Origin of the sequence: Siccirubricoccus phaeus (assembly GCF_008360935.1) — a bacterium.
GTDB classification, from domain to species: domain Bacteria; phylum Pseudomonadota; class Alphaproteobacteria; order Acetobacterales; family Acetobacteraceae; genus Siccirubricoccus; species Siccirubricoccus phaeus.
The window spans coordinates 109571-157652 of sequence record NZ_SRXO01000014.1 but is presented as its reverse complement, the minus strand read 5'-3'; the positions used below and the strand labels follow the sequence as shown (position 1 = coordinate 157652).

49 protein-coding genes (1 of these 49 only partly in view) are annotated in these 48082 nt (G+C 72.1%); 27 read left to right on the top strand and 22 right to left on the bottom strand.

What is annotated here, in order from left to right; translation table 11 throughout:
* From E5N76_RS30105 to E5N76_RS19495, 3 genes are all read right to left on the bottom strand, one after another.
* A partial coding sequence (locus E5N76_RS30105) for a hypothetical protein (RefSeq protein ID WP_207792025.1) occupies positions 1 to 335 on the bottom strand: 335 nt, incomplete at its 3' end.
* 507 nt (positions 336 to 842) lie between these two features.
* Positions 843 to 1808 (bottom strand): tripartite tricarboxylate transporter substrate binding protein, encoded by a 966-nt coding sequence (locus E5N76_RS19500; protein WP_149538989.1) that lies wholly within the window; start codon positions 1806 to 1808, stop codon positions 843 to 845.
* 473 nt (positions 1809 to 2281) lie between these two features.
* On the bottom strand, positions 2282 to 3508 hold the full coding sequence (locus E5N76_RS19495; RefSeq protein ID WP_149538988.1) for a BaiN/RdsA family NAD(P)/FAD-dependent oxidoreductase: 1227 nt from the start codon (positions 3506 to 3508) through the stop codon (positions 2282 to 2284).
* 79 nt (positions 3509 to 3587) lie between these two features.
* Between E5N76_RS19495 and E5N76_RS19490 the strand changes: the two genes are divergently transcribed.
* Positions 3588 to 3959: a hypothetical protein gene (locus tag E5N76_RS19490; protein WP_149538987.1), complete on the top strand. Its 372-nt coding sequence runs from the start codon at positions 3588 to 3590 to the stop codon at positions 3957 to 3959.
* 141 nt (positions 3960 to 4100) lie between these two features.
* On the opposite strand, the gene E5N76_RS19485 is transcribed toward E5N76_RS19490, so the two are convergent.
* The 3 genes from E5N76_RS19485 to E5N76_RS19480 are packed head-to-tail and all read right to left on the bottom strand — an operon-like array spanning position 4101 to position 5264.
* On the bottom strand, positions 4101 to 4775 hold the full coding sequence (locus tag E5N76_RS19485; protein WP_235907782.1) for a VOC family protein: 675 nt from the start codon (positions 4773 to 4775) through the stop codon (positions 4101 to 4103).
* A gap of 10 nt (positions 4776 to 4785) precedes the next feature.
* On the bottom strand, positions 4786 to 4887 hold the full coding sequence (locus E5N76_RS31400; RefSeq protein WP_408021716.1) for a VOC family protein: 102 nt from the start codon (positions 4885 to 4887) through the stop codon (positions 4786 to 4788).
* An 11-nt stretch (positions 4888 to 4898) separates the two neighbouring features.
* Positions 4899 to 5264 carry a DUF1428 domain-containing protein gene (locus E5N76_RS19480; protein ID WP_235907780.1) on the bottom strand — a complete coding sequence of 122 codons (366 nt, stop codon included), beginning with the start codon at positions 5262 to 5264 and terminating at the stop codon, positions 4899 to 4901.
* Positions 5265 to 5389: 125 nt separating this feature from the next.
* On the opposite strand from E5N76_RS19480, the gene E5N76_RS19475 reads away from it, so the two are divergent.
* Entirely contained in the window at positions 5390 to 5830 is a 441-nt protein-coding gene (locus E5N76_RS19475) for a MarR family winged helix-turn-helix transcriptional regulator (RefSeq protein WP_149538986.1), read from the top strand.
* Positions 5831 to 6031: 201 nt separating this feature from the next.
* On the top strand, positions 6032 to 8248 hold the full coding sequence (gene uvrB, locus E5N76_RS19470; RefSeq protein WP_149538985.1) for an excinuclease ABC subunit UvrB: 2217 nt from the start codon (positions 6032 to 6034) through the stop codon (positions 8246 to 8248).
* Positions 8249 to 8326: 78 nt separating this feature from the next.
* Here uvrB and E5N76_RS19465 read toward each other — a convergent pair whose 3' ends face one another.
* Entirely contained in the window at positions 8327 to 8533 is a 207-nt protein-coding gene (locus tag E5N76_RS19465) for a hypothetical protein (RefSeq protein WP_149538984.1), read from the bottom strand.
* Positions 8534 to 9109: 576 nt separating this feature from the next.
* Here E5N76_RS19465 and E5N76_RS19460 point away from each other — a divergent pair.
* The 3 genes from E5N76_RS19460 (at position 9110) to E5N76_RS19450 (ending at position 11769) form a co-directional block, all read left to right on the top strand.
* Positions 9110 to 10063, top strand: coding sequence for an ABC transporter substrate-binding protein (locus tag E5N76_RS19460; protein WP_149538983.1), 954 nt, complete (start codon positions 9110 to 9112; stop codon positions 10061 to 10063).
* 4 nt (positions 10064 to 10067) lie between these two features.
* A complete protein-coding gene (locus E5N76_RS19455; protein ID WP_149538982.1) occupies positions 10068 to 10841 on the top strand; it encodes an ABC transporter permease in 774 nt (257 codons plus the stop codon).
* Positions 10842 to 10956: 115 nt separating this feature from the next.
* A complete protein-coding gene (locus tag E5N76_RS19450; protein WP_149538981.1) occupies positions 10957 to 11769 on the top strand; it encodes an ABC transporter ATP-binding protein in 813 nt (270 codons plus the stop codon).
* Between the two features lie 296 nt (positions 11770 to 12065).
* On the opposite strand, the gene E5N76_RS19445 is transcribed toward E5N76_RS19450, so the two are convergent.
* Together E5N76_RS19445 and E5N76_RS19440 are read right to left on the bottom strand one after the other, a co-directional pair.
* A complete protein-coding gene (locus E5N76_RS19445; protein ID WP_149538980.1) occupies positions 12066 to 12848 on the bottom strand; it encodes an SDR family NAD(P)-dependent oxidoreductase in 783 nt (260 codons plus the stop codon).
* On the bottom strand, positions 12845 to 13582 hold the full coding sequence (locus tag E5N76_RS19440; protein ID WP_149538979.1) for an SDR family NAD(P)-dependent oxidoreductase: 738 nt from the start codon (positions 13580 to 13582) through the stop codon (positions 12845 to 12847). The genes E5N76_RS19445 and E5N76_RS19440 overlap by 4 nt, the downstream gene beginning before the upstream one ends.
* A 145-nt stretch (positions 13583 to 13727) precedes the next feature.
* On the opposite strand from E5N76_RS19440, the gene E5N76_RS19435 reads away from it, so the two are divergent.
* From E5N76_RS19435 to uvrC, 4 genes are all read left to right on the top strand, one after another.
* Positions 13728 to 13943 carry a YMGG-like glycine zipper-containing protein gene (locus E5N76_RS19435; protein WP_149538978.1) on the top strand — a complete coding sequence of 72 codons (216 nt, stop codon included), beginning with the start codon at positions 13728 to 13730 and terminating at the stop codon, positions 13941 to 13943.
* A 69-nt stretch (positions 13944 to 14012) separates the two neighbouring features.
* Complete coding sequence (locus E5N76_RS19430) at positions 14013 to 14795, top strand: SDR family oxidoreductase (RefSeq protein ID WP_149538977.1); 783 nt, start codon at positions 14013 to 14015, stop codon at positions 14793 to 14795.
* Positions 14792 to 15184: a dihydroneopterin aldolase gene (gene folB / locus E5N76_RS19425; protein WP_149538976.1), complete on the top strand. Its 393-nt coding sequence runs from the start codon at positions 14792 to 14794 to the stop codon at positions 15182 to 15184. The genes E5N76_RS19430 and folB overlap by 4 nt, the downstream gene beginning before the upstream one ends.
* A 284-nt stretch (positions 15185 to 15468) precedes the next feature.
* Positions 15469 to 17385: an excinuclease ABC subunit UvrC gene (uvrC, locus tag E5N76_RS19420; RefSeq protein ID WP_149538975.1), complete on the top strand. Its 1917-nt coding sequence runs from the start codon at positions 15469 to 15471 to the stop codon at positions 17383 to 17385.
* A gap of 179 nt (positions 17386 to 17564) precedes the next feature.
* Here uvrC and ahcY read toward each other — a convergent pair whose 3' ends face one another.
* On the bottom strand, positions 17565 to 18968 hold the full coding sequence (gene ahcY, locus E5N76_RS19415) for an adenosylhomocysteinase (protein WP_149538974.1): 1404 nt from the start codon (positions 18966 to 18968) through the stop codon (positions 17565 to 17567).
* Positions 18969 to 19300: 332 nt separating this feature from the next.
* Here ahcY and E5N76_RS19410 point away from each other — a divergent pair, with 332 nt between their 5' ends.
* From E5N76_RS19410 to E5N76_RS19395, 4 genes are all read left to right on the top strand, one after another.
* Positions 19301 to 20524, top strand: coding sequence for a PQQ-dependent sugar dehydrogenase (locus E5N76_RS19410; RefSeq protein ID WP_187830274.1), 1224 nt, complete (start codon positions 19301 to 19303; stop codon positions 20522 to 20524).
* Positions 20525 to 20526: 2 nt separating this feature from the next.
* On the top strand, positions 20527 to 21126 hold the full coding sequence (locus tag E5N76_RS19405) for a c-type cytochrome (protein ID WP_149538973.1): 600 nt from the start codon (positions 20527 to 20529) through the stop codon (positions 21124 to 21126).
* A 127-nt stretch (positions 21127 to 21253) separates the two neighbouring features.
* On the top strand, positions 21254 to 21985 hold the full coding sequence (rph, locus tag E5N76_RS19400) for a ribonuclease PH (RefSeq protein ID WP_149538972.1): 732 nt from the start codon (positions 21254 to 21256) through the stop codon (positions 21983 to 21985).
* A 281-nt stretch (positions 21986 to 22266) separates the two neighbouring features.
* Positions 22267 to 22845 carry a non-canonical purine NTP pyrophosphatase gene (locus E5N76_RS19395; protein WP_408021715.1) on the top strand — a complete coding sequence of 193 codons (579 nt, stop codon included), beginning with the start codon at positions 22267 to 22269 and terminating at the stop codon, positions 22843 to 22845.
* 225 nt (positions 22846 to 23070) lie between these two features.
* Here the strand turns inward: E5N76_RS19395 and E5N76_RS19390 are convergent, their stop codons facing one another.
* The gene (locus E5N76_RS19390) at positions 23071 to 23883 is read right to left on the bottom strand and encodes an LOG family protein (RefSeq protein ID WP_149538970.1); all 813 of its coding nucleotides are present in this window, start codon (positions 23881 to 23883) and stop codon (positions 23071 to 23073) included.
* 99 nt (positions 23884 to 23982) lie between these two features.
* On the opposite strand from E5N76_RS19390, the gene E5N76_RS19385 reads away from it, so the two are divergent.
* On the top strand, positions 23983 to 24558 hold the full coding sequence (locus E5N76_RS19385) for a TIGR00645 family protein (RefSeq protein ID WP_149538969.1): 576 nt from the start codon (positions 23983 to 23985) through the stop codon (positions 24556 to 24558).
* 591 nt (positions 24559 to 25149) lie between these two features.
* Entirely contained in the window at positions 25150 to 25860 is a 711-nt protein-coding gene (locus tag E5N76_RS19380; RefSeq protein ID WP_149538968.1) for a ribonuclease activity regulator RraA, read from the top strand.
* 66 nt (positions 25861 to 25926) lie between these two features.
* Here the strand turns inward: E5N76_RS19380 and E5N76_RS19375 are convergent, their stop codons facing one another.
* The 4 genes from E5N76_RS19375 to E5N76_RS19360 all read right to left on the bottom strand — a co-directional run bounded on the left by E5N76_RS19375 (position 25927) and on the right by E5N76_RS19360 (position 30778).
* Positions 25927 to 26943 (bottom strand): esterase-like activity of phytase family protein, encoded by a 1017-nt coding sequence (locus tag E5N76_RS19375; protein WP_149538967.1) that lies wholly within the window; start codon positions 26941 to 26943, stop codon positions 25927 to 25929.
* 11 nt (positions 26944 to 26954) lie between these two features.
* Entirely contained in the window at positions 26955 to 28823 is a 1869-nt protein-coding gene (gene cobT, locus E5N76_RS19370) for a cobaltochelatase subunit CobT (protein WP_149538966.1), read from the bottom strand.
* 225 nt (positions 28824 to 29048) lie between these two features.
* Positions 29049 to 30056 carry a cobaltochelatase subunit CobS gene (gene cobS, locus E5N76_RS19365; protein WP_149538999.1) on the bottom strand — a complete coding sequence of 336 codons (1008 nt, stop codon included), beginning with the start codon at positions 30054 to 30056 and terminating at the stop codon, positions 29049 to 29051.
* A 116-nt stretch (positions 30057 to 30172) separates the two neighbouring features.
* Entirely contained in the window at positions 30173 to 30778 is a 606-nt protein-coding gene (locus E5N76_RS19360) for a J domain-containing protein (RefSeq protein WP_149538965.1), read from the bottom strand.
* A gap of 82 nt (positions 30779 to 30860) precedes the next feature.
* On the opposite strand from E5N76_RS19360, the gene E5N76_RS19355 reads away from it, so the two are divergent.
* The 3 genes from E5N76_RS19355 (at position 30861) to E5N76_RS19345 (ending at position 32119) form a co-directional block, all read left to right on the top strand.
* Positions 30861 to 31157 carry a BolA/IbaG family iron-sulfur metabolism protein gene (locus E5N76_RS19355; RefSeq protein ID WP_149538964.1) on the top strand — a complete coding sequence of 99 codons (297 nt, stop codon included), beginning with the start codon at positions 30861 to 30863 and terminating at the stop codon, positions 31155 to 31157.
* Between the two features lie 58 nt (positions 31158 to 31215).
* Positions 31216 to 31434 carry a DUF3126 family protein gene (locus tag E5N76_RS19350; RefSeq protein WP_149538963.1) on the top strand — a complete coding sequence of 73 codons (219 nt, stop codon included), beginning with the start codon at positions 31216 to 31218 and terminating at the stop codon, positions 31432 to 31434.
* Between the two features lie 346 nt (positions 31435 to 31780).
* Positions 31781 to 32119: an SPX domain-containing protein gene (locus tag E5N76_RS19345; RefSeq protein ID WP_149538962.1), complete on the top strand. Its 339-nt coding sequence runs from the start codon at positions 31781 to 31783 to the stop codon at positions 32117 to 32119.
* Positions 32120 to 32298: 179 nt separating this feature from the next.
* On the opposite strand, the gene E5N76_RS19340 is transcribed toward E5N76_RS19345, so the two are convergent.
* The 3 genes from E5N76_RS19340 to E5N76_RS19330 all read right to left on the bottom strand — a co-directional run bounded on the left by E5N76_RS19340 (position 32299) and on the right by E5N76_RS19330 (position 35164).
* Positions 32299 to 32874, bottom strand: coding sequence for a DUF2889 domain-containing protein (locus E5N76_RS19340; protein WP_149538961.1), 576 nt, complete (start codon positions 32872 to 32874; stop codon positions 32299 to 32301).
* 429 nt (positions 32875 to 33303) lie between these two features.
* Positions 33304 to 34221 (bottom strand): glucokinase, encoded by a 918-nt coding sequence (gene glk / locus E5N76_RS19335; protein ID WP_149538960.1) that lies wholly within the window; start codon positions 34219 to 34221, stop codon positions 33304 to 33306.
* Between the two features lie 163 nt (positions 34222 to 34384).
* Positions 34385 to 35164 (bottom strand): IclR family transcriptional regulator, encoded by a 780-nt coding sequence (locus E5N76_RS19330; protein ID WP_149538959.1) that lies wholly within the window; start codon positions 35162 to 35164, stop codon positions 34385 to 34387.
* Between the two features lie 171 nt (positions 35165 to 35335).
* Here E5N76_RS19330 and E5N76_RS19325 point away from each other — a divergent pair, with 171 nt between their 5' ends.
* The 3 genes from E5N76_RS19325 (at position 35336) to E5N76_RS19315 (ending at position 38792) form a co-directional block, all read left to right on the top strand.
* The gene (locus E5N76_RS19325) at positions 35336 to 36364 is read left to right on the top strand and encodes an LLM class flavin-dependent oxidoreductase (RefSeq protein WP_149538958.1); all 1029 of its coding nucleotides are present in this window, start codon (positions 35336 to 35338) and stop codon (positions 36362 to 36364) included.
* A 155-nt stretch (positions 36365 to 36519) separates the two neighbouring features.
* On the top strand, positions 36520 to 37506 hold the full coding sequence (locus E5N76_RS19320; RefSeq protein ID WP_149538957.1) for a tripartite tricarboxylate transporter substrate binding protein: 987 nt from the start codon (positions 36520 to 36522) through the stop codon (positions 37504 to 37506).
* A gap of 176 nt (positions 37507 to 37682) precedes the next feature.
* Entirely contained in the window at positions 37683 to 38792 is a 1110-nt protein-coding gene (locus E5N76_RS19315) for an enolase C-terminal domain-like protein (RefSeq protein ID WP_149538956.1), read from the top strand.
* Positions 38793 to 39198: 406 nt separating this feature from the next.
* Here the strand turns inward: E5N76_RS19315 and E5N76_RS19310 are convergent, their stop codons facing one another.
* The 3 genes from E5N76_RS19310 to E5N76_RS19300 form a co-directional block, all read right to left on the bottom strand.
* Positions 39199 to 39804, bottom strand: a complete 606-nt coding sequence (locus tag E5N76_RS19310; protein WP_149538955.1) for an invasion associated locus B family protein — start codon at positions 39802 to 39804, stop codon at positions 39199 to 39201.
* 148 nt (positions 39805 to 39952) lie between these two features.
* Complete coding sequence (locus tag E5N76_RS19305) at positions 39953 to 41371, bottom strand: bifunctional heptose 7-phosphate kinase/heptose 1-phosphate adenyltransferase (protein WP_149538998.1); 1419 nt, start codon at positions 41369 to 41371, stop codon at positions 39953 to 39955.
* 598 nt (positions 41372 to 41969) lie between these two features.
* Positions 41970 to 42677, bottom strand: a complete 708-nt coding sequence (locus E5N76_RS19300; RefSeq protein WP_149538954.1) for a metallophosphoesterase family protein — start codon at positions 42675 to 42677, stop codon at positions 41970 to 41972.
* A gap of 69 nt (positions 42678 to 42746) precedes the next feature.
* Between E5N76_RS19300 and E5N76_RS19295 the strand changes: the two genes are divergently transcribed.
* Positions 42747 to 43808: a hypothetical protein gene (locus E5N76_RS19295; RefSeq protein WP_149538953.1), complete on the top strand. Its 1062-nt coding sequence runs from the start codon at positions 42747 to 42749 to the stop codon at positions 43806 to 43808.
* Between the two features lie 415 nt (positions 43809 to 44223).
* Positions 44224 to 45474, top strand: coding sequence for a hypothetical protein (locus E5N76_RS19290; protein ID WP_149538952.1), 1251 nt, complete (start codon positions 44224 to 44226; stop codon positions 45472 to 45474).
* A gap of 99 nt (positions 45475 to 45573) precedes the next feature.
* Here the strand turns inward: E5N76_RS19290 and E5N76_RS19285 are convergent, their stop codons facing one another.
* Positions 45574 to 45969: a DUF5990 family protein gene (locus tag E5N76_RS19285; RefSeq protein WP_207792023.1), complete on the bottom strand. Its 396-nt coding sequence runs from the start codon at positions 45967 to 45969 to the stop codon at positions 45574 to 45576.
* Between the two features lie 248 nt (positions 45970 to 46217).
* Here E5N76_RS19285 and E5N76_RS19280 point away from each other — a divergent pair, with 248 nt between their 5' ends.
* The 3 genes from E5N76_RS19280 to E5N76_RS19270 form a co-directional block, all read left to right on the top strand.
* Complete coding sequence (locus tag E5N76_RS19280; RefSeq protein WP_149538950.1) at positions 46218 to 46982, top strand: ABC transporter ATP-binding protein; 765 nt, start codon at positions 46218 to 46220, stop codon at positions 46980 to 46982.
* Positions 46983 to 47043: 61 nt separating this feature from the next.
* Complete coding sequence (locus E5N76_RS19275) at positions 47044 to 47847, top strand: ABC transporter permease (protein WP_149538949.1); 804 nt, start codon at positions 47044 to 47046, stop codon at positions 47845 to 47847.
* Positions 47848 to 48011: 164 nt separating this feature from the next.
* Positions 48012 to 48082: the start of a histidine phosphatase family protein gene (locus E5N76_RS19270; RefSeq protein ID WP_149538948.1), read on the top strand. Its footprint extends 562 nt past the window's final position; the window shows 71 of its 633 coding nt (coding positions 1-71); the start codon lies at positions 48012 to 48014; the stop codon falls past the right edge of the window.

Here is a 48082-nt window from a genome sequence, read left to right as displayed (position 1 = left end):
GGTTCCACCACCGGCGTCTGCCGCGCCGGGGCCGTGGCCCGGGGCGCCTGGGCCTGGGGTGCGGCAGGGCGGGGGGGTGCGGCTTGCGGCCGGGATGCGGGCTGCGGCCGGGACGGGGCGGCGGGGCTGGCGGGCGGGGCGGGTGCGCCGCCGGGCGAAGGCGCGGCGGCCCGGGGCGGCGGCAGGCTGCCGCCCGACTGGCCCAGGCTGCTCTGCGCCAGCGCGACCGGGGCCAGCGCGACCGGGGCCAGCGCGACCGGGGCCAGGGCAATCGCGGCCAGCACGGCGGGAGCCAGTAGCAGGGCGAGCAGGGCCGGAAGGATGCGTGGGATCACCGCCCCCGCATGGCCCAGCCCCGCGCGCCGGGTCAAGCGCCCAGCGCGGCCCGGGCCGGGGCCGGGGCGGATCGTTCCGGGCAGGCCAGGCCGGGCCGGCCGGTTTCCGGGGTCGCTGCCCGAGGCCGCAGGGGACCAGGCGCCTCGGCCCGCCGCAAAGGCGCGCGGTTCAGCGCGGCAATTGGCCGGCCAGGCGGCAGCGCTCGGCGCGCCTGGCGTTGTCCACCTCCGTTGCGAAGACATTGCCGCGGCTGTCCACCGCCATGGTGTGCACCCGGTGGAATTCGCCGGCATTGCGACGTAGCCCCGTGCGTCATCCCCGGGCATGGCGCAGGGGCATGGCGCAGGGGGGGCGGTGGAGCACGCCGCCACTACGCCCGCTTCTCCAGATTCCAGAAGAACTGCGCCGGCGACGTCACCATGCCCACAGGCGGCGCCGACAGGCCATCGGCTGCTCCACCGCGCTCAAGGGCACGCAGGGCGCCACCTGGACGTCGGGGGGAAATATCATTGGGGCGTAATCCCGGCCTTGCGCGCCGCCTCGCCCCATTTGGTCAGCTCCGCCTGGCAGAAGGCGCGCATCTCCTCGGGCGAGGAGGTGACGATCTCCGCCCCCAGCACGCGGTGGCGGTCCACCACCTCCGGCCGCCGGAGCGCCGCCACGCAATCGGCGTTCAGCTTCGCCAGGGTCTCCGCCGGCACGCCGGCGGGCGCGATCACCATGCCCCAGGTGGAGGCCTCGAAGCCCGGCAGCAGGGCCTCGCCGACGGTCGGCACATCGGGGAGCTGCGGCGCGCGCTTCGCCCCCGTGGTCGCCAGCGCCTTCAGCGCGCCGGACTGGATGTGCGGCAGCGCGGCCGGCACCGTGTCGAACATGATGTCCACCCGCCCGGCCATCAGATCCGGATGCGCCGCGGTGCTGCCGCGATAGGGCACGTAGCTCAGCTCCGTCTGGGTGAGCTGGCCGAACAGCACCGGCGCCAGCCGCACCACCCCGCCGGTGCCGGCGAAGGTGACGCCCGGGTGGCGCTTCGCATGCGCCACCAGCTCCGCCGGGGTGTTCGGCCCGAAACCCTTGCCGGCGCAGAGCACCAGCGGCGTCGAGGTGGTCTGGGTGACGAAGGTGAAGTCCCGCATCGTGTCATAGGGCAGCCGGTAATAGGCGGCATTCACCGGATGCCCCACCGAGACCAGCGCCAGGGTGTGGCCGTCCGGCGCGCTACGGGCCAGGGTCTCGGTGCCGATCACCCCATCGGCGCCGGCGCGGTTCTCCACCGGCACGGGCTGGCCCCAGGCGGCGGCCAGGGGCTCGGCCATCAGCCTTGCGGTGATGTCCGAAACGCCGCCCGGCGTATAGGGGACGATGAGGCGCACCGGCCGCTGCGGAAAGGCCTGGGCGCGGGCGCGGCCCACCGGCAGCAGGGCCGGCGCGGCCAGCAGCGTGAGCAGCGCCCCGCGGCGGGTGACGGGCATGGTTGTTCCTCCCAGGCTGTGTTGGCCGCAGTCTCGCGCGGCGGCGCGGCCGGCGGCAATGCACGGCTTCGCCGCCGCGGCAGGGCGCGCTCGCATCGGCCGTCCGGCGGCGGTTCTCGGGGTCGGGCCAGGATCCGGCGACATCGTCCTAGAGCGTCTTCACGCTGACTGCGCAGCGTGAAGACGCTCTATCTTATTGATGGTAGAGCAGATTCACGCCTCCGGGCGATTCCGCCCTCCGGCGATCTGCTCTAGTGGCCCGATTCCGCAGTCCTGCGGACTTCGTTCCCGGGGCCGCTAGCTCTTGTTTTCAGTGGCCGGCGTGTCCGCTGCGTTCGCTGGACATCCAGCGAACTTCGCGGGCAGGACACTAGAGCGGTTTCACGCTGACTGTGCAGCGCGAAACCGCTCTAGCGTATGGATTGTAGAGCAGCTTCACGCCTCCGGGCGATGCCGCCCTCCGGCGATCTGCTCTAGCTGCCCCGCGCCGGCATCCGGCCGGGCGGGTTCACCGCCGGCGCCGCCTCCGCCTGCAGCCAGGCCAGCGCCCCCAGCCCCGCCGCCCGCCCGGTGGCGAAGCAGGCCTGCAGCAGGTAGCCGCCGGTCGGCGCTTCCCAGTCCAGCATCTCCCCCGCCGCGAAGACGCCGGGCCGCGCCCGCAGCATCAGCCGCGCATCCAGCGCCGCCCAGCCCAGCCCGCCAGCGGAGGAGATGGCGCGCCCGATCGGCATCGGCGCTTCCAGGCGCAGCGGCAGCGCCTTCACCAGGCGGGAGAGCGGCCCGGCCGCCCCCGCCCGCAAGGCCTCCTGCACCAGCGCCGCGGCCACCGGCGCCAGCCCCGCCCGGCGCAGATGATTGGCCAGGGAGACGCCGCCCCGCGGCCCGTCCAGCCGCGCCGCCAGCGCCTCGGCGGAAAGGTCCGGCCGCAAATCCAGCGCCAGCGTCACCGGGCCCTCCGCCGCGATCGCCTCCCGCAGCTTCGCGGCCAGGGCATAGACGGCGCCGCCGATCCCGGCTTCCGTCACCATCGCTTCGCCCCGCACCGCCGCCCCGCGGAAGGCCAGGGCGATGCGCTTCAGCGGCGTGCCGGCGAAGCGGCGGCGCAGCGTTTCCGACCAGGCGATGCGGAAGCCGCAATTGGCCGGGCGGAAGGGCACCACGCCCGGCAGCCAGCCGGCCCAGCCGCCATCCGCCCCCAGCCGGGGCCAGGAGGCGCCGCCCAGCGCCAGCACGGTGGCCGCCGGGCGCAGCGCCACCGGCCCCTCCGGCGTGGCGAAAGCCAGCTCGCCCGCCGGGGTCCAGCCCTGCCAGGCATGGCGCAGGCGGAGCGCCACCCCCTGCCCGGCCAGCCGCGCCAGCCAGGCGCGCAGCAGGGGCGAGGCCTTCAGCGCCCGGGGAAACACCCGCCCGCTGCTGCCGGTGAAGCAGGGCTGGCCCAGCCCCTCCGCCCAGGCCACCAGCGCCGCGGGCGGGAAGGCGCGGATCAGCGGTTCCAGATGCGGCCGGGCGGTGCCGTAGCGGGAGAGGAAGGACTCCAGGGGTTCGGCATGCGTGAGGTTCAGCCCGCCGCGGCCGGCCATGAGGAATTTGCGTCCCGGGCTCGGCATGCGGTCCAGCACCGTCACGGCGGCGCCGCCTGCGGCCAGCACCTCCGCCGCCATCAGCCCCGCCGGGCCGGCCCCGATCACCGCTGCCTGCATGGCAGGGCTTCTACCGGAGAGGCGAACCCGCGGCCACCAACCCCGTTAGGGGGGCAGAGCGAAATGAGGGAGTAACGCCATGGCTGGTGGTATCCTGTCCGCCCTGCGCACCCAGGCGAATGAGCTCGGCGACGGCGCCGAGAGCTACGGGCGGCGCGCCCGGCGGGAGTTCCGCGACCGCGGCCGGGAATTCCGCAGCCGCGGCGACGAGACGCGGACGGAGCTGGCGCGGCTCTGGTCCCAGCTCGAGGATCTGGTGGAGCGGCGCGTCGTGCCCACCGCCTCCGAAGCCGTGGGGAATGCGCGGGATTATGCGCGGGAGGGCCGCGACGCCGCGGTCTATGTCGCCGGGCATCTGCGGGAGGCGACGCGGGCGCAGCCGCTGCTGGCGATCGGCATCGCCGTGACCGCGACTTGGCTGATCAGCTCCATGCTGCGGGGCAGGCGCTGAATCCGGGGCGCTGCCCGCTGGCGGCAGTGCCGCCAGCCCCTGCCGGGGCCAGGGATCTGGCCCCGGACTCCGGCCTGAGGTCCGGGCCCGTGGGTTGAACCTGCCGAGTCACGGCGAAGCCGGGGGCGAGGCCCCCGGCACTTACGTCCGCCGGGGTCCCACCAGCCCGAATTGCGCCCCCTGCGGGTCGTTGCCGACGACGACGAAGACCTCGCCCGGCACTTCGGCGGGGCCGTAGTGGATGGTGCCGCCGGCGCCGCTCGCCGCCTTCGCCGCCACGTCGATATCGGCGACGCCGAAGTAGAAATTCCACGCCGCGCGCGGCACATCCGGCAGCCTGGGCATGACCGCCCCCAGCACTTTCCCCTGCAGCGCGATGAACTGGTACTCGCCATGCTCGCCCATCGGCATGGCGCCCTGCTTCTCCCAGCCGAACTGCTTGCCGTAGAATTCCAGGGCCGCCGCCGGGTCCGGCGTGGTCAGCTCGTTCCAGTGGCAATGGCCGGGGCGGTCGCGATCGAAGGCGGTGCTCGCCTGGTCGCAGACGCCGCGCATGACGTAGAAGGCCACGCCCTGCGGATCCGCGAGAAAGGCGAAGCGGCCGACATTCGGGATATCCGTGGGCGGCACGAATTGCGCGCCGCCGGCGGCGCGGATGGACGCCGCCGCCTGGTCCACGTCATCCACGCCGACATAGCCCAGCCAGCCGGGCTGCATGCCCTGCGCCGCCGCGTCCTGCGGCAGGGCCATCAGCCCCGCCACCGCCATCTCCCCGGTGGAGAAGAGGCGGTAGCCGGATTCCGCCCCGCCGGGCATCTCCGGCACCTTAGGCCTGCCAGCCCAGCACCGCGCCGTAGAAGGCCTCGGCCGCCTGCGGGTCGCTGGTCAGCAGCTCGTACCAGATGAAATCGCCATGGGGGTTGGGCATGGGGCGCTCCCTCAGGCGTCGACGACGGGGACGAAGCCGCCGAAGATCATGCGCTTGCCGTCGAAGGGCATTTCGCCCATCTGCTTCATGCGCGGGTCTTCCATCATCCGCTTCATGGCGGCGTCGCGGACGTCCTTGGACGGGTATTCGATCCAGGAAAAGACCACCACCTCGCCCGGCTCCGCCTTCACGGCGCCGCGGAAATCCGTGAGCTTGCCGTCCGGCACGTCGTCGCCCCAGCATTCCACCACGCGGGTGGCGCCGTATTCCTTGAAGAGGGGGGCGGCCGCCGCGGCGTGGCGGCGGAACTCCTCCTTGTTCGCTGCCGGTACGGCCAGCACGAAGCCATCCACATAGCCCATCCGCGATCCGCTCATGCCGGCCTTCCTCTCCTTCCGTGCCCGGCCTGGTGCGGCGCGGGCTGTGTTGGCCGGAACGGGCTGGTTGCGGCGCCCGATCTGTCCCGGCTTGACAAAAACGTTGATATCAACATAATCAGGGCATGTCAAGACCGGTGCCCTTCGAGACGACGCTGGAGGTGCGCGACGCCTGTCTCTGCCTGCATGTACAGCGCGCGGCGCGGGCGCTGGCGCGACGCTTCGATGAAGCCTTGCGGCCGGCAGGGCTGACCAACGGACAATTCTCCCTGCTGATGGCGCTGAACCGGCCGGAGCCGGCGCGGATGCTGCCGCTGTGCAAGCTGCTGGGGCTGGACCGCACCACGCTGATCGCGGCGCTGAAGCCGCTGGAACGGGACGGGCTGGTGGCGAGCGAGGGCGACCCGAAAGACCGCCGCAGCCGGCTGCTGCGGCTGACCGAGGCGGGGCAGGCCAGGCTGGCCGCGGCGCTGCCGATCTGGCGGGCGACCCATGCGGTGGTGGAGGCGGGGCTGGGCGGGGTGACGGCGGAGGCGCTGCGGGCGGGGTTGATGGCGCTGGGGTAGGGGCGGTGGCTCCTCCTCCCCCCGCTGCTGTGCGGGTGCGGGCCCGGTCGCATCCCACCCTCCCAGGTCCTTCGGGCGCGGGCCCCGCCGACCCCCCGCTGGCGGGGAGGGTTGGGTGATCTCACGCGGCGCTTCTGCCCAACGCCCCTCGTCCCGCCCCGGCTTTCCATGGCAGCATGGCCGCCCCAGATAGGCGATGCGATGAACCACCTCGCCCCCGTCCTGTTCCATCCGCCGAAACGCCCCGCCCCGCCGCATGAGCGGGCGCTGAAGGTCGTTTCCCCTTTCGAGCCGAATGGCGACCAGCCGACGGCGATCCGCGAGCTGGTGGCGGGGCTGCAGGGGCAGGAGCGCGACCAGGTCCTGCTCGGCGTCACCGGCTCCGGCAAGACCTTCACCATGGCGAAGGTGATCGAGGCGGTGCAGCGCCCGACGCTGATCCTGGCGCCGAACAAGACGCTGGCGGCGCAGCTCTATGGGGAGATGAAGAGCTTCTTCCCCGAGAATGCTGTGGAGTACTTCGTCTCCTACTACGACTACTACCAGCCGGAAGCCTATGTCCCGCGCACCGACACCTACATAGAAAAAGACGCGCAGATCAACGAGCAGATCGACCGGATGCGCCACTCGGCGACGCAGGCGCTGCTCGAGCGGAACGACGTCGTCATCGTCGCCTCGGTGAGCTGCATCTACGGTATCGGCTCGGTCGAGACCTATTCCCGCATGGTGGTGAAGCTGGAGCGCGGCGGGCGGATCGAGCGCGACCTGCTGGTGAAGGGCCTCGTCGAGCAGCAATACCGCCGCAATGACAGCTTCTTCGCCCGCGGCACCTTCCGCATCCGCGGCGAGACGGTGGATATCTGGCCGAGCCACCTGGAGGATCGTGCCTGGCGCGTCTCCCTCTTCGGCGACGAGGTGGACGGCATCCGCGAATTCGATCCGCTGACCGGCGAGGTGACGGCGGAGATGGAGCGCGTGGCGATCTACGCCAACAGCCACTACGTCACCCCGCGCCCGACCCTGACCCAGGCCATCTTCAGCATCAAGGCGGAGCTGAAGGAAAGGCTGGCGGAACTCGAGGCCCAGGGCCGGTTGCTGGAAGCGCAGCGCCTGGCGCAGCGCACGCAATTCGACATCGAAATGCTGGAGACCACCGGCTCCTGCAAGGGGATCGAGAATTACTCCCGCTACCTCACCGGCCGGAATCCCGGGGAGCCGCCGCCGACCCTCTTCGAATACCTGCCGGAGAACGCGCTGCTCATCGTCGATGAGAGTCACGTCACGGTGGGCCAGCTCGGCGGCATGTATCGCGGCGACTATGCGCGGAAGAGCATTCTGGACGAGTTCGGCTTCCGCCTGCCCTCCTGCAAGGACAACCGGCCGCTGAAATTCGAGGAGTGGGACGCCTACCGGCCGGAGACGATCTTCGTCAGCGCCACGCCGGGCGCCTGGGAGATGGAGCGCACCGGCGGCGTCTTCGCCGAGCAGGTGATCCGGCCGACCGGGCTGGTGGATCCGGTGACGGATATCCGCCCGGTGGAAGGCCAGGTGGACGATCTGCTCGCCGAATGCCGCGAGCAGGTGAAGAAGGGCGGCCGCGTGCTGGTGACGACGCTCACCAAGCGCATGGCGGAAGACCTGACCGAGTACATGACCGAGGCGGGCATCAAGGTCCGGTATCTCCACTCCGACGTCGACACGCTGGAACGGATAGAAATCATCCGCGATCTCCGCCGCGGCGCCTTCGACGTGCTGGTCGGCATCAACCTGCTGCGGGAGGGCCTCGACATCCCGGAATGCACGCTGGTGGCGATCCTCGACGCCGACAAGGAAGGCTTCCTGCGCAGCACCACCTCGCTGATCCAGACCATCGGCCGCGCCGCGCGCAATGCCGAGGGCCGCGTGGTGCTGTATGCGGACCGGATGACCGACAGCCTGCGCCGCGCGCTGGAGGAGACGGAGCGTCGCCGCGCCAAGCAGATGGCCTGGAACGTCGAGCACGGCATCACGCCGCAGACCATCAAGCGGCAGATCGCCGATGTCATGCAGTCCGTCTATGAGCAGGATTACGTGACGGTCGAGGCCGTCGAGGGCGATGCCACCGCCGAATTCGTCGGCAAGGATCTGCGCGCGACGATCGCGGAGCTGGAGAAGCGCATGCGCGCCGCCGCGGCCGATCTGGAATTCGAGGAGGCGGCGCGGCTGCGGGACGAGATCAAGCGGCTGGAATCGCTCGATCTCGGCCTGGCGCCGAATCTGGCAGGGCGGAGCCTGCAGGAGGCGGTGCCGCGGGGGCCGGCGGCTGCCGGCAAATCCCCCGCCCGGCAGAAGCAGGAATGGCGGCCGAAGCCGCTCGGCCCCGGGGGCGGCGGCTATACGCCGGAGAAGCGCCGCGGCGGCGGGCGCCGCCGGGCCTGAGGGGCCGGGGCCCGCCGGGCAGGGCAGTGCCGGAGCCGAGCCTCGGCCTTTCCCCGCGGCCGGTCCCGGGCGGCGGCCTTATTCCTCCGGCAGTTCCTGCGGCACGAAGCCCTCCTGGCTCTTCAGGATGACGAGCATGCCGAGCACCATCATGGCGAAGGCCATCAGGTCACCATAGTGGTAGCCTTCGCCGAAGCTGCTCCGCAGCCAGGCGAGGAGCACGGAGGCCACCGCGGTGATGCCGATCCAGAGCCAGCGGTTCTGGTTGATATGAGCCATGATCATGCAGCGAAGCATCCCTTGCCTGGAAAACCCCAGCTAAGCCACGGCCCGCGCCCGGCGACCAGCCGGCTTTACCCGGGGAAACCCGTCGTTACCGCGGGTTACAGCGGCAGCGGCCATGCCGCTTCTGGCGGCAGGCTGACCAGGCAGAGAGCGCACCCTGCCCACCGAAATGCCCCGCCGTGAGTCGGCAGCCCGGCCCCGCTGACTCCGGGCTTGTCGCGAAAGGGCCTGCGGCGCGTCCTGGCGGATCCTTCTTGTCCTCGCCTCCTGCGCCTGTACCGCTGTGCGCAGGAGGTCCGCGCTTTGCCGATGCCGCCGGCATCGGCTGGTGGAGGTTCTGGCAGGTCGCAAGTTCCCCGCCGATCCGCGACCGGGACCCTTTCGCGGCAGGCTCCCCGGCCGGGGGCCGGGGGCGGTCCGCTCCCCAGGGTGCGGAGGGCGGTGCCCTGGGGCGGAGTCTCCTCCTCGCTTCCTCCGGCGCGATCCTTGCTAGGCTTGCATCGACCACTCTTCAGCGCGCCGTGCCGCCCATCCGGCGGCCCCGGCGCCGCCGCGCCCGGGAGAAAGCTTCAGACCATGCTTCGCCGTAGCCTGATTGCCGGCGCCTCCGCGCTGCCCTTCGCCGCCCCCGCCCTGCTGCGGGCCCAGACCTTCCCGAAGATCGCCATCGGCATGTCCGGCTGGACCGGCTTCGCGCCGCTGACGCTCGCCGAGCAGGCCGGCCTCTTCAAGGCGAACGGGCTGGAGGTGGAGACCAAATTCGTCCCGCAGCGGGAGCGCAACTTGGCCCTGGCTTCGGGCGCGCTGAATTGCGTGGTGACGACGGTGGACACCATGATTCTCTGGGCCAGCACCATCCCGCTGGTGCAGGTGCTGGTGCTGGACCGCAGCAAGGGCGGCGACGGCATCGCGGCGCGCCCGGCGATCGGCAGCGTGAAGGAGCTGAAGGGCAAGACCATCGCCGTGGACGGCCCCGGCACCACCCCCTATTTCACCATGGCCTATATGCTGCGGGAGAACGGGCTTTCGGTGCGGGACGTCAGCACCGCGACGCTGGCCCCGCAGCCCGCCGCCCAGGCCTTCGTCGCCGGCCAATTCGATGCCTGCGTCAGCTACGAACCCTATCTTTCCACCGTGCGCGCCATGGGCGCGGACAAGGGCAGGATCCTCTCCACCACGCTGGACTATCCCTGCGTGGTGGACACCCTCGCCTTCCAGCCTGCCTTCATTCAGGCCAATCCGGAGGCGGTGCGGCGCGTGGCGAAATCCTGGTTCGACGCGCTGGCGATGATCGCCCGGGAGCCGGACCGCAGCCATGAGATCATGGGCGCCCGCACCCGCCAGACCGGGCCGGAATTCAAGGCGAGCGCCGCCTTCATCGAATGGCCGGAGCTGGCCGCCGTGAAGGACTACGCGGCGAGCGGGCTACCCGCCTTCATGCAGAAGGCGCATGCGGTGCAGCGGGAAACCGGCGTGGTGCGGCAGGATGTGGACCTGACCAAGCTGTTCGATTCCAGCTTCCTCCCGTAAGCGCATGCGCCCCTTGCAGCCGGTGGGGGCGGGGGCGCGCATCGTCCTCGGCGCCCTGTTCTTCGCGCTCTTCATCGGCGTCTGGGCCGCCGTCACCTATGGCGGGGTGGTGCCGGCGCTGTTCCTCGCCTCGCCGGGGCGGGCGCTGGCCTCCGGCTGGGCGCTGCTGGCGGAATACGGCTTCGCCTTCGATATCGGCGTGACGGTGTGGCGGGTGGTGGGCGGCTTCCTGCTGGCGGCTTTGGTCGCCGTGCCGCTCGGCCTGCTGATGGGCGCCTTCAAGCCGGTAGAGGCCTTCTTCGAGCCCTTCTTCTCCTTCGCCCGCTATTTGCCGGCCTCCGCCTTCATCCCGCTGCTCATCCTCTGGTTGGGGGTGGGGGAGGCGCAGAAGCTGGCCGTCATCGTCATCGGCAGCGTGTTCCAGCTCGTCATCATGGTGGCGGCGATCGCCGGCGGGACGCGGCGGGACCTGGTGGAGGCGGCCTATACGCTGGGCTCGCGGCCGCTTTCCATCCTGCGGCGCGTCGTCATCCCGGCGGCGGCGCCGCAGGTGGCGGAGGCGCTGCGCCTCGTGCTGGGCTGGGCCTGGACCTATGTCATCGTCGCCGAGCTGGTGGGGGCGAGCAGCGGCATCGGCCATATGATCATGGACAGCCAGCGCCTGCTGGATACCGGGCAGATGATCTTCGGCATCGTCACCATCGGGGTGATCGGGCTGGTGACGGATCTGCTGTTCAAGGCGGTGAACCGGTGGCTGTTTCCCTGGGCGGTGCTGTGAGGGTGGGCGGCGTGGCGATCCGCCCCCACCCCGGCCCTCCCCCGCAGGCGGGGGAGGGAGGCAGCCTTCCTCCCCCCGCTGGCCGGGGGAGGTCAGGAGGGGGATGGCCGCGCCGATGAGCGCCTATCCGCTGCACATCCAGGGCGTCACCCGCAGCTTCCCCGGCCAGGGCAAGGCCGGGCCGACGCTTGCCTTGCAGCCCACCGACCTCACCGTGGCACCCGGCGAATTCGTCGCCATCCTGGGCCCTTCCGGCTGCGGCAAATCCACGCTGCTGCGCATCGTCGCGGGGCTGGACCGGCCGAGCGGCGGCACGGTGCGCCTCGGCGCGCGCGAGGTGACCGGGCCAGGCCCCGACCGCGGCATGGTGTTCCAGAGCTACACGCTGTTCCCCTGGCTGACCGTCGCCGACAACATCCGCTACGGGCTGGTGGAGCGCGGCGTGCCCGCGGCCGAGCAGCGGGAGATCCTGGCGCGCTTCCTCGCCCGCACCGGCCTTCAGGGCTTCGAGAATCACTGGCCGCGCCAATTGTCCGGCGGCATGCAGCAACGCACCGCCCTGGCCCGCGCCCTGGCCAACGACCCGGAGATATTGCTGCTGGACGAGCCCTTCGGCGCCCTCGATCATCAGACGCGGGAGCTGATGCAGGAGCTGCTGCTGGAGATCTGGCAGGAAGGCGACGGATCCGGCGTCGCCGGGGGCCGCAAGACGGTGCTGTTCGTCACCCACGACATCGATGAGGCGATCTTCCTGGCCAACCGCGTGGTGGTGATGTCCGCCCGACCCGGCCGCATCAAGGCGGAGGTGGAGGTGGCGCTGCCCTATCCGCGCGAATGGATGGTGAAGACCACGCCCGAATTCGCCGCGCTGAAGGCGCGGCTGATGGGCGAGATCCGCGAGGAAGTGCGCCGCGCCGCCACCGGCTGACGCCTGGTTTCCGAAGGCCTCTCGGCCCTTGCTGGGGGCAGCGCGAGGGGGATTGCCCCATGGCGCGCCTCGCGGCGCGATGCCCTCTCGCTAGAGCGGTTTCACGCTGACTGTGCAGCGCGAAACCACTCTAGAGCGGGATCGGTTGAGCTGCGCTCACCCGCCCCGCTCTAGCTCATTGTTCGGTCGCGTGATTCACGGTTTCGGTCGATTCGACCTCAACCGATCACGCTCTAGCTTATGGACTGTAGAGCAGATTCACGCCTCCGGGCGATGCCGCCCTCCGGCGATCTGCTCTAGACCCCCGCCCCGCCATCCAGCCCGATCGCCTGCCCCGTCACATTCGCCGCGCCCGGCGAGACCAGCCATGCCACCGCCGCTGCCACCTCCTCGGCGCTCGTCACCCGCCCGGTCGGCGTGCCCCGCGCCGCGGCCGCTGCATCCATGCCGAGTTCCGCCCAGCGCGCCTCGGCCATCGCCGTCGGCACCCAGCCGGGGCAGAGCGCATTCACCGTGATCCGCCGTGGCGCCAGCTTCAGCGCCAGCGCGCGGGTCAGCCCGACCACGCCGTGCTTCGCCGCGACATAGGCCACCTGGTCCGGCACGGCCCGCAGCCCGAGCACCGAGGCGAGGGTGACGATCCGCCCCCTCCCGTCATCCGGCATGCGCGCCGCGGCCGCCAGGCAGCACCGCCAGGCGCCGTCCAGATTGGTGGAGAGGATGCCGCGCCAATGCGCTTCGTCAGGGTCCTCTGGCGGGTCCCCGCCGGCGCTGCCGGCCGCCGCCACCAGCACCTGCACCGCCGGCAGCGCGGCGAAGAAGCTGCGCACGGAGGCCGCCTCCGCCACGTCCAGCGGGGCGAATTCCACGCCTTCCGGCAGCGCCGCCGCCCGCCGCGCCCCGGCCACCACGCGGTAGCCCAGCGCCGCCAGCCGCGCCGCGCAGGCCCGGCCGATGCCGCCCGTGCCGCCGGTGACGACCGCCAGCGGCCGCTCCAGGCCGCCCTGCCCGCTGCGGGGGTCCCGCTGCGCCGCCGCCGCCCCGGGCGCCCCGGCGCCACGGTCCCCGGCCGCGCTCATTCCGCCGTGGTCCCGCCATCCACCGGCATCACCACGCCGGTGACGAAGCTCGCATGGTCGGAGCAGAGGAAGGCCACCACCGCGGCGATCTCGAAGGGATCGGCGAAGCGCCCCAGCGGCACCGCCGCGGCATAGGCCGCCGCGCTGCCCGCGGCGTAGCGGTCCGGGTAGCGCGCCGCCAGCTCGCCGATCACCCGCCGCAGCATCGGCGTATCCGTGCTGCCGGGCGCGATGCAGTTGAAGCGGATGCGGGCAGGCGCCCAGTCCAGCGCCGCGCTGCGCGTGAGCTGCGCGATCGCCGCCTTGCTCGCCCCATAGGCCGCCGAGACGCGCTTGCCGATCAGCGCCTGGTCCGAGGCGATGTTCACCACCGCCCCGCCCCCCGCCGCCGCCATATGCGGGATCGCCGCTTGCAGCAGGGCGAAGGGCGCCAGCACATTCACCCGGAAGATCCGCTCCGCCTCGGCGATCGGCGTGTCCACCAGGCTGCCGAGGATGGTCGCCCCGGCATTGTTCACCACGATGTCCAGCCCGCCGAGCGACGCGGCCGCCGCCTCCGCCGCCGGCCCCACGCTCTCCAGCCTCTCGAAATCCACCTCCGGCAGGTCGAGCCCGGCGACGCGCGCGCCGGAGGCTTCCAGCGTCGCGGCGATGGCGCGGCCGATGCCGCCGCGATGGCCGGTCACGATGGCACGCTTGCCGGCCAGGCCGGCGATGCGGGGTGGTTCGCTCATCCCCTACCCCTTTCCAGACCGCGCGAGGGAAGTCCAGGCCGGCGAATTCGTGTCGCTGATTCCATGCCTGATCACGGACTCGTATCTGGTACCCTTCCCCTTTAAGGCACATATGAACGAAGTAATACAACTTATTGGAGAAAACATGTCTCGAGTGCTGCGCTTTTCTGTCCTGGCCGCTTTCGCCCTGAGCCTGGCCGCCTGCTCCGGCATGAACCGGACCCAGCAGCGGACGCTCTCCGGCGGCGCGATCGGCGCCGCGGGCGGCGCGGCAGTGGGCGCCATCACCGGCGGCTCGCCCCTGACCGGCGCGCTCATCGGCGGTGCCGGCGGCGCGGCCATCGGCGCGCTGACCCGGTAGAGCGCGCCGCCCTGGCCAGGCAGGGGGGCTGCTTCCAGCCGCCCCCCGGCGGGGGTAGAAGGCGCCGGCATGAGCCTGCCCATCTCCCCCGCCATCCCGCGCGCCGCCCTGGTCACCGGCGGGGCGAAGCGCCTGGGCCGCGCCATCGCGCTGAGCCTGGCGGAGGCCGGTTTCGACATCGCCCTGCATTACGGCACGAGTGAGGCGGCAGCCGAGGCCACGGCGGCGGAGATCCGCGCCCTCGGCCGCCGCGCCGTCACCCTTCCCGCCGACCTCGCCGAGGAAGCGCAGGTGGAGCGGCTCCTGCCCGCCGCCACGGCGGCGCTCGGCCCGCTCGGCGTGCTGGTGAACAATGCCAGTACCTTCGAGCGCGACGAGTGGCAGGACGCGACGCGCACGAGCTGGGACCACCATATCGAGCCCAATCTGCGCGCCCCCTTCGTGCTGACCCAGGCTTTCGCCCGCGCCCTGCCGGAGACGGCAGAGGGCGTGGTGATCAACATGCTCGACCAGCGGGTCTGGTCGCTGACGCCGCATTTCGTTTCCTACACCGTCTCCAAGGCCGGGCTCTGGGCGCTGACCCGGTCGCTCGCCCTGGCGCTGGCGCCGCGCATCAGGGTGAACGGCATCGGGCCTGGCCCCGCCTTGCCCAGCCCGCGCCAGAGCCAGGCGCAATTCGCCGCGCAATGCGCCAGCGTGCCGCTGCGCCGCGGCACCAGCCCGGCGGAGGTGGCGGCGGCGGCGCTCGCCATCCTTTCCCTGCCGGCGATGACCGGGCAGATGATCGCGCTGGATGGCGGCCAGCATTTGCAATGGGCCGCGTCCAGCCGTGCCGGAGGGCCGGAGGAATGAGCTTCGCACCGAATGCCGAGGCCGGGCTGCGGCTCGTCTTCCTGCGCGGGCTGGAGATGCAGGCGCGGCTCGGCGTGCATCCGCATGAAAAGGCCGCGCCGCAGCGCGTCGTCGTGCATGTGGAATTGGCGGTCGAGGACGAATCAGCCCCGGACCGAATCGGCGAGGACGACCTGCGCCGCGTGGTTGATTACGGAAGAGTGGTACGCGCGGCGCGCGCAACCGCGGCGGAAGGACATACTCTTCTGGTGGAGACTCTGGCTGAACGAATCGCCCTGGCAGCCTTGCAGGATCCGAGGGTGAGGCGCGCGCGGGTGACGGTGGAAAAGCCGGACGCCTATGCGGATGTCGCGGCGGTGGGCGTCACCATCGAACGTAGGCGGCCCTGACACTGTTCTGCAACGGGCTTTGTCCACCGCACCCACGCCTGCGTGATCGTCTGGCGCGCGTCAAGCTCAATGTTACGCTTGACCTGGCCCTCTGCAACATTCCAGGAAATAATCGGCGAAAATCAATAGCTTAAAATTATGCCAGATTCTTGAGCAGGTGGCGGAAATGCGCTGCCGCCAAGGGCTGGCGCGGGTTTCCCGGAGCCGTGTCCACAGAGTTTTCCACAGCTTTCCTTCCGCCGCCGCTCTTGCCCAGGAAGGCGGCGCGGCCCTAATCCCGGCCCATGGATGAGGCTACCCCCGGCCCCGAGGATACTGCGCCGGCATTGCCGGTCATGGAAGGCGTGCGGGTGATCGAGAGGGCGCTGGCCACCCTGCCTTTCGCGCCAGGCGTGTACCGTATGCTCGACGCTCGCGGCGATGCCCTTTATGTGGGCAAGGCCCGTGCGCTGAAGAAACGAGTCGCCGCCTATGCCCAGCTCGGCCGGCTGCCCGAGCGGCTGCGTCGCATGGTGCACGAAACCCGCAGCCTCGAGGTCATCACCACCGCCTCCGAGGCCGAGGCGCTGCTGCTCGAAGCCAACCTCATCAAGAAGCTCCGGCCGCGCTTCAACATCGTCCTGCGCGACGACAAATCCTATCCCTGGCTGGTGCTGACGGAGGACCATCCCTTCCCGCAGATCGCCAAGCATCGCGGCGAAAGGCGGAAGGGCGCCAGCTACTGGGGCCCCTTCGCCTCCGCCTGGGCGGTGAACCAGACGCTGACCGCGCTGCAGCGGGTGTTCCTGCTGCGGAGCTGCCGGGACACGGTGTTCGACAGCCGCGACCGCCCCTGCCTGCTCTACCAGATCCGCCGCTGCTCGGCGCCCTGCGTCGGCCGCATCGACCAGGCGGGCTATGCCGAGCTGGTGCATCAGGCCAAGCAATTCCTCTCCGGCGAGACGCCCAGCATCCAGAAGGAGCTGGCGAAGGAGATGGAGCAGGCGGCGGAGGCGCTGGAGTTCGAGCGCGCCGCGGCGCTGCGCGACCGCATCCGCGGGCTGACGCATGTGCAGGGGCGGGACCGCATCAACCTGGACGGCGTCGGCGATGCCGATGTGGTGGCGCTGCACCAGGCGGCGGGGCAGACCTGCGTGCAGGTCTTCTTCTTCCGCGGCGGCCGCAACAACGGCAACCGGCCCTTCTTCCTGAGCAAGGGCGAGCAGGGGCCGGAGGAGGTGATGGGCGCCTTCCTCGGCCAGCTCTACGACGACCTGCCGCCGCCGCCCCTGGTGCTGCTGAGCCATGCGCCGGAGGAGCAGGCGCTGATCGCCGAGGCGCTGAGCATCAAGGCCGGGCGCCGCGTGGAGCTGCACCGGCCGCAGCGCGGCGAGAAGCGCGAGGCGGTGCTGCATGCCGAGACCAATGCGCGCGAGGCGCTGGAGCGCAAGCTGGCCGAGGGCACGGCGCAGGAGGCGCTGCTGCAGGCGGTGGCGCGGGTGTTCGATCTGCCGGCGGCGCCGGAGCGGATCGAGATCTACGACAACAGCCACATCCAGGGCGCCAACGCCTATGGCGTGATGGTGGCGGCGGGGCCGGCCGGATACCTGAAGCAGGCCTACCGGAAATTCTCCATCAAGGGTCCGAAGGGAAGCGATTCCCCTGCTCCGCAGGGTGGGGGCGGCGATGATTTCGCCATGATGCGGGAGGTGTTCGAGCGCCGCTTCAGCCGCGCGCTGCGGGAGGACCCGGAGCGGGAGAGCGGCACCTGGCCGGACCTGGTGCTGATCGATGGCGGGCTCGGGCAGCTCAACGCGGCGCGGGAGGTGTTCGCGGAGCTGGGCGTGGACGACGTGCCGCTGGTGGCGATCGCCAAGGGGCCGGACCGGGATGCGGGGCGGGAATGGTTCTTCCAGCAGGGGAAGGAAGCCTTCCAACTGCCGCCGCGCGACCCCGTGCTGTACTACCTGCAGAGGCTGCGCGACGAGGCGCACCGCTTCGCCATCACCACCCACCGGGCGGGGCGGTCCAAATCCCTGGTGAAGAGCGAGCTGGACGAGATCCCGGGCGTGGGCTCGGCGCTGAAGCGGCGGCTGCTGAACCACTTCGGCTCGGCGCGCGGCGTCAGGAATGCGGCGCTGGAAGACCTGGCGAATGCGCCGGGGATCGGGCCGGCGGTGGCGAAGAAGATCTTCGAGCACTTCCACCCGGCCGCCGGTTGAGGGAGGGCTCTGCCCTCCCCCAAGCTCCCACCCGCCAAAGGCCGAAAGGCCTTTGGAAACCATGAGTTTGACACCCGTCGCGCGGCAACACCGCGCCCGGCGGAAGCAAAGGCGACGCCAAGCAATGGCCGTGGCCGCGCGGCCATGGCCTGGCGCGTGAGCGCGCCCGACCCAGGCGCTTAGTACCGGTACTGCTCCGCCTTGAACGGCCCTGCCTGGTCCACGCCGATATAGGACGCCTGCGCGGCGGAAAGCTTCGTCAGCGTCGCCCCCACCTTCGCCAGATGCAGCGCCGCCACCTTCTCGTCCAGATGCTTCGGCAGCACATAGACCTTCTTCTCGTACTTGCCGGGATTTACCCAGAGCTCGATCTGCGCCAGCGTCTGGTTGGTGAAGCTGGCGGACATCACGAAGCTCGGATGGCCCGTGGCGTTGCCCAGATTCACCAGCCGCCCCTCGGACAGCAGGATGATGCGCTTGCCGTCCGGGAACTCCACCTCATCCACCTGCGGCTTCACATTGTGCCACTTGTAGTTCTTGAGGCCCGCGACCTGGATCTCGGAATCGAAGTGGCCGATGTTGCAGACGATGGCCCGGTGCTTCATCGCCCGCATGTGGTCGAGCGTGATGACGTCCACATTGCCCGTCGCCGTCACGAAGATGTCGGCGCGCGGCGCCGCCTGCTCCATGGTGACGACCTCATAGCCTTCCATCGCCGCCTGCAGGGCGCAGATCGGATCGACCTCGCTCACCATCACCCGGCAGCCGGCATTGCGCAGGGATGCGGCGCTGCCCTTGCCGACATCGCCGAAGCCGCAGACCATGGCGATCTTGCCCGCCATCATCACATCGGTGCCGCGGCGGATTCCGTCCACCAGCGATTCGCGGCAGCCATAGAGGTTGTCGAACTTCGACTTCGTCACGCTGTCATTCACGTTGATGGCGGGGAAGAGCAGCTTGCCCTCCTTCGCCATGATGTAGAGGCGGTGCACGCCGGTCGTCGTCTCCTCGGAGACGCCCTTGATGCTGGCCGCCAGCTTCGCGAACCAGCCCGGCTTGCTCTTCAGCAGGTCCTTGATCAGGGCGAAGAAGACCGTCTCTTCCTCATTCGTCGCGCCGTCGAGGAAGGCGGTGTCGCCCTGCTCCGCGCGCAGCCCGTAATGCACCAGCAGCGTCATGTCCCCGCCATCGTCGAGGATCATGTTCGGCTCGCCGCCATCGCCCCATTCGAGCGTCTTCCGCACATAGTCCCAGTATTCCGGCAGCGTCTCGCCCTTCACGGCAAACACCGGCGTGCCGGCGGCGGCGATCGCCGCGGCGGCGTGGTCCTGGGTCGAGAAGATGTTGCAGGAGGACCAGCGGACATCGGCGCCCAGCGCCTTCAGCGTCTCGATCAGCACCGCGGTCTGGATGGTCATGTGCAGGCAGCCGGCGATGCGGGCGCCCTTCAGCGGCTGGCTGGGGCCGTATTCCTGCCGCACCGCCATCAGCCCGGGCATCTCGTCCTCGGCCATGGCGATCTCCTTCCGGCCCCATTCGGCCAGGGAGAGGTCCTTCACCTTGTACTCTGCGGCAACGGCCATCGGCTGTGTCCTTCCTGCGTCGGCGCGCGGCAGTAGCACGGCCTTCCGAGCCTGGCCAGGATCTCCTACAAAATATAAAGATGTCTTTATGTCATCGGCGCCGGCCGGACCCCCGCCCTTGGCGGCGGGCCTGAGTCCCCGCGCGCGGGGCTTTCCCCTCGGGGGAGGGCCCGCACCCTGGCGGATGCCCCGGAGCCCCCGCGCGCGGGGCTTTCCCGCCCGCCCGCCGGCTCACGCCGGCGGGAGCACGCCAGCCTTGCCGCTGGCCCGGCCCGCCCCGTAGCTTCCGCCAGGTCACGGCGCGCCAATGCGCCGGACGGGAGGAGATGATGATGCAGCGCCCCGCGATCGGCCGCCTGGCGGCCATCGGCCTTGCCGCCAGCCTCATCCTGCCGGGCCTTGCCCTGGCGCAGCCGGCGCCCGCCCCCGGCTGGGCGCAGGGGCGGCCGGACAGCATGGCGGCCTCGCCCCTCGCCCCGCATGCGCCGAAGCTGACCGCCACCCCGGCGGCGCAATTGCCCACCGCCTCGCTGCGCGTCCCCCAGGGCTTCAGGCTGGAGGTCTGGGCCACCGGCGCCACCGGCGCGCGGATGATGGCGGAAAGCCCGAACGGCACGGTCTTCGTCGGCACCCGCACCATCGGCCGGGTCTATGCCATCACCGAGGAGGGCGGCCAGCGCCGGGTGCGCACCATCGCCGCCCAGCTCACGGATCCCAATGGCGTCGCGGTGCGCGACGGCGCGCTGTACGTGGTGGCCATCAACCGCGTGCTGCGCTTCGACGGCATCGAGGGCAGGCTGGACGCCCCCGGCACGCCGGTGGACCTGACCGCCGCCTTCGGCCTGCCGACCGAGGCGCATCACGGCTGGAAATTCGCCGCCTTCGGGCCGGATGGCCGCCTCTATCTGAATATCGGCGTGCCCTGCAACATCTGCGAATTCGACCGTACCACCCATGCGCTGATCGTCTCCTTCAACCCGGACGGCTCCGGCAGGCGGGTGGAGGCGCAGGGCATCCGCAATTCCGTGGGCTTCGACTGGCACCCGCAGACGCGCGAATTGTGGGCGACCAACAACGGCCGCGACTGGGCGGGCAATGACACGCCGGAGGACACGCTGCACCGCATCCGCCGCAGCGGCGAGGATTTCGGCTTCCCCTATTGCACGCATGGCTGGCGGGACCCGGCCATCGCCTCCGGCCCTGCGGCCTGCGCCGAATTCGCGGCGCCGGTGGCGCTGCTCGGCCCGCATACCGCGGCGCTCGGCATGCGCTTCTACACCGGCACGCAGTTCCCGGAGGCCTGGCGCAACCAGATCTTCATCGCCCGCCGCGGCTCCTGGAACCGGGAGACGCTGAGCGGCTATGATGTGGTGGTGGCGAAGCTGGATGCACAGGGAACGGTGACCGCGGTGGAGCCTTTCCTCACCGGCCTGCGGGACGAGGCGAATAACCGCTTCCTCGGCCGGCCGGTGGATGTGCTGGTGCGGCGGGACGGCTCGCTGCTGGTCAGCGATGAGCAGAACGGCGCGATCTACCGGATCAGCTACGGGAATTGAGGGTGGGAAGATCCCTGGGCATGGCGGCGGCGGTGCTCGCCGCCGCCTTTTCCGTGGCCGGCGGGGCCGCCGCGGCGGGAGATGCGGCGCGCGGCCAGGCGCTGGCGGCGGCGCGGGAGTGCGGCCAGTGCCATGGGCCGCAGGGCATTTCCGCCATGCCGGGAATCCCGTCGCTCGCCGGGCATCCGGAGGCGTTCATCACCCTGCAGCTCATCCTGTTCCGGGAGGGGCTGCGGGACACGCCGCCCATGCCGGCCTTGAGCCAGGGGCTGACGGACGAGCAGGTGGAGGATCTGGCCGCCTTCTACGCCGGCCTGCCGCCCGGCCATGCGGAGCGCGCGCCGCGCGATGCCGCGCGCTACGAGGCGGGGGCGGCGCTGGCGGAAAGGCTGCGCTGCGGCACCTGCCATCTGCCGCAATTCCAGGGGCAGGCGCAGATGGCGCGGCTGACCGGGCAGCGGGAGGACTACCTGGTGCAGGCGCTGACGCAGTACCGGGACGGCACGCGCCGCGGCACGGACACCAACATGAATGCGGTGATGTATGGCGTGGGCGATGCGGAGATTGCCGCGCTGGCGCATTTCATGGCGCAGCAGGAGTGATCTGCCCTCCACGAGGTCGCGGCACGGCTCCACCGGGCCCCGGGCGGAACGCCGCCCTGGCTTCCCTCGGCCTGTCCTCCGCCATTTCCCCTTGCCTTCCCCTCGCCCCACCCCGATACCGCGCCGCATGACCACCCTCTCCCGCCCCTCCGGCCGCGCTGCCGACCAGCTCCGCGCCGTCTCCCTGCAGCCTGGCGCCGCCCGGCATGCGGAGGGCTCCTGCCTCATCCGCATGGGCAACACCGAAGTCCTCTGCACCGCCAGCGTGGAGGGCAAGGTGCCGCCCTTCCTGCGCGGCCAGGGCCAGGGCTGGGTCACCGCCGAATACGGCATGCTGCCCCGTGCCACCCATACCCGCGGCGACCGCGAGGCGGCGCGCGGCAAGCAATCCGGCCGCACCCAGGAGATCCAGCGCCTCATCGGCCGCTCCCTCCGCGCCGTGACGGATCTGAAGGCGATGGGGGAGATGAGCGTCATTCTCGATTGCGACGTGCTCTCCGCCGATGGCGGCACGCGCTGCGCCAGCATCACCGGCGCCTGGGTCGCGCTGCACTTGGCCTTCCGCCACTGCATGAAGATGAACGTCCTCGGCACCATGCCGCTGAAGGACCAGGTGGCGGCCATCTCCTGCGGCATCTGGCAGGGGGCGCCGGTGCTGGACCTGGATTACGCCGAGGACAGCAAGGCGGAAACGGATGCCAATTTTGTCATGACCGGCCGCGGCGGCATCGTGGAGGTGCAGGGCACGGCGGAGGGCGAACCCTTCTCCGAGGCGCAGCTTCTCGGCCTGCTCGGCCTCGCCCGCCAGGGCGTGGCGGAGCTGTTCCGGCAGCAGCGCGCCGCCTGCGGGCTGGGCTGATGGCCCCGCCGTCCGATGACCGGAAGCCGGCAGCGCCGGCTGGAGGTCTGAATCGGCCGGCCGAGCTACCGTCCGTTGACCGGAAGCCGGCAGCGCCGGCTGGAGACCCGAATCGGCCGGCCGCGCCACCATCCGATGATCGGAAGCCGGCAGCACCGGCTGGAGGTCTGAATTGGCCGGCCGCGCCATCGCCCGGGGAGCAGGCACCGGCGACACCGACGGCGCAGCGGCCGGCGGCGGGCCAGCCGGCGCGGCATCGGCGGCTGGAACCGGGCCGCCTCGTGCTCGCCACCCACAACGCCGGCAAGCTGCGGGAGGTGCAGGCGCTGCTGGCGCCCTACGGGCTGGACGTGGTCTCGGCCGGCGAGCTCGGCCTGCCGGAGCCGGCGGAGACGGAGGAGACCTTCCTCGGCAATGCGACGATCAAGGCCCTGGCCGCCACCCGTGCCACCGGCCTGCCGGCCCTGGCGGATGACAGCGGCTTCTCCCTCGCCGCGCTGAACGGCGCGCCCGGCGTGCGCACCGCGGATTGGGCGATGCAGCCGGATGGCAGCCGCGACTACGCCCGCGCCATGGCCAGGGTGGCCGAACTGGCCGCGCCGCATGCGGATCGCCGTGCCTGGTTCATCTCCGTCCTCGTCCTCGCCTGGCCGGACAGCCATACCGAAAGCTTCGAGGGGCGGGTGGAGGGCCACTGGACCTTCCCGCCGCGTGGCGACCAGGGCTTCGGCTACGACCCGATGTTCCTGCCGGAAGGCGGCGCCAGGACCTTCGGCGAATTGCCGCCGGAGGCGAAAAAGGCGCTGAGCCACCGCGCCCGGGCCTTCGCGCTGCTCGCCGCCGCCTGCCTGCCCGGCTGACTGACGCCAACGGCCGGCCATCGACCTGCGGCCCATGGCGGGGCCGTTGGTATGCCTAGAGCGTGATCGGTTGAGGTCGAATCGACCGAAACCGTGAATCACGCGACCGAACAATGAGCTAGAGCGGGGCGGGGGAGCGCAGCTCAACCGATCCCGCTCTAGTCCGGCAGGCGGCCACCCCACCAAGCCCGCCTGCGCTACCGACGGCCCTTCGGGCCGCCGGAATCAGCCTATCGTGTCGGCCGGCGGCGCCTCCGCCGGCGGCGTATGCGCGTGCAGCCCATGCGCCGTCAGCCATTCCCAGCCTTCCTCCGCCGTATCCACCAGCCCGAACAGGTCGAGATCCGCCGCATCCACCAGCCCATGCCGCCGCAGCGCCTGGAAGTTCACCACCTCCGTCCAGTACTCCCGGCCGAACAGCACCACCCCCACTGGCGGCGCCTTCTTCGTCTGCAGCAGGGTCAGGATTTCGAACAACTCGTCGAAGGTGCCGAAGCCGCCGGGGAAGACCGCCAGCGCATTGGCCCGCATCGCCAGGTGCATCTTCCGCATGGCGAAGTAGTGGAAGCGGAAGGTCAGCTCCGGCGTGCTGTAGCGGTTCGGCATCTGCTCATGCGGCAGGACGATGTTGAAGCCGATGCTCGGCGCCCCTGCCTCCGCCGCGCCGCGATTGGCCGCTTCCATGATGCCCGGGCCGCCGCCCGTGGCGACGACATTGTCCCGCAGCGAGCGGTCCCCATGCCGCTCCGGCGCCAGCGCCCCGCCGCGTTCCGAAACCAGACGGCCGAATTCCCGCGCCACCTCGTACCAGGGCGCCAGATGCGCCAGCTTCGTCCCCGCCTGCACCGCCTCCGGCGCCGGAATCCGCGCGCTGCCGAACACCACCACGGTGGAGCGCACGCCCCAGTCGCGCAGCAGCAGCTCCGCCTTCGCGTATTCCATGCCGAAGCGGAAGGCGCGCATCTCGTCGCGCAGCAGGAATTCCGTGTCCTCCACCGCCAGCCGGTAGCTTGGCGAATCGTGTTGCGGAATGTTCATAATGGCTTCCCTCCGCAGGGCCGGCGGCATCCCGTATCACTTCGCGGCGAGCCGCCTGCCGGCCCCCGGCAGCGCCCCTGGCAGCAAGGACATAGCATCATGCCCGCCGACCACAGCCACCCCGACCCCAGCCCGAAGAGCGAGCGGGCGCTGGCCAGGTTCATCTTCGCCAGCCGCTGGCTGCAGGCGCCGCTCTATCTCGGTCTCATCATCGCCCAGGCGGTCTATGTGGTGCTGTTCTGCCGGGAGCTGTGGCACCTGGTGGAATCCCTGCTGCACTCGCCGAACGAGAACAGCATCATGCTGACGGTGCTGGCGCTGATCGACGTGGTGATGATCTCCAACCTGCTCATCATGGTGATCGTCGGCGGCTATGAGACCTTCGTCGCCAAGATGGGGCTGGAAAGCCACCCGGACCGCCCGGACTGGCTGAGCCACACCAACGAAAACACGATGAAGATCAAGCTCTCCCTGGCCTTGATCGGCATCTCCTCGATCAGCCTGCTGAAATCCTTCATCGATGCGGCGAACGTCCCGCAGGAAACGCTGATCTGGCAGTCCACCATCCATGTCATCTTCCTGCTGTCCTCCATCGCCATCGCCTTCACCGTCTGGCTGTCCAACAAGGCGGTGCAGGTGGGGCATCTGCCCGGGCATGAGACCCTGCCGCACTGACTCTTCCCCATGAGGCTGCCGGCGCGGCTTCATGCGCCCTGGGGAGTCGCGGTGCTGCCGGGGGCTCGCACAGCCTGAAGCGGCGAAGCCGCTTCAGGGCAATGGAGGGCGCTGTGTGACCCTGCGCCCAGGCGCCGGTCGCGGGGCGGTGACTGCTCGGTGCGGGCGGCGCTGCGGCTGGCCCCGCCGCCCATGGCACCGCCCGGCAGGCGGAGGCGCTGGCCGCCTTGCGCCGCCATGACGGCCCGCGCCATCCCCGCCCTGCTGCAGAACCGCCCCGCCCGCCCGCGCGGCCGGGGCGCGGCGCGGGGTCCGGAATTCGGACAAGCAGGCCACCGAAAACACAGGCTGGTGGCCCGAAAACGAAGTCCGCAGGACTTTGGAATCGGGACACTGGAGCGGGATTGGTTGAGCTTCGCTCACCCATCCCGCTCCGGCTCATTGTTCGGTCGCGTGATTCACGGTTTCGGTCGATTCGACCTCGACCGATCACGCTCCAGGCTTCGGCGCCTGCCTCCGCCGCTTCCTCGACAGCGGGACGGGGGCAGCGGCAGAGTGCGGCGGGCAAACCCGCATAAGGGGAGAAATCGGATGCAGGAGGAAACGCGGCGCAAGCTGGAAGGGGTCAGCACCGCCACCGTCACCACCGTCATGCTGAAGCGCGGCTTCCGCAATTGCTTCCTGCAGGGGCCGCGGCTGATCAACCCGCGTGCGCCGCGCATGGTCGGCCCCGCCTTCACCCTGCGCTACATCCCGGCGCGGGAGGATCTGGACACGCTGGATGCCTTCCTCGACCCCAACCATCCGCAGCGGAAGGGCATCGAGGAATGCCCGGCGGGCCATGTCTTCGTCATCGACAGCCGCGGCGATCCCCGGGCGGCGAGCGCCGGCGGCATCCTGCTAACGCGGCTGATGGCGAGGGGTGTCGCCGGCGCCGTCACCGATGGCGGCTTCCGCGACACGCCGGAGCTGGCGGAGATGCCCTGGCCCACCTATCACGCCGCGCCCAGCGCCCCGACCAACCTGATCCGCCACCATGCCGTGGACACCAACCTGCCGATCGGCTGCGGCGACGTGCCGGTCTTCCCCGGCGACATCATGGTGGGGGATGGGGAGGGGGTGGTGTGCATCCCCGCCCACCTCGCCGACAGCGTGGCGGAAGAGGCCTTCGAGCAGACGGTGGTCGAGGATTTCGTGCAGGAGCGCGTGGCCGCCGGCCATACCATCCGCGGCCTTTACCCGATGACCGATCCGGCGAACCGGGAATTGCTGGCAGCATGGCGGCGGGAGAAGGGGCGGTAGGGCGGCAATGGCAATGGGGGCTCCGCCCCCGGCGAAGCCCTCGATCCTTTCCTGCGCCCCTGCCGCTCACCCGTCATTCAGTGCGAAGAGCAGCAGCAGGCTGCGCTGCAGGAAATTCTGGTTGTCGTCGGAGATCAGCGCCACGAGCTGCCGCCCGCCATGGGGGAACACGCTGACGCCCTCGAAATTATCCATCGGCAAGGGCGGGGCGAAGCGCAGCAGCTCCTCCCCCTCCATCACCTCGTCGCCCTCCAATTGCGCCGCGCTCAGCCGCACGATCCGGGTGCCGAAGCCGGCGAGGATGGTGAAGCTCCGCTCCAGCACCAGCGCCCCGCCATCCGGCAGCGGCGCCACATCCGCCGGGTCGAAGCCCGGCGCCGGCAGATAGAGCTTGCGCCGCCACCGCGCCGGCCCGCCGATCCAGGCCGGGCGGGTTTCCGCCGGGGCCGGCCAGGGATTCTGCTCCTCGATCGCCAGCCATTGCCCGTCCGCCAGCACCGCCAGGCTTTCCAGCCCGCCATTGGGCGGCGCGGCCTCCAGCCCCGGCGGCGCCGCCACATAGCGGCCGGGCGAGGCGAAATCGGCATAGGCGCGGATGCGGTGCCAGCGCTCGAACCCCACCAGCCAGCCGCCGCCGGGCAGCTTCGCCAGGCTTTCCGCATCCCCGGCATGGCCGCGCGCCAGGGGCAGGCCGGCGCCGTCCAGCAGCCGCCCGCTCCGTAGCTCCGCCAGCCCCTGGGGCACATTGTCCCGCAGCACCAGCCGCGCCGTCAGCCAGCGGCCGATATCGGCGATGGCCGTCAGGTTCAGCGCGTCATCCACATGCAGCGCCGACAGCCCGCCGAAGCCGATGACGCCGGTGTCCAGCACCAGCCCGCCCAGCGCATCCAGCTTGCTGCCGGCCGGCAGGGGCTCGAGCGCCAGGGGCCGCGCGACCGACTCATGCTGGCTCGAGGCGCTGACGCAGGCCAGCAGCCCGCCCAGCGCACCGCCGAGGACGGTCCGGCGGCGCCAGCCGCGGCGGCGGCCCCCCGGGGCGCCCCCAGAGGCCTCCCTCGGGGCGCCCCCCCCTGGCCCAGCCATGCCCGCGCCGGTCAGCCGACCAGTGCCGAACCCTGGGTGGCGGCCCGCTGCCAGGCCTCGGCCGCATCCTCGTCGAAGAGTTCCGCCAGCTTCTTCATCATGGTCCCGCCAAGCTCCTCGGCGTCCACGATGGTGACGGCACGCCGGTAGTAGCGGGTTACATCATGACCGATGCCGATGGCGATCAATTCGACGTCGCCGCGGCCCTCGATATCCGCGATCACCTTGCGCAGATGGCGTTCCAGGTAGTTGCCCGGGTTCACGCTCAAGGTGCTGTCATCCACCGGCGCGCCGTCCGAGATGACCATCAGGATGCGGCGATGCTCCGGCCGGTTGCGGAGGCGCTTATAGGCCCATTCCAGCGCCTCGCCGTCGATATTCTCCTTCAGCAGCCCCTCGCGCAGCATCAGGCCGAGATTCTTCCGCGCGCGGCGCCACGGGGCGTCGGCCGCCTTGTAGATGACGTGGCGCAGATCGTTCAGGCGGCCGGGATTGCGCGGCTTGCCGTCCTGCACCCATTTCTCGCGGGACTGGCCGCCCTTCCAGGCGCGGGTGGTGAAGCCGAGGATTTCCGTCTTTACCGCGCAGCGCTCCAGCGTGCGGGCGAGGATGTCGGAGCACATCGCCGCGACGGTGATCGGGCGGCCGCGCATGGAGCCGGAATTGTCGATCAGCAGGGAGACGACGGTGTCGCGGAAATCCGCCTCGCGCTCCCGCTTGTAGCTCAGCGAGAGCATCGGGTTGGCGACGATGCGGGCCAGCCGCGCCGCATCCAGCGTGCCTTCCTCCAGGTCGAATTCCCAGGCGCGCTGCTGCTGCGCCAGCAGCCGGCGCTGCAGCCGGTTGGCGAGCTTCGAGACGACGCCCTGCAGATGCGAGAGCTGCTGGTCGAGCTGCTGCCGCAGCCGCCCCAGCTCCTCCGGGTCGCAGAGGTCGTCGGCCTCGACGATCTCGTCGAATTGCGCGGTGAAGGCGTGGTAGCGGCTGCTGTCGTCGGTCTGGACGACCTCCTTGCGCTGCTGCGGGCCGCCGGGCTTGTCGTCGCCCTCCGCGGCGGCGCCCTCTTCCTCGCTCTCCTGCGCCTCTTCCTCGGCGGCCTCGCCCTGCATGGTCTCGGGCTGGGCGCCGAGCATGCTTTCCTGGTCCTGGGACTGCGCCTCGCCCTCGCCGGACTGGTCCTGCTGGCTGGATTGCTCGCCGCTTTCCTCGCCGTCCTCCTGGTCCTCGGACTGGCTTTCCACCTCGGCCTCGGCCAGGTCGAGCGCGGCGAGCAGCTTGCGGGAGGCGCGGGCGAAGGCGTCCTGGTCATCCGTCGCCGTCGCCATCTCGGCCAGCGCGGCGTCGGCCTGCTCGCCCAGCGTATCCCGCCAGAGGTCGAGGATGCGGTGCGCCACCTCCGGCGCCGCCTCACCGGTGATGCGTTCGCGGGCCAGCAGGGAGAGCGCGGCGGGCAGCGGCAGCTGGTCCTTCCGCGTCATCCGGTCATAGCCCTCGGTCTCGCACTGGTCGGCGAGGCGGGCGCGGAGATTGGCGGCGACGCCGGCCATGTGCTTGCTGCCGACGGCCTCGACGCGCACGTCTTCCAGCGCGTCATAGACCTCCTTCGCCTCCCGCCTTCCGGGCTGGCGGGCGGCATGGACGGCGTCCGAATGGTGGCGGAGCCGGAGCGCCGCGGCATCCGCGGCGCCGCGCAGCCGGGCCATCTCGGCGGGCGGCAGGGCGCGGGTCGGCAGCGGCAGGCGCACGCGCTTGCCGGCGACGCCGCCGGGGCCGGGCTGGAAGGCCACCTGCACTTCGGAATTCGCATGCGCGATGGCGCGCAGCGTGCCGGCGGTGGCGCGCTTGAATTCTTCCTGGCGGGTGAGGTCTTGCTTGGACATGCCGTTCAGGAACCCTGCCGCTGCAACCAGAACCAACAGACGCCGCGGGCCAGCAGCCCAGCCAGCACGGCGCCCCCCAGCATTTCGCCCACATTCTGCGCGATGCCGTCCCCGACCCAGGGGGTGCTGGCGCGCAGCCCACCATTCACTGCCCCGGCCGCCGCCCCAAGCCAAGTCCACCTGGCGAAGATGCGGCGGCGTTCCCCGGGCGAGGTGCGCGGCAGCTTACCCCGCCTTCTTCAGCAGGCTGCCGCTCGGCAGATCCTCGTTGAAGCAGCGCTGGTAGTACTCCGCCACCGTGCCGCGCTCCGCCTCGTCGCACTTGTTGAGGAAGGTGAGGCGGAAGGCGAAGCCGACATCGCCGAAGATGCGGGTGTTCTCCGCCCAGGTGATGACGGTGCGCGGCGACATCACGGTGGAGATGTCCCCGGCGATGAAGCCGGCGCGGGTCAGGTCGGCCAGCGCCACCATCGCCTCCACCTGCTTCTTCATCCTCGGGTCGCCCTCGGCGGCCATCTTCGCCAGCACGATCTGCGTCTCCTGCGCATGCGGCAGGTAGTTCAGCGTGGCGACGATGGACCAGCGGTCCATCTGGCCCTGGTTGATCTGCTGGGTGCCGTGATAGAGGCCGGTGGTATCGCCCAGGCCTACCGTGTTCGCCGTGGCGAAGAGGCGGAAATAGGGGTGCGGCCGGATCACCTTGTTCTGGTCGAGCAGGGTGAGCTTGCCCTCCACCTCCAGCACCCGCTGGATGACGAACATCACATCCGGCCGGCCGGCATCGTATTCGTCGAACACCAGGGCGCAGGGGTGCTGCAGGGCCCAGGGCAGGATGCCCTCGCGGAACTCCGTCACCTGCTTGCCATCCTTGAGGACGATCGCGTCCTTGCCGATCAGGTCGATGCGGCTGATGTGGCTGTCGAGGTTGATGCGGATGCAGGGCCAGTTCAGCCGCGCCGCCACCTGCTCGATATGCGTGGACTTGCCGGTGCCGTGATAGCCCTGGACCATGACGCGGCGATTATTGGCGAAGCCCGCCAGGATCGCCAGCGTGGTCTCCCGGTCGAAGCGGTAGGTCTCGTCCACCTCCGGCACATGCTCGGTGCGCACGGAGAAGGCCGGCACTTCGAGGTCGGTGTCGATGCCGAACGCCTCCCGCGCCTTCACGGTGGTGTCCGGGGCATTGATCGCCGAGGTGGGACGGATTTCGGCGAGTGTGGCGACCTTGGTCATCGGCATCCGCTCAAGCTTCTTCTCAGGGGTGACTCTAGGGCAGGCCTGCGGAACAGGCTACCCGGGCAATCGGGATTTCGGCGAGCCCCGGGCCAAGGCCCCGGACTTCAAGGGGGTCATTCCGCCGCCGCGGCGGGGGCCGTGCCGCCGCGGCCCAGGCGCTGGCGCAGCAGGCTGTAGGCCCGGTTCACATCCTTCAGCTTGTCCTCCGCCCCCCGGTCGCCGCCATTGGCGTCCGGGTGGTAGCGCTTGGCCAGTTCCTTGTAGCGGGCGCGCAGCGCCGGCGGCTCCACCGGCCACTCCAGGCCGAGGACGTCGAGCGCGGCGCGGAGTTCCGGCGGCGCCTCGGCGCGGCGTTCGGCCGGGCGGGTGCGCTTCGCATGCAGCGGCGTGGCGTAGAGCAGGCCGAGCGGGTCGCGCAGGAATTCCGGGTCGAAGCGCCGGTGGCCGCCGAGGCGCCCGAGCGGCCAGGTGGGGCGCTGCCAGGCGGTGTCGGCGCGCAGATTGGCCTCGATCTCGGCCGGCGCCATGCCTTTGTAGTAGTCCCAGGCGGCGTTGTACTCCCGCACATGGGGCAGGCAGAACCAGAGATATTCGTTCAGGTTGCTGCGGGATTTCGGGGCCCGGTACAGGCCGGCCTCCGGGCAGCCGGGGGCGTCGCAGGGACGCGACGCCTGGTCCGGGTCTGCCGGTTCGGGGGCTGTGCCGCGGCGGGGGGGCATCGGCAAGTTATGGGCGCCCCCTGCCGGGCGTGCAAGCCGGGCCTCCCTTGCGCGGCGGGGCCGGGCCCCCGAGATTGCCGCCATGCCGAGCCGCGCCGAACGCCTTGCCGCTGCCCTCGAAGCCGCCTTCCCGCCCGCCGAGGTCAGGGTGGCGGATGACAGCGCGCGGCATGCCGGCCATGCGGGCGCCGCCCCGGGCGGAGAGACGCATTTCAGCGTCCTGGTCGTCAGCCCGGCCTTCGCGGGGATGTCCCGCCTCGCCCGGTCGCGCGCCGCGCATGCCGCGCTGGCGGCGGAATTCGGCGGCGGGCTGCATGCCCTTTCCCTGCGGCTGCTGACGCCGGAGGAGGCCGCGGCCGGCAGCACCGCCCGGGGGTAGCGGCCCCGCCGCGCCGGGGCTATGGGACCGCCGGCTTCAGACCCAGGAGACGCGAGCCATGACCCCTGCCGAACTCGCCGCGGTGCAGGCGCATCTCCGCCGCATGCTGGGCAATGAGCGGATCAAGCTGGCCACGCCCCAGCGCCGCAACGCCTCGGTGGAGATGTTCGTCGGCAGCGAATTCATCGGCACCGTCCACCGCGATGTGGAGGATGGCGAGGTCTCCTACGCCATCCAGATCGTAGTCCTGGCGGAGGATCTCTCCCAGCTCAACTGAGCCTGGCGGCCGGCGGGGGCCGTTCGCCGGCCATCCGGGCCGCACCGGCGCGCGGGGCTGGAGCGTGATCGGTTCAGGCCAAAATCGACCGAACCCGTGAATCGCGCGATCGCAACAATGAGCTGGGGCAGGAACGGTGAGCGGAGCCTGACCGTCCCGCTCCGGCGTCCTGGCCGCGAACGGAGCGGACAAGCAGGACCCTGGCGGGCTGCCATGCGGCGCCGGGCGCGGCAGCCCGCCGCATGATCCGCCGGATCCCCGGCCACCCGCCCGAGGCCGCCGCGCTCCGCCGAACCGCCAGCCATGCCGGCGGTTGAAGCCAGGGCGAGCGAAGGAGGCGGCGGTCATGGCGAAGCAGGGCAGGTTCGTGCCGGGGGAAAGCGCCGAACCGGAGCAGGCCCGGCTGGAGACCGTGCTCTGTCCCTTCTGCGACCAGGCCACCATGCCGAACCTGCTGGCCGACCGCAGCGCCGTCTGTTCCTGCCCGGCGGAGCGGGCCCTGCCGCTTGCCCTGCTGCACGGCACGCCCTGGGACGGCATGCCGGGTGCGGCGCCGGCGCCGATGGACGCGCCGGGCCAGGTGGCGCCCGCGGAGCTGCCGGAGGATCGTGGCCAATTCGGCCGCGGGACGGCAACCGAATCCTACGCGCCCCTGCCGCCTCCGCCCGGCCGGCGCGGGACGTAACAGGAGGTTGCCCATCCCCTGCTGCGCTTGAGGTCCAGGTTGCAGGCAAGGTAAGGTAACGTTCCGGCCCAGGAATCCAGGGAGGGCCGCGATGCCGCTTCGGCGTCTGGCGGCCTTGCTGTGCGAAGCGCCGGGCGTCCAGCGCCTCCCCGGGACCCCCATAAAGCCGCCGCACGGCTTTATGGGGAGCGAAGCCAAGGCCAGCGGGCGAGGGTGACCGGGCTGTCCGGCGCATAGGCGATGCAGGTGCCGACCAGCTCCGGCTTCCGCTGCGGCACGGTGCCGCCGGCGGCGGCGATCCGCGCCGCCTCCTCCCGCTCCTTCCGCGCCCGGATGGGGTAGAGGGTCTGGAAGGCGACCGTCGCCATCTGCGCCAGCACTTCCCGCAAATGGGTGCAGCCCAGCACCCCACCCACCCGCTCATTCACCGCGCGGTTGAAGCCGGGGCCGATCCTGAGCCCGGCCAGCCGGGCGAAATTCGGCGCGGCACCGGGGCAGAGCGCATAGGGGGTGTGGTCGGAGGAAGCCTCGCAGGCCACGATCTCCATGTCGTCCCGGATGGTCAGGCGGATCCACATGCCATGCAGGGGATCGCCGGCCTTCATCATGCCGCGGTCGTCATTCTCGAAATCATAGGCCTTGCGGTCGAGCAGATGGGCCTCGATGTCGAACAGCCCGTCCCCCCGCTGCCAGCCGCGCAACTGGATGTCGCGCAGGTGCAGGAGTTCGCGGCGTCCGGGCTCGGAGAGGGGCATCGGGCGGTCCCTTGGTGCAGCGCAGCATCAGCCTATGCCATGGGTATCGGGCCCTGGCCAGCGCGCCAGCCCGTCCCTGGATGGGCCCCAGCCATGCCGGGGGGCCAGGGCGCGAGGCGCGGTTGGGCGTCGGGCAGGTGCGGTGCGGCATCAGGCGGGTCGCGGGTCTCCGGCCTTGATCGGCGTTCCGGCCTGGTCCTCTGGCGGATTCCGGCCGTGCTGGCGTGCCTGGGCTGGGCGTGGGGCACGTGCGATGCGGCATCAGGCGGGTCGCGGGTCTCGGGCCTGGTTGGCGTCCCGTCCGGTGCTGGCCGGCCCCGGCCATGCCGGAGCGGGGCGGGAGGCCTGGGCAGGGCAGAGGGCGGCAACGGCCGATGCGGGCGCAGCATCAGCCATGCCGCGGCCATGGGGCGTCCCTCTTCCCCCGCCTCAGCCCGCCTGCCGGGCCAGGGCAGCCAGGCCCAGCACCGCCGGGTCCGGCCGCAGGATCAGCCAGGTGGGCACCTGCGCCAGCCAGGGCTGGAAGCGGCCCTTCGCCTCGAACCGGGCGCGGAAGGGAGAAGCCGCGAGGAAATCCGGGAAGCGCGGGCAGATGCCGCCGCCGATGAACACCCCGCCCTGGGCTCCGAACATCAGCGCCACATCCCCGGCGAAGCTGCCGAGCAGCGCGCAGAACATGGTCAGCGCCCGGCGGCTGAGGGCATCGCCGCCCTCCAGGGCGCGGGCCGTCACCTCCGCCGCGCGCAGCCCGGGCGGGCCGCCCAGCGCCGCGTGCAGCGCCTCGATCCCCATGCCGGAGATCAGCCTTTCCGCCGAGACATGGCCGTGCTGCCCCCGCAGGGTGGCGATCACCGCCGCCTCCTCCGGCGTGTGGGCGGCGAGGCTGGCATGCCCACCCTCGCTGGCCAGCACCCGGCCCGGCGGCAGGAAAGCGGCGACGCCGAGCCCGGTGCCCGGGCCGAGCACCGCCATGGGCGCGCCCGGCACTGCCGCCGCCCCGCCGAGCGGCTTCAGATCCGCCCCGGCCAGATCCGGCAGCGCCCAGGCGAGGGCGGCGAAATCATTCACCACCCGGACCCGCGGGATGCCGAGCAGCGGCGCCAGTGCCGCTCCATCCACCACCCAGCCGCGATTGGTGAGGGTGACGCTGTTGCCGCTGACCGGCCCGGCCACTGCCAGCAGGGCCGCCCTGGGCATCGGCTGGCCGGCCAGGGCCTGGCGGATGGCGGTGGCGATGTCCGGGAAGTGGTCCAGCCGGTATTTCACCGGCGCTGTGGGCGCGCCGCCTTCCGGCAGCAGGGCGAAGCGGGCATGGGTGCCGCCGATATCGGCGAGGAGCGTGGTCATGCGCCCCACTCTGGCCGCGGCACCCGGCGGAAGGCCAGCCCGGGGCGGCGTTTTGGCGGCCCGCCGCGGGATGTTGATGGCGTGGCGACGGTGGCGGGGCCGGCCGTTCCGGGTGGGATCAGGCCAGGAACGCGCCGGGCCATGGGCGTCGCGCCCGACCGCCTCACCCGGCCGCGCCCTCGCCCGGCGCCGCCCCGCCCAGCGCCCCGGTCGCCGCCGCCGCCCGGGCCCGCAGCGCCAGCACGGCCGGGCTGTCCGGGGCGGTCGGCAGGGTGGTGCGGGCGCCGATGACGCTCAGCGCGAAGCGCGGCCTGCCCTGCCAGTCCCAGACCGGCATGGCGATGGCGACATAGCCCGTCCCATCCTCCCGCCGCACCGCCACATAGCCCGCCGCCTGCCATTCCCGCCGCGCCGCGGCGAGGAAGCCCGCCGCCTCGTCGGCGCCGAGGCCGCTGCGGGCCAGCAGCGGCGCCGTCACCGCCTCCGGCAGGCAGGCGGCGAAGAGGCGGCCGGCCGCGGTCGCCTGCATGCCCAGCAGCCCGGTCCGCAGATCGTAGACGCCCAGCCTGTCGCCCGGCTCGGTGAACAGGCTCACCGGCCCATCCGCCGTCCAGCTGCTGACCGCGGCGCTGAGGCCGGTGGCGTCGCGCAGCAGCGTCACCTCCCGCCGCAGGATCTCATAGCCGTCGATCTGCCGGATGGCGCTGAGGCCGAGCGCGACGGCGCCGGGCCCCAGCCGGTAATGCCCCGCCCGCTCATCCGGCACGGCGAGGCCGGTGCGGGCCAGGCTGACCAGGTAGTTGTTGGCGGCACTGGGGCTCAGCCCGGTCTGGGCGGCGATTTGCTTCAGCGGCAGCGGCTTCGGGCTGGCCTGCAGCGCGGCCAGCACCCGGTGGGCCACCTCCACGGAGTGGATGCCCCTGCGGTCCTTCGGCGCCTCCATGCCCTCTGCGGCTCCCTGGGGAGGTGAGCGTTGACAGCGCCCAGGCCGTCCCCTCAAATACAACAAGGAAAAACGCTTTCAACCATATTGAAAACAGGCCGGCGGTCAAGGGCAGGGCGCCGCGCCCCGTGACGCCGCATCCCCGAGGGACGGGCGGCAAGGGAGGGCCAGGTGAAATTCGGCATCTTCGACCAGAACGACCGCGGCGGCCTGGAACTCGCGCAGCAATACGAGCAGCGCATCCGCCTGGTGCAGCTCTATGACGAGCTGGGCTTCCACTGCTACCACATGAGCGAGCACCACATCACGCCGCTCAGCACCACCCCCTCCCAGGGCGTCTTCCTCTCGGCGCTGATCCAGCGCACCTCCCGTCTCCGCTTCTGCCCGCTGGTCTATCTGCTGCCGGTCCACCATCCGCTGCGCCTGGCGGAGGAGATCTGCATGCTCGACCATCTGAGCCATGGCCGCTTCGAATTCGGCATCGGCCGCGGCGCCTCCCCGCATGAGCTGGAGGCGCTCGGCGTCGATGCGGCGGCGGCGGCGGCGATGTATGCCGAGGCCTTCCGCATCCTCGAGGCCTATTTCACCGAGGAGTCGCTGACCTTCGCCGGCCGCTACTGGAGCTTCCACGACGTGCCGGTGGAGATGCGGCCCTATCAGCGGCCCCACCCGCCGCTCTGGTACGCCCTCGCCTCGCCGGACTCCACCGTGTGGCCGGCGCAGCGCGGCGCCAATATCGTCTGCGGCGGGCCCGTCGCGCGCATCCGCGCCATCACCGACCGCTACCGGGCGGAATGGGCCGTGGCGCATCCGGAAGGCGGGCCGCTGCCGCTGATCGGGGTGAACCGCTACATCATCGTCGCCGAGACGGACCGCGAGGCGCAGGCGCTGGGCCGTGCCGCCTGGCCGGTGTTCTACCGCAATTTCATGAAGCTCTGGCACAAGCACGGCACCCAGCCGGTGAATGCCAAGCTGCCCCCGGAATTCGACGCGCTGCTGGAAAGCCGCCAGGCGGTCGCCGGCACGGCGGAGACGGTGCGGGCGGAGCTGGCGCGGCAGATCGCCGAGGGCGGGCTGAACTACCTGATCGGCAGCTTCATGTTCGGCAGCCTGGCGCATGCGGATGCCCGGGCCTCGGTACGGCTCTTCGCCGAGCAGGTGGCGCCGGCGCTGCGCGCGGCGGAGGTGGTGGCGGCCTGAGCCGGTCGCGGGTGGCGGCGCGGCCGCCGGGCCCGGGGCAGGGGCGCGCGGGCGGAACCGGCCAGCGTGAAGGCCGCGCTGCGGCAGCCAGCGCAGCCTGTGCCATCCGGCTGGACCGGCCGCGCCGGCACGAGGAAGGGGGAGGAAGGGAAGGCATGCAGCGTTTCATCCGGCGCGCCCTGCTGGCGCTGGCCCTGGCTGCCGGCGCCGGCGCCGCCTGGGCGCAGGGCCAGCCGCCCGGCGGCCTGGCCCTGCCCGGGCCGGTGCGGCTGGTGCTGAACAGCCCGCCGGGCAGCGCCGCGGACGCCGTGGCGCGCGGGCTGCAGGACAGCCTGGCGGAGATCCTCGGCCAGCCCGTGGTGGTGGAGAACGTGCCGGGCGGCGGCGGGATGATCGGCATTTCCCGCGTCATGCAGGCGCGACGGGACGGCGCCACCATCCTCTCCACCGTTTCCGGCACGCTGATCGGGCCGATGCTGGATCGCAGCCTGGCCTATGAGATCGGCCGCGACCTCATCCCCGTCTCCCAGATCACCGCCGCCATGGCGGTCTTCGCCGTGCGGGCGGAGATGCCGGCGCAGAGCCTGCAGGAATTCGTCGCGGCGGCGCGGGCGGCGCGGCAGCCGCTGCTCTTCGGCAATTACGGCTACGGCTCCTCCTCCCACCTGCAGGGCATGCTGCTGGCGCGGGAGAGCGGGCTGGAGGCGGAGCCGGTGCCCTATACCGGCACCTCGCAACTGATCTCGGAGATGCTGGGCGGGCGGATCTGCTGCGCCTTCATCGATGCCGGCTCGGCGCGGGAGTTCATCCGCGCCGGGCAATTGCGGCCGCTGGCCGTCACCGGGCCGCGCCGCGCGCCCTACCTGCCGGAGGTGCCCCTGCTGACCGAGCTCGGCATCGCGCATTTCGAGCCGCAGATCTGGCAGGGCATGTTCGTCGCCGCCGGCACGCCGCCGGGGATCGTCGAGGCGCTGGGCAAGGCGATGGGCGAGGCGGTGTGGCGGCCGGGGCCGAGCCAGCTCATCCGCGGCGTGGGCTATGAGCCGGTGGGGAGCACGCCGGCGGAATTCGCGGCGATGATCGCGCATGACGCGCCGATCTGGCGGCGGATCATCGAGGCGACGGAGGTGCGGATTAAGTAGGGCCTGCACCTCTTGGACGCACTCCGCCAAACGTCCCGATGCCTGCTAGAGCGGTTTCACGCTGACTGTGCAGCGCGAAACCGCTCTAGCTCATGGATTGTAGAGCAGATTCACGCCTCCGGGCGATCCCGCCCTCCGGCGATCTGCTCTAGCCTGCACGCGGGAGGAACCACCGCATGCGCATCGACCATGTCTCGCTGACCCTGTTCGCCTGGGACGGCATCCCGCCCACCCGCTACCATGCCGCCTCGAAGCTGGAGACCGGCTCTTCGGCCCTTGGCCTGCTCTCCATCGGCACGGATCAGGGCATCACCGGCCACGCCTTCCTCGGCAGCGCGACGCATACCGCGGCGAATGACGGGCCGGGGCTGATCCGCTTCCTGAAGCCCCTGCTGCTGGGCCGCGACCCGCTGGACCGGGAGGCGATCAACGCCAGGCTCTGGCCGATGTCGCGCCTCATCTCCGTGCGTTCCATCGGCGCCGTCGATGTCGCGCTGTGGGACATCGCCGGCAAGGCGGCGGGCATGCCGATCCACCGGCTGATCGGCACCTCCCGCCACAGCATTCCGGCCTATGCGTCCTCCCAGGTGCTGGACAGCGAAGCGGCTTACGCGGAGGAGGCGGTCGCCTTCCGCGATGCCGGCTGGGCCGCCTACAAGATCCACCCGCCGCAGCACCCGCCGACCGACATCAAGGTGTGCGAGGCGGTACGCAACGCCGTCGGCGACGACTACACCATCATGCTGGACAGCACCTGGTCCTACGACTTCCCCGCCGCCATCCGCGTCGGCCGCGCCATCGAGGAGCTGGGCTTCCTCTGGTACGAGGACCCGCTGCACGACCAGGACATCACCAATTACGTGAAGCTGCGGCAGAAGCTCGACATCCCGATCATGGCGACGGAGTACCCGCAGGCCGGCCTCGAAAGCTACGCGCCCTGGATCATGCTGCAGGCGACGGATTATCTGCGCGGCGACGTGGCGGTGAAGGGCGGCATCACGACGCTGCTGAAGACCGCCCACCTCGCCGAGGCCTTCCGCATGACCTATGAGGTGCATCACGGCGGCAACAGCCTGAACAACGTGGCGAACCTGCATGTCTGCTGCGCCATCCGCAACACCACCTATTTCGAGGTGCTGCTGCCCGACGGCGCGCATAAATACGGGCTGGCGAAGGAGATCGAGGTGGGGCGGGACGGGCTGGTGCAGGCGCCGACCGCGCCCGGCCTCGGCGCCGAGATCGATTTCGAGCTGATCAAGCGCAAGCAGATCGCGGTGCTGGAATAGGGCGCGGCGCCGGGCGCTGCGCGTCCCGCTGCCGGATGTGCCGCCGCTCGCCGAACTGGCCTGCCGCTGCGGGCTGTGCCGGCGCCGGGAAGGCGGCCATCCGGAACAGCCTGCGCCACGGCCCCGATCGCGGTGTAGGAACAGGGTGCCGCACCGGCATCTGCGCCCGGGTGCAACCGCGCTGCCTCTTGCGCCGATGTGGCCTGCCGCTGCGGGCTGTGCGGGCGCCAGGAAAGTGGCCATCCGGAACAGCCTGCGCGACGGCCCCGGATCGCGGTGCAGGAACGGGGCGCCGCACCGGGCATCTGCGCCCGGGCGCAACCGCGCTGCCCGTTGCGCTGACGCGGCCGGCGCGAAACACCAGGCAGGCCGCGCCCTCCAGGGGCCCCCGCGACGTGGCGGGGAATTAGCCTTCCTTCTGCAACGCCTCCAGCGCGGCGGCGAAGCCGCGGAAGGAGACAGGAATGGAAACGGCCTGCCCCGTCGGGTCCCTGAATTCCAGCTTGCCGCCCTGCTCCGGGTTGCGGCTGCGCAGCCGGCGCAGCACCGCCTCGTCGCGCAGCTCCAGCTCCGCGAAGCAGCCGACGGGGTTGGTGTTGCAGTAGCGGAAGGGCAAGGTCAGCCCTGGGTCGCCCTCCAGGTTCAGCTTCACCGGCTGGGCCACCTGCACCGCCACCGGCAGCCGCGCCACCAGCCGCATCGGCTCGGCCCGGGCCAGGCGGCCGATGGCCAGCACGGAGACCGGCTGCTGCTGCTGGTTCTGGGTGCCCTGCACCATTTCGCAGACCCGCCCGGTCTGGGCCCGGGTGACGCATTGCACGGTCCAGTCGCCGAACACCGCCGTGGTGCGTTCCGGCGAATCCGGGGCGGGGGCCGCAGGGGCGGGGGCCGCAGGGGCCGGCGGCGGCGCGGCCGGCGCAGCGCCCCGCGACGCGTTCTGCGCCAGGCCGGGGCCGGCCAGCAGGCAAAGGCCGAAGCCCAGGGCGATCAGGCGAATCTGCGTTCCGGACATGCCATCCCCGCGTGAATGCAGGCTCGCTCTAGCGCAGCTCAGGCGCCGGATGAAGCGGTGGTGGAAGAAATGCCGCGGCTTTCCCGCAGGACGTTGCCCGGCGGTGCCACGGGCCCCTGGCCTTGCGCAGCCACGCCATGGGGAGAAATCAGGCGGGCTCGGCCTCGGCGGTGGCGCGGCGGATGGTGCCGCCCCATTCCTGCAGCAGCTCGCCCCCGGCCACCGTCTCCGGCGCCCGGCCCGGGTCCTGCACCAGCACATCCGGCCGCAGCAGGCGGATCAGCTCAACCGGGCCCGGCGCGCCATAGGGCACCACCAGGTCGATCTCCGGCGCCTCGGCCAAGGCGGGGCCGCTGGGCTCCTCGTCCGGCAGCCCGATCACCAGCCGGTCGCACCAGCCCCGCGCCTCGGCCAGCAGGCCGGGGCGGGAGGCCGCCCTGGCGCCGGCCAGGAAGCCGACGCGCCAGCCGGCCCGGCGCCAGCGCTCCACCCGCTCCGCCGCCTGGGTGCGGCTGGCCAGCTTGCGCCGCGCGACCCGGCCGGGGATCAGCATCTCCAGCAACTCATCCTCCCGCACCACGGCGATGCCGGCCTTGCCGAAGGCGACGCCGGCGGCCAGCGCGCCCAGCCGGGCGGCCACCGGCAGCGCCAGCCCGGCGGCGAGGCCAGTGGCGACCACCGCCAGCAGCGCATCCCCGGCGCCGGCCGGGTCCACCAGCTCCACCACATCGGCGCCGTAATGCTGCACCAGATCCGCTTCGGCGGCCTCCGCCACCAGGGTCGCGCCCTGCTCGCCGCGCAGCACCAGCACGGCGCCGAAGCCATGCGCCAAGCGCAGCGCGCCGGCGGCGGCGGCGATCTCCGCCGCGCTGCCCACGGCCATCCCGGTGGCGGCGGCGAGTTCCGCGACATCCGGCAGGATCAGGTCCGCCCCGGCGAAGCGGGCGCAATCCCCGCCCTTCGGGTCCACCACCACGCGACGGCCGGCGGCCTGGGCGGCGGTGATCAGCCGCTGCGCGGTATCCCCGGCCAGCACGCCCTTGCCGTAATCGGAGAGCACCATGACCTTGGTCGCCGCCACCGCATCGGTGGCGATGCGGATCAGCCGGTCCGCCAGGCGGTGATGGATCGGCGCCACCACCTCATGGTCGGCGCGAAGGATCTGCTGGCCGGCGGCGACGAAGCGGGTTTTCGTGGTGGTGGCGCGGCCGCCCTGGACCAGCAGCCAGGGCTCCACCCCGGCTTGGCCGCCGATGAGGCCGGTGAGGTCGCTGCCCGCCTGGTCGTCCCCCACCACGGAGACGAAGGCGGTGGCGGCGCTGAGGGCGGTGAGGTTGCGCACCACGTTGCCGGCGCCGCCGGGCAGCGCCACCTCGCGTTCCACCGCCAGCACGGGCACCGGGGCTTCGGGGCTGACCCGCTCCACCCGGCCGAACACGTAACGGTCCAGCATGGCGTCGCCAACGACGAGCACCGCGCCGCGCCGCAGCAGGCGGACAGCTTCGGCGAGATCGGAGGGGGCGGGACCGCTGGGGACGACCCCGGTCCCGGGCGCCGGGCCATGCATCGTGCTGCGGTAGCGCAGGGCGGGCGGCGGATGCAAGCCACGGACACGCCAAGCGTGCGGAAAACCGGCCGGGGCCACCGATTCCGCCGGGTTCGGCGGTTGCCAGAGTCAGGCGGCCAGCGCGCCCCGTCTCGGGATCAATCCGGTTCCCGCGGGCTGAGGCCAGGCCCGGCCTTCGGGCCAGGGCGGCCGGGCCGCCGCCGCAACTCGCGCCGCCCCTTTGCCTGGCGCGGGGGTTGCCGCGCCGGGCTGGTTAGGCCGGCACCCCGGGCCCTCGCGCGGCGGCTTCCCAGGATGCGCTGCTTCTGCCCTCGCATGCCTGACCCGGGGGGCCGGACGGTTCCGGCAAGCCGGGCCGGCCGGACCTGCGGCCCGCGGTTGCAACCCCACCGTCCGCCGTCCTGGCGCGGCTTTGCCGCGCCAGGGGGACCACCAGCGCCCCGGGGCTCTCGTGGCGGCGCCTGGTGTCCTGCCCGCGAAGTTCGCTGGATTTCCAGCGAACGCCGCGGACAAGCAGGCCGTTGAAATCAAAAGCTGGTGGCCCGAGAACGAAGTCCGCAGGACTGCGGAAGCGGGACACCAGCGCCGCCATGGGGATCTATTCCACCAGGAAGCGCAGCTTCTCCCCCTCCAGCACCAGGCAGGTCAGGTCGCCACCGAAACAGGCGCCGGTGTCGATGCCGATGCGATGCGGCAGGATGGCCGGGCCGCGCGAGGGGGTATGCCCATGCACCACCACCCAGGGCAGCGCGCCGGCGTAGGAGAGAAAGGGCTCGCGGATCCAGATGAGGTCCGCCGCATCCTGCCGCTCCAGCGGCACCTCCGGCCGCACCCCGGCATGAACGAAGAGATACTCCCCGGCGCGGTGGGAGAGCGGCAGGCGGCGCAGCAGCTCCAGATGGTCCTCCGGCACCTCGGCCCAGGCCGCGCCGGCACGGGCGCCGTAGCTCTTCAGCGTCGCGGCGCCGCCATTCTGCAGCCAGAGGCCCATCGCCTCCTCCCCCGCATCGGGCTCGCAGGCGGCCAGCATCATCGCCTCATGGTTGCCGAGCAGGTTCACCACCTTCGCCCCGGGCACCGGCGGCGGGCCCAGCAGCCGTTCCAGCACCGCGGCGCTGTCCGTGCCGCGATCCACATAGTCGCCGAGATGCAGCAGCGTGATCTCCGGCGCCGGATAGGCGCGGGCATCGGCGGCGACGCGCTTGTGCAGGGCCGCCAGCCGGCGGTCGCAGCCATGCACGTCGCCGATGGCATAGACACGCTGGCCCGGCGGCAGGCGGCCGGGGCTTAGGGTTTCATTGACCATCTGCGGCGAGCCTAGCCGGGTTTCCGTCGTGCTGCACCGCATCTCAACCCCTGCGCGCAAGGATTGCGCATGAATGTGAGCCTGGCTGACCCGATCCGCCCCGCCGCGCCGGCGCCGCTGCTGCCGCCGCTGGCGCGGCTGCTGCCACGGCTGGACGGGCGGATGGCGCTGGTGGTGCCGCCGCTCGGGGCGCTGGCGGGCTCCGCAGCGCGGCGGCGCATGGCCTGCACCCTGCTGGCCGAGGCGGCGGAGGCCGGCAGCGGCCAGGTCTTCGAGACCCTGGATGGCAGCCTGCTGCTGCTGGGCGGCCTGCCCCGGCTGGTGCGCCGCGCGGCGGAGAGCCTCGGGGCGCTGGCGGGGGCGCCGCCCGCCGCGCCCTGGCTGCTGCCGCGGGATGCGCCGGCGCTGCTGGCCTGGGCCGAGCGCGCCCTGGTGCCGCCGCAGCCGCCGGCGGCGCCCGCTGCCCTGCCGGGGCTGGCGGGGCTGGATGCACTGCTCGGCCGGCTGGCGCCGGAGAAGCTGCTGCGCAGCCGGAAGCTGCAGCGGCCGCAGCCGGGCCGCGGCGGCGGGGCGGCGCCGTCCATGGCCGGGCTGCGGCTGCGCCTCTCCCGCCCGGCGCTGGCGGCAGCGCTCGGCCGGCCCGGCGCGGACCCGGACCTGCTGCGGCATGCGGAGGACCGGCTGGCGGCAAGGCTGCTGCCCTCCCTGGCCGCCTGGGCGGGGGATTTCCCGGGCCTCTGGCTGCTGCCTTTGCCGCGCGCCGCGCTGCGGGCCGGGGTGGAGCTGCCGCCGGGCCGGGCCGGGCTGCATGGCGTGCTGCCGCTGCCGGCGCTGGCCGCGTCCGGCTTCGGCGCCGTGCGGCAGCTTCTGGCCGACGCCGGCTGGGGGCTGGCGCTGCTGGGCCCCGATGCGGCGGCGCTGCCCGGCTTCGACCTGGCCGCCCTGCCGGCCGATCTGCTGCTGCTGCGCTGGACGCCGGCGCTGGAGGATCGCGCCCCGCTGGCGGCGCTGCGCCGCGCCGACCCGTCCCGGCTGGTGCTGACCGCGGCGGATGGGCCGGCGGCGCTGGAATTCGCCGCGCGGCTGGGCCTCGCCGCCCTGTCCGGCCCGGTTCTGGAGCCGCCGGGATGAGCCGGCGTGTGCCCGGCCGGCCGGGGCCGCAACCCGTCGCCCGGGCGGCGTGGGCGATCCCGTGCGTGCCCGGCCGGCCGGGCGCCGCAACCCGTCGCCCGGCCGGCTGGGTGATCCCATGCGGCTCCGGCCGGCCGGGGCCGCAACCCGTCGCCCAGGCGGTGTGGGTGATCCCGTGCGTGCCTGGCCGGCCGGGGTCGCCGCAACTCGTCGCCCATGCGGCTTGGGTGGTCCCGTGCGTGCCCGGCCGGCCGGGGTCGCCGCAATTCATCGCCCGTGCGGCCTGGGTGGTCCCAGGCACGCTCGACCGGCCGGTTCCGCCCCGACCCATCGCCCGGATGACATGGGTGGTCCCCGAGCACGCTCGACCGGCCGGCTCGTCCGAACCCGCCGCCCGGGCGGCGCGGATGGAGCCATGCGTGCCCCGCCGGCCGCGGCCAGCCCACCCCGCCTTGAGCCGGCGGCGCGCATGATCCCCCGCGCGCCCGACCTGCCCGGCACCCTACCCAATGGCCTCGCCAGCCTCGGCCGCAACGGGCCGGGGGATGCGCTGGCCCTGGCGCAGCTCGTCCGCGGCGTCGTCGCCGCCGGCGTGGTGCGGCGGGCGCTGCATCTCCGCCTCTCCGATCTCGGCCCGGCCTGGAACCAGCCGCACCACCGCCGGCTGGTGCGGGAAGCGCTGGAGCCGCTGCTGCAGGCCTCCCGCGCCCAGCTCTTCGAGCTGCCGCATGGCGATCTGGTGCTGGTGGCGCCGCCCTTCACCCGCCATCTGGCGGCGGCGGAGCAGGCCCTGGCCACCCTCTTCGCCGCCGATGCGGCGGAGGCCGAGGCCGCGCCGCCGCCCTTCGCCCTGCTGCGCCTGCCGGAGCAGGCGGCGGCGCTGCTGGCCGCGGCCGAGGCGGGGCTCGGCGCCGTCCTCGCCCCCGCCCCGGCGCCGGCGGAGGGGGAGTTCACCACCGCCGACCTCGCCGCGCTGGAGCAGGCGCTGGGCCAGGCCAGCCTGGCCCGCTTCCTCCGCCGCCGCCCGGTCTGCCGGCTGGTGGCGGATGGCGCAGGGGCGGAGATGCTGTGGGAAGAATGGCGCCCGGCGCTGGAGGAGCTGCGCGGCGCGCTGCTGGGCGGGGCGGACCCGGCGCTTTCCCCCTGGCTGCTCCGCCGCCTCTCCCGCCTGCTGGACCGGCGGCTGCTGGTGGAGCTGGCGCGGCCGGAGGAGGTGCGGCGGCGCGGCCCCTGCGGCATCGGCCTGGCGCTGGAGAGCATCGGCAGCCCGGAATTCCTGCGCCTCGACGGGTTGCTGGGCAGCACCGGGCGGGGCCAGGTGGTGGTGTCGCTCGCCGCCGAGGATGCGCTGGCCGATCCGGAAGGGTTCCGCTTCGCCGCCGGCTTCTGCCGGGCGCGCGGCTACCGCGTGGCGCTGGACGTGGCGGAGCTTGCGGCGCTGCCGCTGCTGCCGCCGGAAAGGCTGGGGCTTTCCCTGCTGCGGCTGCGCTGGTCCCCCGGGCTGCCGCTGGCGGCGCAACGCCTGCCGGGCGGGCTGGCCGCCTGCCTGCCCCAAGGGCCGGAGGCGGTGGTGCTGGCCGGCGCCGACCATGCTGCGGCCATCGGCTGGGGGTGGGAAATGGGGATTTCCCTGTTCGAAGGCGCGCTGGTCCGGCCGCGCGGTTGACGCATGGCCGGGGCTTCGTGCGTCACGGGCGGCGCCCTGTCTTTCGCCACTGGCCGCCGCCACCTGGCCCCGCCACCTGGCCCCGCCACCTGGCCAGGGTCACTCGGCGACCCGCCAGTCTCCGATCGGGCGCAATGTGGCGCAGGCCGGGCCGCCGTCCTTGGCCTTGCCCGGGAGTTCGGCCTTCAGAATTTCGCCGGCCAGGGCCCTCTCCAGCAGCTCGGCGGGCAGCAGATGGATGTCGATCTTGGCGCGCCGGCTCCATGCTGACGGAGATTGCCCGGCCTGCTCGCCGATCGCGATGTAGACGAAGCGCCTGACGGCCCCTTCGCTGCGGACAAAATCCCCCTGGAACTTTGGCCCTGGCGCCACCCGCACCGGCACATCGAATGCGATCGGGGCATCGCCGGCGATGACCTGCCCGACCGGCTCGCTCTTCTTGTTCTGCAGGCTGTAAGCGACGCCTGGGAAGGGATCCTGGATCCTGAGCCTCAAGGTGATGGCCTGTCCTGCCACTGTCCCGACCCCCCCCCGCCGCAAGCGCCAGCGTCCCCGTAACCGGACTTGGCCGCGGCCTGCAACACGCCGGACGCAGCCGTCGCTCGCATGAGGGAGGGAGTCTCAGGGCGGGGTTTGGGGGGAAGCCTTCCCCCCGGCGGGGGTGCAGGGGGCAGCGCCCCCTGCTGGGGGCGAAGCCCCATCCCCCGCTTGGCGCCAGCAGCAGAGGCGCGCATATCGACCCGATGGAGAGTGACGCGATCCAGGCCGAGGCGCTGACCAAGCGCTACCGGCCCGAAGGCCCCCCGGCGGTGGACGGCCTGACGTTCCGCATGCCGCGCGGCGCCACCTGGGGGCTGCTGGGCGGCAATGGCGCGGGCAAGACCACCACCATCGCCATGCTGCTGGGCCTGCTGGTGCCCTCCGGCGGCCGCGTTTCCTGCCTCGGCCACGACATGGCGCGGGACCGGTTCGCGGCGCTGGCGCGGATGAATTTCTCCTCGCCCTACATCGCCCTGCCGGCGCGGATCAGCGTGGCGGAGAATCTGCGGGTCTATGCCCATCTCTACGACGTGCCGCGGACCGAGCAGCGCATTGCCGAGCTGGCCGAGGAGCTGCAGCTCACCGAGCTGCTGGACCGCCCGGCCGGCGAGCTTTCCGCCGGGCAGAAGACCCGCGTGGCGCTGGCCAAGGCGCTGATCAACCGCCCCGAATTGCTGCTGCTGGACGAGCCGACGGCGAGCCTCGACCCCGATACCGGCGATTGGGTGCGCAGCCTGCTGGAGCGCTACCGGGCGGAGAGCGGCTGCGCCATCCTGCTGGCCAGCCACAACATGGCGGAGGTGGAGCGACTCTGCGGCGTCCCCGGCGGGCATGTGCTGATGCTGAAGCAGGGCCGCGTGGTGGATGCGGGCAGCCCGGCCGCGCTGCTGGCGAAATACGGCCGGGAGGATCTGGAGGAGGTCTTCCTCGACATCGCCCGCGGCCGCCAGCGCGCCGCGGCGGCCTGAGGCGGGGAGGGGGTGACGGGGGAAGGGGTGACGGGGGAGGGGAAATGATGGGGGAGGGGCCATGAACCGCGCCGCGCTGCGCCGCATCTGGGGGCTGGTCTATCGCCACCTGGCGCTCTACCGCCGCTCCTGGCCCCGGCTGCTGGAGCTGATGTACTGGCCGGTGCTGCAGATGGTGGTGTGGGGCTTCGTCACCGCCTATGTCGCCGGCATCCAGGCCAATACCGCGAGCCTCGCGGCCGCCGCGCTGCTGGGCGGCGCGCTGTTGTGGGAGGTGGCGCTGCGCGGGCAGATGGGCTTCTCCATCTCCTTCCTCGAGGAGATCTGGTCCCGCAACCTGGGCCATGTCTTCGTCAGCCCGCTGCGGCCGCGGGAGCTGGTGGCGGCGCTGATGGCGATGAGCCTGATCCGCGTGGTGGTGGGCGTGGCGCCGGCGGTGCTGCTGGCCTGGCTGCTCTACGCCTTCGGCTTGTTCCGCATGGGGCCGGTGGTGGTGGCCTTCTTCCTGGCGCTGCTGCTGATGGGCTGGGCGGTGGCGCTCGGCGTCACCTCCCTGCTGCTGCGCTACGGCGCGGGGGCGGAGACGCTGGCCTGGTCCGTGCTGTTCGGCATCGCGCCGATTTCCTGCGTCTTCTACCCGGTGGCGGTGCTGCCCGCCTGGCTGCAGCCCTTGGCCCTGGCGCTGCCGGCCTCGCATGTGTTCGAGGGGATGCGGGCGGCGCTGCTGGATGGGGCGATCGCCTGGGCGCATCTGGGCTGGGCCTTCGTGCTGGATGCGGCTTGGCTGGTGGCGATGGGCTGGGTGTTCATGCGGCAATTCCAGGCGGCGCGGGTGAAGGGGGCGCTGCTGAATATCGGAGAGTAAGGGGAACTCCCCATGAAGCCGCTGTGCGGCTCATGGGGCCCCGGATTGCGCCCCAGGTCCGCACAGCCTGCCGCGACGAAGCCGCGGCCGGACAACAGGAGGCACAGGCTTTGCCGGGGGCGCGCGCTTCCGCCCCGGGGGCGGCGGCGCTACATCCGGGGGACATGCCCGAAACCCGCCTCTTCCTCATCCGCCACGCCCTCGTGGAGCCCTCCGCCCGCCTCACCTTCTACGG

Excerpts from the sequence above, each read along its gene's own strand:
- E5N76_RS19500 (WP_149538989.1), bottom strand. The coding sequence starts at position 1,808 with ATGCCCGTCACCCGCCGCGGGGCGCTGCTCACGCTGCTGGCCGCGCCG.
- E5N76_RS19495 (WP_149538988.1), bottom strand. The coding sequence starts at position 3,508 with ATGCAGGCAGCGGTGATCGGGGCCGGCCCGGCGGGGCTGATGGCGGCG.
- E5N76_RS19490 (WP_149538987.1), top strand. The coding sequence starts at position 3,588 with ATGGCTGGTGGTATCCTGTCCGCCCTGCGCACCCAGGCGAATGAGCTC.
- E5N76_RS19485 (WP_235907782.1), bottom strand. The coding sequence starts at position 4,775 with ATGCCCGGCGGGGCGGAATCCGGCTACCGCCTCTTCTCCACCGGGGAG.
- E5N76_RS31400 (WP_408021716.1), bottom strand. The coding sequence starts at position 4,887 with ATGCCCAACCCCCATGGCGATTTCATCTGGTACGAGCTGCTGACCAGC.
- E5N76_RS19480 (WP_235907780.1), bottom strand. The coding sequence starts at position 5,264 with ATGAGCGGATCGCGGATGGGCTATGTGGATGGCTTCGTGCTGGCCGTA.
- E5N76_RS19475 (WP_149538986.1), top strand. The coding sequence starts at position 5,390 with ATGTCAAGACCGGTGCCCTTCGAGACGACGCTGGAGGTGCGCGACGCC.
- uvrB (WP_149538985.1), top strand. The coding sequence starts at position 6,032 with ATGAACCACCTCGCCCCCGTCCTGTTCCATCCGCCGAAACGCCCCGCC.
- E5N76_RS19465 (WP_149538984.1), bottom strand. The coding sequence starts at position 8,533 with ATGATCATGGCTCATATCAACCAGAACCGCTGGCTCTGGATCGGCATC.
- E5N76_RS19460 (WP_149538983.1), top strand. The coding sequence starts at position 9,110 with ATGCTTCGCCGTAGCCTGATTGCCGGCGCCTCCGCGCTGCCCTTCGCC.
- E5N76_RS19455 (WP_149538982.1), top strand. The coding sequence starts at position 10,068 with ATGCGCCCCTTGCAGCCGGTGGGGGCGGGGGCGCGCATCGTCCTCGGC.
- E5N76_RS19450 (WP_149538981.1), top strand. The coding sequence starts at position 10,957 with ATGAGCGCCTATCCGCTGCACATCCAGGGCGTCACCCGCAGCTTCCCC.
- E5N76_RS19445 (WP_149538980.1), bottom strand. The coding sequence starts at position 12,848 with ATGAGCGCGGCCGGGGACCGTGGCGCCGGGGCGCCCGGGGCGGCGGCG.
- E5N76_RS19440 (WP_149538979.1), bottom strand. The coding sequence starts at position 13,582 with ATGAGCGAACCACCCCGCATCGCCGGCCTGGCCGGCAAGCGTGCCATC.
- E5N76_RS19435 (WP_149538978.1), top strand. The coding sequence starts at position 13,728 with ATGTCTCGAGTGCTGCGCTTTTCTGTCCTGGCCGCTTTCGCCCTGAGC.
- E5N76_RS19430 (WP_149538977.1), top strand. The coding sequence starts at position 14,013 with ATGAGCCTGCCCATCTCCCCCGCCATCCCGCGCGCCGCCCTGGTCACC.
- folB (WP_149538976.1), top strand. The coding sequence starts at position 14,792 with ATGAGCTTCGCACCGAATGCCGAGGCCGGGCTGCGGCTCGTCTTCCTG.
- uvrC (WP_149538975.1), top strand. The coding sequence starts at position 15,469 with ATGGATGAGGCTACCCCCGGCCCCGAGGATACTGCGCCGGCATTGCCG.
- ahcY (WP_149538974.1), bottom strand. The coding sequence starts at position 18,968 with ATGGCCGTTGCCGCAGAGTACAAGGTGAAGGACCTCTCCCTGGCCGAA.
- E5N76_RS19410 (WP_187830274.1), top strand. The coding sequence starts at position 19,301 with ATGCAGCGCCCCGCGATCGGCCGCCTGGCGGCCATCGGCCTTGCCGCC.
- rph (WP_149538972.1), top strand. The coding sequence starts at position 21,254 with ATGACCACCCTCTCCCGCCCCTCCGGCCGCGCTGCCGACCAGCTCCGC.
- E5N76_RS19390 (WP_149538970.1), bottom strand. The coding sequence starts at position 23,883 with ATGAACATTCCGCAACACGATTCGCCAAGCTACCGGCTGGCGGTGGAG.
- E5N76_RS19385 (WP_149538969.1), top strand. The coding sequence starts at position 23,983 with ATGCCCGCCGACCACAGCCACCCCGACCCCAGCCCGAAGAGCGAGCGG.
- E5N76_RS19380 (WP_149538968.1), top strand. The coding sequence starts at position 25,150 with ATGCAGGAGGAAACGCGGCGCAAGCTGGAAGGGGTCAGCACCGCCACC.
- E5N76_RS19375 (WP_149538967.1), bottom strand. The coding sequence starts at position 26,943 with ATGGCTGGGCCAGGGGGGGGCGCCCCGAGGGAGGCCTCTGGGGGCGCC.
- cobT (WP_149538966.1), bottom strand. The coding sequence starts at position 28,823 with ATGTCCAAGCAAGACCTCACCCGCCAGGAAGAATTCAAGCGCGCCACC.
- cobS (WP_149538999.1), bottom strand. The coding sequence starts at position 30,056 with ATGACCAAGGTCGCCACACTCGCCGAAATCCGTCCCACCTCGGCGATC.
- E5N76_RS19360 (WP_149538965.1), bottom strand. The coding sequence starts at position 30,778 with ATGCCCCCCCGCCGCGGCACAGCCCCCGAACCGGCAGACCCGGACCAG.
- E5N76_RS19355 (WP_149538964.1), top strand. The coding sequence starts at position 30,861 with ATGCCGAGCCGCGCCGAACGCCTTGCCGCTGCCCTCGAAGCCGCCTTC.
- E5N76_RS19350 (WP_149538963.1), top strand. The coding sequence starts at position 31,216 with ATGACCCCTGCCGAACTCGCCGCGGTGCAGGCGCATCTCCGCCGCATG.
- E5N76_RS19345 (WP_149538962.1), top strand. The coding sequence starts at position 31,781 with ATGGCGAAGCAGGGCAGGTTCGTGCCGGGGGAAAGCGCCGAACCGGAG.
- E5N76_RS19340 (WP_149538961.1), bottom strand. The coding sequence starts at position 32,874 with ATGCCCCTCTCCGAGCCCGGACGCCGCGAACTCCTGCACCTGCGCGAC.
- glk (WP_149538960.1), bottom strand. The coding sequence starts at position 34,221 with ATGACCACGCTCCTCGCCGATATCGGCGGCACCCATGCCCGCTTCGCC.
- E5N76_RS19330 (WP_149538959.1), bottom strand. The coding sequence starts at position 35,164 with ATGGAGGCGCCGAAGGACCGCAGGGGCATCCACTCCGTGGAGGTGGCC.
- E5N76_RS19320 (WP_149538957.1), top strand. The coding sequence starts at position 36,520 with ATGCAGCGTTTCATCCGGCGCGCCCTGCTGGCGCTGGCCCTGGCTGCC.
- E5N76_RS19315 (WP_149538956.1), top strand. The coding sequence starts at position 37,683 with ATGCGCATCGACCATGTCTCGCTGACCCTGTTCGCCTGGGACGGCATC.
- E5N76_RS19310 (WP_149538955.1), bottom strand. The coding sequence starts at position 39,804 with ATGTCCGGAACGCAGATTCGCCTGATCGCCCTGGGCTTCGGCCTTTGC.
- E5N76_RS19305 (WP_149538998.1), bottom strand. The coding sequence starts at position 41,371 with ATGCATGGCCCGGCGCCCGGGACCGGGGTCGTCCCCAGCGGTCCCGCC.
- E5N76_RS19300 (WP_149538954.1), bottom strand. The coding sequence starts at position 42,677 with ATGGTCAATGAAACCCTAAGCCCCGGCCGCCTGCCGCCGGGCCAGCGT.
- E5N76_RS19295 (WP_149538953.1), top strand. The coding sequence starts at position 42,747 with ATGAATGTGAGCCTGGCTGACCCGATCCGCCCCGCCGCGCCGGCGCCG.
- E5N76_RS19290 (WP_149538952.1), top strand. The coding sequence starts at position 44,224 with ATGCGTGCCCCGCCGGCCGCGGCCAGCCCACCCCGCCTTGAGCCGGCG.
- E5N76_RS19280 (WP_149538950.1), top strand. The coding sequence starts at position 46,218 with ATGGAGAGTGACGCGATCCAGGCCGAGGCGCTGACCAAGCGCTACCGG.
- E5N76_RS19275 (WP_149538949.1), top strand. The coding sequence starts at position 47,044 with ATGAACCGCGCCGCGCTGCGCCGCATCTGGGGGCTGGTCTATCGCCAC.